This is a genomic window from Nocardioides daejeonensis (assembly GCF_003194585.1).
Taxonomy (GTDB): domain Bacteria; phylum Actinomycetota; class Actinomycetes; order Propionibacteriales; family Nocardioidaceae; genus Nocardioides; species Nocardioides daejeonensis.
This window is the reverse complement of record NZ_QHKZ01000001.1, coordinates 338,875-393,641: the sequence shown is the minus strand read 5'-3', so window position 1 is coordinate 393,641 and position 54,767 is coordinate 338,875. Positions and strand designations below refer to the sequence as shown.

The 54,767-nt window shown below is 69.9% G+C and carries 57 protein-coding genes, 3 tRNA genes, 1 other RNA gene and 1 riboswitch (2 of these 62 only partly in view); of the genes, 27 read left to right on the top strand and 34 right to left on the bottom strand.

Annotated features, from left to right (window positions below; translation table 11 throughout):
- Nucleotides 1-168 carry the end of a 3-methyl-2-oxobutanoate hydroxymethyltransferase gene (gene panB, locus DNK54_RS01920; RefSeq protein ID WP_110205251.1) on the top strand. Its footprint begins 693 nt before the window's first position, so only the last 168 of its 861 coding nucleotides appear in the window; its start codon lies off the left edge, out of view; its stop codon occupies nucleotides 166-168.
- Nucleotides 169-203: 35 nt separating this feature from the next.
- Nucleotides 204-1,376, top strand: coding sequence for a PQQ-dependent sugar dehydrogenase (locus DNK54_RS01915; RefSeq protein WP_110205250.1), 1,173 nt, complete (start codon nucleotides 204-206; stop codon nucleotides 1,374-1,376).
- On the opposite strand, the gene DNK54_RS01910 is transcribed toward DNK54_RS01915, so the two are convergent.
- From DNK54_RS01910 to DNK54_RS01900, 3 genes are read right to left on the bottom strand one after another with little or no spacing between them, the layout of a single operon-like run.
- Nucleotides 1,363-1,788, bottom strand: coding sequence for a hypothetical protein (locus DNK54_RS01910; RefSeq protein WP_110205249.1), 426 nt, complete (start codon nucleotides 1,786-1,788; stop codon nucleotides 1,363-1,365). The genes DNK54_RS01915 and DNK54_RS01910 overlap by 14 nt on opposite strands.
- Nucleotides 1,789-1,814: 26 nt before the next feature.
- Nucleotides 1,815-2,078 carry a hypothetical protein gene (locus DNK54_RS01905; RefSeq protein ID WP_110205248.1) on the bottom strand — a complete coding sequence of 88 codons (264 nt, stop codon included), beginning with the start codon at nucleotides 2,076-2,078 and terminating at the stop codon, nucleotides 1,815-1,817.
- 29 nt (nucleotides 2,079-2,107) lie between these two features.
- Nucleotides 2,108-2,305 (bottom strand): hypothetical protein, encoded by a 198-nt coding sequence (locus DNK54_RS01900; protein ID WP_110205247.1) that lies wholly within the window; start codon nucleotides 2,303-2,305, stop codon nucleotides 2,108-2,110.
- 23 nt (nucleotides 2,306-2,328) lie between these two features.
- Between DNK54_RS01900 and map the strand changes: the two genes are divergently transcribed.
- Nucleotides 2,329-3,189 (top strand): type I methionyl aminopeptidase, encoded by an 861-nt coding sequence (gene map / locus DNK54_RS01895; protein WP_110205246.1) that lies wholly within the window; start codon nucleotides 2,329-2,331, stop codon nucleotides 3,187-3,189.
- An 84-nt stretch (nucleotides 3,190-3,273) separates the two neighbouring features.
- On the opposite strand, the gene DNK54_RS01890 is transcribed toward map, so the two are convergent.
- On the bottom strand, nucleotides 3,274-3,702 hold the full coding sequence (locus DNK54_RS01890; RefSeq protein WP_162602273.1) for a tetratricopeptide repeat protein: 429 nt from the start codon (nucleotides 3,700-3,702) through the stop codon (nucleotides 3,274-3,276).
- Nucleotides 3,703-3,765: 63 nt separating this feature from the next.
- Between DNK54_RS01890 and rnpB the strand changes: the two genes are divergently transcribed.
- An RNA gene (rnpB, locus tag DNK54_RS01885) (RNase P RNA component class A) lies at nucleotides 3,766-4,179 on the top strand.
- Nucleotides 4,180-4,181: 2 nt separating this feature from the next.
- On the opposite strand, the gene DNK54_RS01880 is transcribed toward rnpB, so the two are convergent.
- Nucleotides 4,182-5,606, bottom strand: coding sequence for an RNB domain-containing ribonuclease (locus DNK54_RS01880; protein WP_110205244.1), 1,425 nt, complete (start codon nucleotides 5,604-5,606; stop codon nucleotides 4,182-4,184).
- 72 nt (nucleotides 5,607-5,678) lie between these two features.
- Here DNK54_RS01880 and yaaA point away from each other — a divergent pair, with 72 nt between their 5' ends.
- The gene (gene yaaA / locus DNK54_RS01875) at nucleotides 5,679-6,494 is read left to right on the top strand and encodes a peroxide stress protein YaaA (RefSeq protein WP_110205770.1); all 816 of its coding nucleotides are present in this window, start codon (nucleotides 5,679-5,681) and stop codon (nucleotides 6,492-6,494) included.
- 167 nt (nucleotides 6,495-6,661) lie between these two features.
- Complete coding sequence (locus tag DNK54_RS01870; RefSeq protein ID WP_110205243.1) at nucleotides 6,662-8,242, top strand: HNH endonuclease signature motif containing protein; 1,581 nt, start codon at nucleotides 6,662-6,664, stop codon at nucleotides 8,240-8,242.
- A gap of 180 nt (nucleotides 8,243-8,422) precedes the next feature.
- Here the strand turns inward: DNK54_RS01870 and DNK54_RS01865 are convergent, their stop codons facing one another.
- The 5 genes from DNK54_RS01865 to DNK54_RS01845 form a co-directional block, all read right to left on the bottom strand.
- Nucleotides 8,423-8,827, bottom strand: a complete 405-nt coding sequence (locus DNK54_RS01865; protein ID WP_239459863.1) for a PadR family transcriptional regulator — start codon at nucleotides 8,825-8,827, stop codon at nucleotides 8,423-8,425.
- Nucleotides 8,812-9,366, bottom strand: coding sequence for a hypothetical protein (locus DNK54_RS01860; RefSeq protein ID WP_110205242.1), 555 nt, complete (start codon nucleotides 9,364-9,366; stop codon nucleotides 8,812-8,814). The genes DNK54_RS01865 and DNK54_RS01860 overlap by 16 nt, the downstream gene beginning before the upstream one ends.
- A 69-nt stretch (nucleotides 9,367-9,435) precedes the next feature.
- The gene (locus DNK54_RS01855) at nucleotides 9,436-10,644 is read right to left on the bottom strand and encodes a bifunctional RNase H/acid phosphatase (RefSeq protein WP_239459862.1); all 1,209 of its coding nucleotides are present in this window, start codon (nucleotides 10,642-10,644) and stop codon (nucleotides 9,436-9,438) included.
- A gap of 4 nt (nucleotides 10,645-10,648) precedes the next feature.
- On the bottom strand, nucleotides 10,649-11,353 hold the full coding sequence (locus tag DNK54_RS01850) for a zinc ribbon domain-containing protein (protein ID WP_420846356.1): 705 nt from the start codon (nucleotides 11,351-11,353) through the stop codon (nucleotides 10,649-10,651).
- A gap of 58 nt (nucleotides 11,354-11,411) precedes the next feature.
- Entirely contained in the window at nucleotides 11,412-12,533 is a 1,122-nt protein-coding gene (locus DNK54_RS01845) for a Nif3-like dinuclear metal center hexameric protein (protein WP_110205239.1), read from the bottom strand.
- A gap of 94 nt (nucleotides 12,534-12,627) precedes the next feature.
- Here DNK54_RS01845 and DNK54_RS21000 point away from each other — a divergent pair, with 94 nt between their 5' ends.
- The 3 genes from DNK54_RS21000 to DNK54_RS01830 are packed head-to-tail and all read left to right on the top strand — an operon-like array spanning nucleotide 12,628 to nucleotide 15,070.
- The gene (locus DNK54_RS21000) at nucleotides 12,628-12,966 is read left to right on the top strand and encodes a hypothetical protein (RefSeq protein ID WP_162602272.1); all 339 of its coding nucleotides are present in this window, start codon (nucleotides 12,628-12,630) and stop codon (nucleotides 12,964-12,966) included.
- A gap of 2 nt (nucleotides 12,967-12,968) precedes the next feature.
- Nucleotides 12,969-14,417, top strand: coding sequence for a sensor histidine kinase (locus DNK54_RS01835; RefSeq protein WP_110205238.1), 1,449 nt, complete (start codon nucleotides 12,969-12,971; stop codon nucleotides 14,415-14,417).
- Entirely contained in the window at nucleotides 14,402-15,070 is a 669-nt protein-coding gene (locus tag DNK54_RS01830) for a response regulator transcription factor (RefSeq protein ID WP_110205237.1), read from the top strand. Before DNK54_RS01835 ends, DNK54_RS01830 begins: the two co-directional genes overlap by 16 nt.
- A gap of 16 nt (nucleotides 15,071-15,086) precedes the next feature.
- Here the strand turns inward: DNK54_RS01830 and DNK54_RS01825 are convergent, their stop codons facing one another.
- The 5 genes from DNK54_RS01825 to DNK54_RS01805 all read right to left on the bottom strand — a co-directional run bounded on the left by DNK54_RS01825 (nucleotide 15,087) and on the right by DNK54_RS01805 (nucleotide 18,931).
- Nucleotides 15,087-15,962, bottom strand: coding sequence for a serine/threonine-protein kinase (locus DNK54_RS01825; RefSeq protein WP_110205236.1), 876 nt, complete (start codon nucleotides 15,960-15,962; stop codon nucleotides 15,087-15,089).
- 24 nt (nucleotides 15,963-15,986) lie between these two features.
- Nucleotides 15,987-16,379 (bottom strand): hypothetical protein, encoded by a 393-nt coding sequence (locus tag DNK54_RS20995; protein WP_162602271.1) that lies wholly within the window; start codon nucleotides 16,377-16,379, stop codon nucleotides 15,987-15,989.
- Nucleotides 16,380-16,520: 141 nt separating this feature from the next.
- On the bottom strand, nucleotides 16,521-18,053 hold the full coding sequence (locus DNK54_RS01815) for an AMP-binding protein (protein WP_110205235.1): 1,533 nt from the start codon (nucleotides 18,051-18,053) through the stop codon (nucleotides 16,521-16,523).
- Between the two features lie 154 nt (nucleotides 18,054-18,207).
- Nucleotides 18,208-18,282: transfer RNA gene (locus DNK54_RS01810), tRNA-Val, on the bottom strand.
- 199 nt (nucleotides 18,283-18,481) lie between these two features.
- Nucleotides 18,482-18,931, bottom strand: a complete 450-nt coding sequence (locus DNK54_RS01805; protein WP_239459860.1) for a peroxiredoxin — start codon at nucleotides 18,929-18,931, stop codon at nucleotides 18,482-18,484.
- Nucleotides 18,932-19,058: 127 nt separating this feature from the next.
- On the opposite strand from DNK54_RS01805, the gene DNK54_RS01800 reads away from it, so the two are divergent.
- Nucleotides 19,059-19,799, top strand: coding sequence for a septum formation family protein (locus DNK54_RS01800; protein ID WP_162602269.1), 741 nt, complete (start codon nucleotides 19,059-19,061; stop codon nucleotides 19,797-19,799).
- A 7-nt stretch (nucleotides 19,800-19,806) separates the two neighbouring features.
- On the opposite strand, the gene DNK54_RS01795 is transcribed toward DNK54_RS01800, so the two are convergent.
- Together DNK54_RS01795 and DNK54_RS01790 are read right to left on the bottom strand one after the other, a co-directional pair.
- Nucleotides 19,807-21,405: an AMP-binding protein gene (locus tag DNK54_RS01795; RefSeq protein ID WP_110205232.1), complete on the bottom strand. Its 1,599-nt coding sequence runs from the start codon at nucleotides 21,403-21,405 to the stop codon at nucleotides 19,807-19,809.
- 13 nt (nucleotides 21,406-21,418) lie between these two features.
- Nucleotides 21,419-21,862, bottom strand: coding sequence for a DUF3052 domain-containing protein (locus tag DNK54_RS01790; RefSeq protein ID WP_275426241.1), 444 nt, complete (start codon nucleotides 21,860-21,862; stop codon nucleotides 21,419-21,421).
- A gap of 141 nt (nucleotides 21,863-22,003) precedes the next feature.
- On the opposite strand from DNK54_RS01790, the gene aceE reads away from it, so the two are divergent.
- Nucleotides 22,004-24,772 carry a pyruvate dehydrogenase (acetyl-transferring), homodimeric type gene (aceE, locus tag DNK54_RS01785; RefSeq protein WP_110205230.1) on the top strand — a complete coding sequence of 923 codons (2,769 nt, stop codon included), beginning with the start codon at nucleotides 22,004-22,006 and terminating at the stop codon, nucleotides 24,770-24,772.
- Between the two features lie 4 nt (nucleotides 24,773-24,776).
- Here aceE and DNK54_RS01780 read toward each other — a convergent pair whose 3' ends face one another.
- Complete coding sequence (locus tag DNK54_RS01780; RefSeq protein ID WP_110205229.1) at nucleotides 24,777-25,748, bottom strand: alpha/beta fold hydrolase; 972 nt, start codon at nucleotides 25,746-25,748, stop codon at nucleotides 24,777-24,779.
- Nucleotides 25,749-25,978: 230 nt separating this feature from the next.
- Between DNK54_RS01780 and DNK54_RS01775 the strand changes: the two genes are divergently transcribed.
- From DNK54_RS01775 to DNK54_RS01745, 7 genes are all read left to right on the top strand, one after another.
- Complete coding sequence (locus tag DNK54_RS01775; protein ID WP_239459859.1) at nucleotides 25,979-27,139, top strand: PucR family transcriptional regulator; 1,161 nt, start codon at nucleotides 25,979-25,981, stop codon at nucleotides 27,137-27,139.
- Nucleotides 27,140-27,231: 92 nt separating this feature from the next.
- Entirely contained in the window at nucleotides 27,232-28,413 is a 1,182-nt protein-coding gene (locus DNK54_RS01770; RefSeq protein WP_110205227.1) for an acyltransferase domain-containing protein, read from the top strand.
- A complete protein-coding gene (locus DNK54_RS01765; RefSeq protein WP_110205226.1) occupies nucleotides 28,410-29,387 on the top strand; it encodes a beta-ketoacyl-ACP synthase III in 978 nt (325 codons plus the stop codon). The genes DNK54_RS01770 and DNK54_RS01765 overlap by 4 nt, the downstream gene beginning before the upstream one ends.
- A 45-nt stretch (nucleotides 29,388-29,432) precedes the next feature.
- Entirely contained in the window at nucleotides 29,433-29,678 is a 246-nt protein-coding gene (locus DNK54_RS01760) for an acyl carrier protein (RefSeq protein WP_275426240.1), read from the top strand.
- A gap of 48 nt (nucleotides 29,679-29,726) precedes the next feature.
- Nucleotides 29,727-30,977, top strand: coding sequence for a beta-ketoacyl-[acyl-carrier-protein] synthase family protein (locus tag DNK54_RS01755; protein WP_110205225.1), 1,251 nt, complete (start codon nucleotides 29,727-29,729; stop codon nucleotides 30,975-30,977).
- The gene (locus DNK54_RS01750; protein WP_110205224.1) at nucleotides 30,977-32,419 is read left to right on the top strand and encodes an acyl-CoA carboxylase subunit beta; all 1,443 of its coding nucleotides are present in this window, start codon (nucleotides 30,977-30,979) and stop codon (nucleotides 32,417-32,419) included. The genes DNK54_RS01755 and DNK54_RS01750 overlap by 1 nt, the downstream gene beginning before the upstream one ends.
- Before the next feature lie 130 nt (nucleotides 32,420-32,549).
- Nucleotides 32,550-33,446, top strand: coding sequence for a crotonase/enoyl-CoA hydratase family protein (locus DNK54_RS01745; protein ID WP_110205223.1), 897 nt, complete (start codon nucleotides 32,550-32,552; stop codon nucleotides 33,444-33,446).
- An 18-nt stretch (nucleotides 33,447-33,464) separates the two neighbouring features.
- Here DNK54_RS01745 and DNK54_RS01740 read toward each other — a convergent pair whose 3' ends face one another.
- Nucleotides 33,465-33,992: a DUF3145 domain-containing protein gene (locus tag DNK54_RS01740; protein ID WP_110205222.1), complete on the bottom strand. Its 528-nt coding sequence runs from the start codon at nucleotides 33,990-33,992 to the stop codon at nucleotides 33,465-33,467.
- A gap of 153 nt (nucleotides 33,993-34,145) precedes the next feature.
- Complete coding sequence (locus DNK54_RS01735) at nucleotides 34,146-35,066, bottom strand: alpha/beta fold hydrolase (RefSeq protein WP_110205221.1); 921 nt, start codon at nucleotides 35,064-35,066, stop codon at nucleotides 34,146-34,148.
- 90 nt (nucleotides 35,067-35,156) lie between these two features.
- On the opposite strand from DNK54_RS01735, the gene DNK54_RS01730 reads away from it, so the two are divergent.
- Nucleotides 35,157-35,669, top strand: a complete 513-nt coding sequence (locus DNK54_RS01730; protein ID WP_110205220.1) for a hypothetical protein — start codon at nucleotides 35,157-35,159, stop codon at nucleotides 35,667-35,669.
- Nucleotides 35,670-35,722: 53 nt separating this feature from the next.
- Nucleotides 35,723-37,087, top strand: coding sequence for a serine/threonine-protein kinase (locus DNK54_RS01725; RefSeq protein WP_110205219.1), 1,365 nt, complete (start codon nucleotides 35,723-35,725; stop codon nucleotides 37,085-37,087).
- On the opposite strand, the gene DNK54_RS01720 is transcribed toward DNK54_RS01725, so the two are convergent.
- From DNK54_RS01720 to DNK54_RS01690, 7 genes are all read right to left on the bottom strand, one after another.
- A tRNA-Ile gene (locus tag DNK54_RS01720) sits at nucleotides 37,085-37,158 on the bottom strand. The two genes, DNK54_RS01725 and DNK54_RS01720, sit on opposite strands and share 3 nt — an antisense overlap.
- A gap of 41 nt (nucleotides 37,159-37,199) precedes the next feature.
- Nucleotides 37,200-37,943 (bottom strand): PIG-L deacetylase family protein, encoded by a 744-nt coding sequence (locus tag DNK54_RS01715; RefSeq protein ID WP_110205767.1) that lies wholly within the window; start codon nucleotides 37,941-37,943, stop codon nucleotides 37,200-37,202.
- A 203-nt stretch (nucleotides 37,944-38,146) separates the two neighbouring features.
- Nucleotides 38,147-38,902, bottom strand: a complete 756-nt coding sequence (locus tag DNK54_RS01710) for a ZIP family metal transporter (RefSeq protein ID WP_239459858.1) — start codon at nucleotides 38,900-38,902, stop codon at nucleotides 38,147-38,149.
- Nucleotides 38,903-38,985: 83 nt separating this feature from the next.
- Nucleotides 38,986-39,058: transfer RNA gene (locus DNK54_RS01705), tRNA-Asn, on the bottom strand.
- Nucleotides 39,059-39,121: 63 nt separating this feature from the next.
- The gene (locus tag DNK54_RS20990; protein ID WP_162602268.1) at nucleotides 39,122-39,595 is read right to left on the bottom strand and encodes a hypothetical protein; all 474 of its coding nucleotides are present in this window, start codon (nucleotides 39,593-39,595) and stop codon (nucleotides 39,122-39,124) included.
- Complete coding sequence (gene dnaG / locus DNK54_RS01695) at nucleotides 39,592-41,478, bottom strand: DNA primase (protein WP_110205218.1); 1,887 nt, start codon at nucleotides 41,476-41,478, stop codon at nucleotides 39,592-39,594. Before dnaG ends, DNK54_RS20990 begins: the two co-directional genes overlap by 4 nt.
- Nucleotides 41,479-41,534: 56 nt before the next feature.
- On the bottom strand, nucleotides 41,535-42,758 hold the full coding sequence (locus tag DNK54_RS01690; protein ID WP_110205217.1) for a deoxyguanosinetriphosphate triphosphohydrolase: 1,224 nt from the start codon (nucleotides 42,756-42,758) through the stop codon (nucleotides 41,535-41,537).
- Nucleotides 42,759-42,958: 200 nt separating this feature from the next.
- Between DNK54_RS01690 and DNK54_RS01685 the strand changes: the two genes are divergently transcribed.
- Genes DNK54_RS01685 through DNK54_RS01675 form a run of 3 tightly spaced genes read left to right on the top strand, consistent with a single transcriptional unit; the run spans nucleotide 42,959 to nucleotide 45,585 of the window.
- Nucleotides 42,959-43,858, top strand: coding sequence for a hypothetical protein (locus DNK54_RS01685; RefSeq protein WP_110205216.1), 900 nt, complete (start codon nucleotides 42,959-42,961; stop codon nucleotides 43,856-43,858).
- 48 nt (nucleotides 43,859-43,906) lie between these two features.
- A complete protein-coding gene (locus DNK54_RS01680; protein WP_110205215.1) occupies nucleotides 43,907-44,401 on the top strand; it encodes a SigE family RNA polymerase sigma factor in 495 nt (164 codons plus the stop codon).
- Nucleotides 44,398-45,585 carry a PASTA domain-containing protein gene (locus DNK54_RS01675; RefSeq protein WP_110205214.1) on the top strand — a complete coding sequence of 396 codons (1,188 nt, stop codon included), beginning with the start codon at nucleotides 44,398-44,400 and terminating at the stop codon, nucleotides 45,583-45,585. Before DNK54_RS01680 ends, DNK54_RS01675 begins: the two co-directional genes overlap by 4 nt.
- Before the next feature lie 5 nt (nucleotides 45,586-45,590).
- Here the strand turns inward: DNK54_RS01675 and DNK54_RS01670 are convergent, their stop codons facing one another.
- Entirely contained in the window at nucleotides 45,591-46,025 is a 435-nt protein-coding gene (locus DNK54_RS01670) for a hypothetical protein (protein ID WP_110205213.1), read from the bottom strand.
- 221 nt (nucleotides 46,026-46,246) lie between these two features.
- Between DNK54_RS01670 and DNK54_RS01665 the strand changes: the two genes are divergently transcribed.
- Both DNK54_RS01665 and DNK54_RS01660 read left to right on the top strand, forming a co-directional pair.
- Nucleotides 46,247-47,797, top strand: coding sequence for an HNH endonuclease (locus DNK54_RS01665; RefSeq protein WP_110205212.1), 1,551 nt, complete (start codon nucleotides 46,247-46,249; stop codon nucleotides 47,795-47,797).
- A gap of 59 nt (nucleotides 47,798-47,856) precedes the next feature.
- Nucleotides 47,857-48,264: a hypothetical protein gene (locus DNK54_RS01660; protein ID WP_110205211.1), complete on the top strand. Its 408-nt coding sequence runs from the start codon at nucleotides 47,857-47,859 to the stop codon at nucleotides 48,262-48,264.
- Here DNK54_RS01660 and DNK54_RS01655 read toward each other — a convergent pair whose 3' ends face one another.
- The 6 genes from DNK54_RS01655 to DNK54_RS01630 form a co-directional block, all read right to left on the bottom strand.
- Complete coding sequence (locus DNK54_RS01655; protein ID WP_110205210.1) at nucleotides 48,265-49,134, bottom strand: VldE C-terminal domain-containing protein; 870 nt, start codon at nucleotides 49,132-49,134, stop codon at nucleotides 48,265-48,267. It abuts the gene before it with no gap.
- Nucleotides 49,135-49,278: 144 nt separating this feature from the next.
- Complete coding sequence (gene dusB, locus DNK54_RS01650) at nucleotides 49,279-50,421, bottom strand: tRNA dihydrouridine synthase DusB (RefSeq protein ID WP_275426239.1); 1,143 nt, start codon at nucleotides 50,419-50,421, stop codon at nucleotides 49,279-49,281.
- Between the two features lie 60 nt (nucleotides 50,422-50,481).
- Nucleotides 50,482-51,150, bottom strand: coding sequence for a hypothetical protein (locus DNK54_RS01645; protein ID WP_110205209.1), 669 nt, complete (start codon nucleotides 51,148-51,150; stop codon nucleotides 50,482-50,484).
- Nucleotides 51,151-51,204: 54 nt separating this feature from the next.
- On the bottom strand, nucleotides 51,205-52,602 hold the full coding sequence (locus DNK54_RS01640) for a glycine--tRNA ligase (protein ID WP_110205208.1): 1,398 nt from the start codon (nucleotides 52,600-52,602) through the stop codon (nucleotides 51,205-51,207).
- A gap of 57 nt (nucleotides 52,603-52,659) precedes the next feature.
- Nucleotides 52,660-53,031 (bottom strand): antibiotic biosynthesis monooxygenase family protein, encoded by a 372-nt coding sequence (locus tag DNK54_RS01635; RefSeq protein WP_110205207.1) that lies wholly within the window; start codon nucleotides 53,029-53,031, stop codon nucleotides 52,660-52,662.
- Complete coding sequence (locus tag DNK54_RS01630) at nucleotides 53,031-53,345, bottom strand: DMT family transporter (RefSeq protein ID WP_110205206.1); 315 nt, start codon at nucleotides 53,343-53,345, stop codon at nucleotides 53,031-53,033. The genes DNK54_RS01635 and DNK54_RS01630 overlap by 1 nt, the downstream gene beginning before the upstream one ends.
- Before the next feature lie 41 nt (nucleotides 53,346-53,386).
- Nucleotides 53,387-53,454: riboswitch (guanidine-III (ykkC-III) riboswitch) on the bottom strand.
- 66 nt (nucleotides 53,455-53,520) lie between these two features.
- Here DNK54_RS01630 and DNK54_RS01625 point away from each other — a divergent pair.
- Complete coding sequence (locus tag DNK54_RS01625; protein WP_110205205.1) at nucleotides 53,521-54,489, top strand: metal ABC transporter substrate-binding protein; 969 nt, start codon at nucleotides 53,521-53,523, stop codon at nucleotides 54,487-54,489.
- A protein-coding gene (locus tag DNK54_RS01620; protein ID WP_239459857.1) for a metal ABC transporter ATP-binding protein crosses the window boundary here: on the top strand, nucleotides 54,483-54,767 show its 5' portion. It continues 534 nt past the right edge of the window; 285 of the gene's 819 nt are visible here — the first part of the coding sequence; it begins with the start codon at nucleotides 54,483-54,485; its stop codon lies beyond the right edge, outside the window. Before DNK54_RS01625 ends, DNK54_RS01620 begins: the two co-directional genes overlap by 7 nt.

The following is a 54,767-nucleotide window of genomic DNA, read 5'->3' as shown; positions in this document are numbered from 1 at the left end:
GACGGACAGGTGCTGGTGTGGCAGGACGCCTTCGGTCTGCGCACCGGCCGGATGGCGAAGTTCGTCAAGCAGTACGCCGACGTGCACGCGGCGCTGCTCGACGGCGCGCGCGCGTACGCCGACGAGGTCCGCTCCGGCGCCTTCCCCGGCCCCGAGCACTCGTTCTGACGCTGCAGGGTGGCGGCGGCGAGTACCGTCGTGTCATGCGAGCCGCCGTCGCCCTGCTCACCGTCACCCTCGTCGTCGGCGCCCCCGCCTGCGCCGACTCTGCGACCCCCTCCCCCGGCGGGAGCACCGCCGAGAGTCGTGCCGAGGCACCGGCACGCAAGGCGATGCCCCGGCTCGCGGTCCGCACGGAGATCAACGGCCTGGAGATCCCGTGGGACGTCCAGGTGCTCCCCGACGGCCACCAGCTCGTGACCGAGCGTGATCGGCGCCGGCTCAGCGTCTGGGACGGCGAGCGTCTTGCCGCCGTCGACTTCCCCACCAGCAGCGTGTGGGCATCGGGCGAGACCGGCCTGATGTCGATCGCCGTCGACGCCGACTTCGCCGACAACCGCCGCATCTACGTCTGCCACGGCTACCGGGCCGGCGGGGTCAAGGACGTCCGGGTGGTGTCGTGGAGGCTCGACGAGTCGCCGTGGCGCACCACGCAGCCGCGCACCTTGGTGGCCGGGCTCCCCGCCTCCAGCGGACGACACGGCGGTTGTCGGCTGCTTCTCGCCCGCGACGGGTCACTTCTCGTCGGCACCGGCGACGCCGCGCAGGGCACCAATCCCCAGCGCCTCACCTCGCTCGGCGGCAAGGTGCTCCGTCTCGACCCCAGCACCGGCAAGCCCTGGCCCAAGAACCCGTGGCGGCACGCCCGCAACAAGCAGAAGCGCTACGTCTTCACCTACGGCCACCGCAACGTGCAGGGCCTCGCCCAGCGGGCCGACGGATCCCTCTGGTCGATCGAGCACGGCTCCTATCGGGACGACGAGGTCAACCGGCTCCGCAAGGCAGGCAACTACGGCTGGAACCCGGTGCCGGGCTACAACGAGTCGGTGCCGATGACCGACCACACGTTGCCCGGCAAGCAACGCAACGCCCGTTGGCGCAGCGGTCCGACCACGATCGCTACTTCCGGCGCCGCGTGGGTCGAGGGCAGCCGCTGGGGCCGTCTCGACGGCACCCTGGCGGTTGCCGCCCTCGCGGGCAACCGGGTGGTGTTCCTGAAGTTCGACAAGCGCGGCAAGCTGCGCTGGAGCCGGGCGCCTAAGGCGCTGCGCACCCATGGGCGGCTCCGGTCGGTGACCCGGGACAGCAACGGCGACCTGCTGGTCACCACCTCCAACGGCAGCGACGACCGGGTGTTGCGGGTCAGTCCGCGCTGAGGCAGTCCAGTGCCGGCGCGACGTACGGTGCGTCCGGGTCGGGAAGCGTGTACCACCGGTAGACCACCGCTGCGACCACGCCCGAGGTCGGGGTGTCCTGCTTGCTGAGGGTGATCGCCACCCGGTTCTCGGCCGCCGCCTCCTGCGACTCGAAGACCCAGATGTCCATCCCCTGAGCGTCCTGCTGCTCGATGAGGTCGACCTTCACTCCGCGCACGGGATCGTCGACCCCGAAGGGGATCGCCTCCTTGTCGACGGCAGGCAGCCCGGCCTTCTCCAGGCAGTCCGAGATCGCCGCGACCGAGGCGTCGAGGGGCGAGGTCGCGTCCCCGTCGCCGTCGTCCGAGTCGCCCCCGCAGGCAGCGGTGAGCGCGACACAGGCGAGCGCGGTGGTGAGGACGAGGGATCGCATCCGGAGCCTTTCGTTGGAGGGAGTGCTCAGGCGACCCATCCGAGCCACGCGCCGCCCGCGTTGATGAAGCAGAACCAGAACAGCATGGCGAAGATCGCGAGGAACGGAAGCCGTTTCGGGTGCGGTGTCCACCATTTGCAGGCCATACCGAACAGCACCAGCCACAGCGTCAGCAGGAGGAGCACGCCCCACCACGGGGCAAGCAGCACGCTGGCGCCGTACAGGAAGAGGGCGCAGAACAGCCCGATCATGCCCACGAAGGGCCACGGGGACGCCGGCTCACGATGCACGCGGCGAAACCTACCGCTAAGTCATCGACTCAGGCGTCGGTGTCCGTCGATGCGTCGTCGTTCCAGTCCGGGTCGTTGTCCCACTCGTCGTTGCGCTCGGCGACCTTGTCGAGTGCCCGCGCGGCCTCAGCCTGCGACGGGTAGGGACCGAGCCGGTCGGCGTTGCGGCATCCCTCCCGCGGCTCGACGGTGTGGTGCTTCAGGCAGAACCAGTACTCGTCGTCCATGGTGGCGAAACTACACTCGGCCCATGCCCAGCACCACCTCCGCAGTCGTTCCCGGCCGTGTCTCGCCACGCCGTCCCGTGCCCTCGCACATCGTGCGTCCGGAGTACGTCGACCAGCCAGCGCCGCAGCCCTTCACCGGCGACGAGGTGAAGGACGCCGAGACGATCGAGAAGATGCGGATCACGGGGCGTCTCGCGGCTCAGGCCCGGGAAGAGGTCGGGCGGCACGTCGTCCCGGGAGTGACCACCGACGAGCTGGACAGGATCGGTCACGAGTTCCTCTGCGACCACGGCGCCTACCCGTCGACGCTCGGCTATCGCGGCTTCCCGAAGTCGTTGTGCTCGAGCATCAACGAGGTCGTCTGCCACGGCATCCCCGACGACACCGTCGTCCGGGAGGGCGACATCGTCAACATCGACATCACCGCCTACCTCCACGGTGTGCATGGGGACACCAATGCCACCTTCCTGGCCGGCGATGTCGACGACGAGACCCGGTTGCTGGTCGAGCGCACCAAGGAGGCGCTCGAGCGCGGCATCAAGGCGGTCAAGCCGGGCCGACGCATCGACGTGATCGGCCGCGTCATCGAGTCCTACGCGCGCCGCTTCGGCTACGGCGTGGTTCGCGAGTTCACCGGGCACGGCATCGGCACCCACTTCCACAGCGGACTGATCGTGCCGCACTACGACGAGTCCGGCTACGACGACGAGATCCGCCCCGGCATGACCTTCACCATCGAGCCGATGCTCAACCTCGGCACCCACGAGTGGGACATGTGGGAGGACGGCTGGACGGTCGTCACCAAGGACCGCCGCCGCAGTGCCCAGTTCGAGCACACGCTGCTGGTCACCGAGACCGGCGCCGAGGTGCTCACCCGGCTGTGACGCGGGGCGGTGGTCGCTTCGCCAGTCCTAGGACGCCGAAGCGCGACAGCACCACCGCACGAGCTGTTGCCGTACCCCGCGAGCTCAGTTGACCCGTTGCGCAAGCTGGTCCTGCAGGTGCAGCACCCGGGCGACCGCACGCTCGTGCGCCGCGTCCCCGCTCATCACCGCGGCGATCCGCAGATGCGGCAGCGCATCGGTGTACGCCGACTTCCGCTCGTAGGCGCGGCCGAGGGTGTGACGCGCCCACACGTCGGTGGGATCGGCCTCGACCAGGAACCGGAGGTCAGCGATCGCCTTGTCGAGCTGAGCCCGCCGGAAGAACGCCCACGCCCGAAGCGACCGCAGGCCCACGTTGTCGGGCTCGGCCTCGAGCGCCGGCTCCAGGATCTCCAGTGCCTCCGCCGGCGCGTCGTCGTGGAGCAGGCCCCAGGCGACGCGGTAGGCGCCCGCCAGGTCTCGCTGGCCGGGGAAGATCATCTTCGGGGCCTCGTACCGCTCCATCTCGTCCATGTCGACCCAACCCACGCAGGCGTCGGTTGATTCCCCTTGATGCCCTATCCTGAGTAGCGCGGAAGGGCTGGCCGGGCGGCCGCGGCGCTCCCCCACCGGGGTGTGTCGAGGAAGGTCCGGGCTCCACAGGGCAGGGTGGTGGGTAACACCCACCCGGGGTAACTCGCGGGACAGTGCCACAGAGAGCAGACCGCCGCTCACCACCTCCGGGTGGCGGGCGGTAAGGGTGAAACGGTGGTGTAAGAGACCACCAGCGTGCCGGGTGACCGGTGCGGCTAGGTAAACCCCACCCGGAGCAAGATCAAGAAGCCGTTCCCTCCGGGGTCCGGCGCGCACGTGCCTGAGGGCGGCTCGCCCGAGCGTGCGGGTAGATCGCACGAGGCCATCGGCAACGGTGGTCCCAGATGGATGGTCGCCAACCGGCGGGTCGCAAGGCCCACCGGCGAACAGAACCCGGCCTATGAGCCAGCCCTTCCGCCTCACACCGTAACGAAGGTGACCTTGCCCTGCTCCGGCTCGACGGCGGTGAGGGTGACCCGCACCTGCTCCCCCAGCGGCAGCGGCGTCTCGGAGGTCACCCGGGCCTCGATCGCCGGGTCGGCGATCGTGATGTCGCCGCGCCGGTCGTCCTTCTCGTCGATCTCGACGACGACGGCTTCGAAGGTCTCACCGACCCGGGGAGCGAGCACGGCGGCCTCCACGATGTCGAGAACGCCTCGCTCGTAGGCACCCGCGGTGCGGCTGGAGGAGGCCATCACCTCGGGCACGTCGTGCAGCCGGTCGAGCACCCATTGCGGCACCGGCTTCCCCTCGCAGAGCGACACGCAGATCTCGCTGGCGTAGCGATCCACCAGGCGCCGCAGCGGCGCCGTGACGTGCGCGTACTCGCCGGCGATCGCGGCGTGCTCCGGCTGCGCGGGAAGCTCGCCGTCGAACCCGACGTAACCGCTGCCTCGGAGCAGGCGCGTGCACGCGACCAGCATGGCCGCGTGTGCCCCGTCGAGAGGGTCCAGGGAACGGATGAACTCGGGATAGAGCACCTCGGCGGGCCAGGGGATCCCCAACGCGTGTGCGGTCCGGTGCAACCGCTTCACGTCGCGAGGGTCCGCCGGCGGAAGGGTCCGCAGGATGCCCACCCGCGCGTAGACCATGAGCGACGCCGCGGCGCTCCCGGTGAGCAGCGAGATCTGGGCGTTCCACTCCTCGACCGGCAGCATCGCACGGAAGCCCAGCCCCCAGTGCTCACCGTCGAGCACGACCTCCTGCTCGGGAAGCGGAAGCGAGACACCGCCGCGCTGCGCCTCGCGGGCCAGACGCAGCTCACCGACCTCGCGCAGCAGCTCGAAGACCTCCTCAGCCCTGCCTGCGTCGAGCGCCTCCTGCACCTCGGCATAGCTGTGCCGCGCACGGGAGCGCACCAACGCCCGCTCCACCACCGCCGAGGTGCCTTCACCTGTCTCGTCGACCTCGATGGTCCAGAGCAGGGCCGGCCGCGTCTCGTCGGGCAGCAACGACCCAGCTGCCTCCGAGAGCACCGTCGGATGCAGCGGCACCTTGCGGTCCGCGCCGTAGAGCGTTTGGCCCCGCCGACGCGCCTCGAGGTCGACTGGGTCGTCGGGCGTCACGAATGCGGCGACGTCCGCGATGGCATAGAAGACCGTGAAGCCTGGCCCGTTGCGCTCGATGTGGAGCGCTTGATCGAGGTCCATCGCGCCATCGGGGTCGATGGTGCGCAAGGGAATCCCGGTGCGGTCGAGCTCCGGAAGGCGCGGTGCCGTCGCCGCGCGGGCGGCAGCCTCCTCGACCTCGGGTGGGAACTCCGAGGTCACCCCCAGGCGCTGCTGTAGCGCGGTGACCTCGTCCCGCAGGTCGGCTCCCCTGACATGAACCACTCGACTCGGCATACCGCCACCCTAGGAGATCCCGGTGGCCGACCCGGCACCGTCGGTACGGCGTTGCTCGTCTAGCCTTTGCGGGTGCTGATCCTGCTTCCCCCGAGCGAGGGCAAGGCATCACCCGCGCGCGGGAAGCCCCTCGACCTGGACCGCTTGGCCTCCCCTGGCCTGACCGGTGCCCGCCATCAGGTGCTTGGCACGCTGGTCGACCTCTGCACCGGTGGCGCCGAGCACGACACCTCGGAGCAGAAGCAGGTGGCGACCGAACGAGCTGCCGGCGTTCTCGGACTCGGTGCCACGCAGTGGGAGCTCGTCGCCCGCAACGCATCCCTGGAGCAGGCGCCGACCGCCCGAGCAGACCGGGTCTACACAGGCGTGCTCTTCGACAACCTGGGCTTCGCCACCCTCTCCGCCGCTGCGAAGCGGCGGGCGAACAGCCGCGTCGCCATCACCTCGTCGCTCTTCGGCATCGTCCGCCCCGCCGACCCGATCCCGTCGTACCGACTCTCCGGCGACGTCACTCTTCCCGGCCTCGGGCCGGTAGCCGGTTTCTGGCGCGATCACCTCGGCCCCGCCATCACCGAGGCAATAGGCACCGGCCTGCTGGTCGATCTCCGCTCCAGCACGTACGCCGCCTTCTGGCGACCGCCGGCCGACCTCGCCCCGCGCGTCGCCACCGTCCGGGTGCTGCACGAGACCGGTGGCACGCGCAAGGTCGTGAGCCACTTCAACAAGGCCACCAAGGGTCGCATCGTCCGCCAGCTCCTGGAGGACGGCCGCAACCCTCGGACGCCCCAGGCGCTTGCCGCCGTGCTGGCCGATCTGGGCTGGACCGTCGAGGCTGGCGAGCCGACCCCCAAGGGCACGCGCCTCGACGTGATCGTCACCGAGCTCTAGCCCACCCCTCCGGTGGTCGAGCCTGTCGAGACCTCCCTCTCCGGCCCCGTTCATCGAGTGCCATTCCCACGCGGTTCGCTGGGTGCCGCCGACCGACGAGACGCCGGCACCCAGCCTCGGAAGTTCGGCCCAGGAGTGCTGTCGGGGGTGCGTGATGGACTTGTCTCATGCTTGAGATCGATGCCCGGCACCAGCCGTACGAGGTCACCGACCTCGACGGCGGGACCCTGCTCGGCCTCGTCTCCGAAGACCGATTCCGGGAGCTTGGAGCAGCCCGTCGCAAGCTCCGGCTCGCCTATCGATGGGCCGTCCTCAACCCGCCAACGCCCGACCACCCCCGGGCCACATTCGGCGACCAGATCCTCTACCCCAACGACACGGACGTGAAGATGTCCGGCGAAGGCACGCCCGACGTGGCGCTGTTCGCAGTCGAGGAGTTCTCCGCCGCTGCCGGCTGCTCCCGGGCCGCCGCGCTCAACCTGATCGCCGACACGTTGGATCTCCACCACCGGCTCCCCAGGCTCTGGGCAAAGGTCGAAGACCTGACCGTGCCGGGGTGGAAGGCTCGCCGGGTCGCCGAGATCACCCGCAACCTTTCGTTCGAGGCCGTCCGTTGGTTCGACACCGAACTCGCCGCCACCGGACTGGTCGGGTGGCCGACCATCGAGAAGACGCTGGCGTACGCGACGGTGAAGTTCCACCCGGAGTTGTTCAAGGACCCCAAGGCCCCGAAGACCAAAGACGACTGGGGAGTGTGGGTCAACCACCCCCAAGCCCGCGACGGCTCCATCGACGTCGCTGTCGGCGGGACCAGCGACCTCACCGCCCGCGGCGACTCGCTGGACCTCGCCAGGTTCCTCGACCTGTTGACCGACGAGGCCAACCAACTGGCAGCCCTCGGCGACACCGACACGTTGAACCAGCGCCGCGCGAAGGCGATCGGGCGGCTGGTCGACGACAGCCAAGACACCCTGGACCTCTTCGGGGCAGGCGAGGCTCACGACGGGAGAGGCTCTGATGGCGGCGCGGCCGGTGAGGACCCGGGCAGCGCGGCCGGCTCGCCCAGTGATGCCGCTGGCGGCCCGGTCGCTCGGACCCAGGTGAAGCCCGGCCGCGGACTCCGCGTCTTCGCGCACCTGTCCCTGACTGACCTCCTCGACCTCACCGGCGCCCACGACATCGAGATCGCCTCGACCGACCGACTCGGCCAGATCCTCATCGGACAACTCCGAGACTGGCTCCAACGCCACGGCTCCGTCGCCACCATCACCCCGGTCATCGACATGAACCGCGGCAACAGCGACGGCGGTCCTGGCCGAGACGGGCCAGACGGTCCCGGCGGCTCGGGCAGCCCCGGCCCATCACACGGGCCGGTCCAGGGGCACGGCTCCGGCCCTCGCGGCACTCGAGCACCCCGTGTGGGTGACTGGGTGGACCGGCACGACCCACCCGCCTGGATGGCCCAGTTGGTCCGACTCCGCGACCCCTGCTGCGTGTATCCCGGATGTACCAAGTCGAGCTGGGATGCCGACCTCGACCACATCGAGCCCTACGTCCCGCCCGATGACGGCGGTCCACCGGGTCAGACACGACCAGACAACCTGGCGCCGCTGTGTCGGCGACACCATCTGGTCAAGACCGTCGGCCGCTGGCGCTACGAGCGCCTCACCGGTGGGTCCTACTTGTGGACCAACCACCACAACCAACGCTGGCTCGTCACCCCAGACACCAGCAGACCACTCCAATAGAAGCAGCTCCAGCAGCGCGCAGGACGCCCGCACCGACACACCGGTGACGGGCGCCTACGCACGCCCACACACCAACAGGCTGGGGCTGGACCACCGGCTGTGGAACGTGGTCTCGACAAGCTCGACCACCGACGCACCCGGGCTCGACCGCCGGCGGAGCTCAGCTACTGGCGGGGGCGCTTAGGGGCGCAGAGCGTCGGTTGCGGCGATGAAAGACCGCCACTCCTCATCCAGGTCTGCGAGCCGTTGCCGGCCGACGTCGGTCAGCGCATAGACCTTCCGCGCGGGGCCGGTCTCGGCGGGCTCCCATTCGGCGGTGATCGCCTCGTCGGCCTCCAGCTTGATGAGCGCCGGGGGGCCGTACTCCTGGTAGGCCGCCTGACCAGCCTCGGTGAGCGCATCGCGAAGCTCACGTTCGCGCGCCCTGATCACTCCGACGGCCATCCCACGAAGGCGCAGCGCCCCGCGGAAACGACGCATCCACTCGTCCTCGGTCCACTCCGTGCGCAGACCTCGATCGGCGATCGTCATCGCCGCCACGATCATGCCGATCCCAGGGAGCAGGCCGATCAGACCGACCAACAACAGGGCGCTTCGTCGACCAGCACCCGCTCGCCGTCGATCGCCAAAGCGAGACTCACGCCCCCGATCATCAACGCCGCACCCGTCACGATCGCTGTCGCCAACCAGCCCGGCCGTCCGGCCTCGAACAACGGAAGCGCTGCCGACCAGGCGCCGAGCACCCCCACGCACGTGGCCGTGATGAGCGCCGCCCCCACCGGCACGTCGATCCGCCACCCGTGTGAAAGCAACAGGATGCCCGTGAGGACCAGGTCGGCCATCAGCAGGTTGAAGCCCACGAAGACCAACCCTGAGCGCCATCCGCTGCCCAGCGACTCCTCGAGGGCCACCTCCTCGCTGCCCCATTCGGCGACGTCGTCGGCAGCGACCTCCTCGGCCGGACCGAAGAGCGACTCCGCCGCCTCATCAACGGTCAGCAGCGCCGCAAGCATCTCGTGAGTACGCTCCTCGATCGCCTCGGACGCCATGTTCGGCTGACTCACCGCAGCCAGGTAGTCGTCGAGCCACTCGTGGTCGCGCTCCGGCCAGGTCCCTCGGTCCACGCCCATCCTCCACCTAGGTCAAATAGTTACCTAGATCGCATTCGGCGAGGAACCAACCTTCCGGCCGGTTCACAAGGCGAGCGGCATCGGCCCAGGTCGAGCATTGAAGAGCCGCAGCGAGGCGAGGTACGGCGGGACTCCACCAGCGCCCCCGCCCGCGGCCGGGCTGGTCTCCCGCACAGGGGCAGGGCGCGTGTCCGGGTAGTAGGAGACGGCCGTGACGGAGGCTGGGCTGAGCTCCATCCGGTAGACCGCTTCCAGCGGGGCGCCGAGCGCCTGCGCAACCAGAACCTTGATGGGGGTGACGTGGGAGACCAGCACCAGCGTCCGGCCGGCCCGCTCGGTGACGAGCTCGTCGAGACCGGCGATCACTCGTTGCTGGACCTGCCGGAAGGACTCACCCCCGTGCGGTGCTGCGTCGAGTGAGGAGAACCAGTGGTGCATGTCGTCGCCGTGCTGCTCCGCCACCTCGGCGAAAGTCAGCCCGTCCCAGCGCCCGAACTCCATCTCCGCGAACGCAGGCGCCTGCTCCGCACGCATGCCCAGCACCGAGCTGATCTCCTCGGCGGTCTGCATCGTGCGCAGCACCGGCGAGGTCAATACCTCGTCGACGTGCTCGGAGAGCGAACGGAGCCACGCGCCGGTCTGTCGCGCCTGGTCACGCCCCTCTTCGCTCAGCGGCGGATTCGCGCCGCCCAGCCCGCCGGAGAAGCGCTTGTCGACGGTCATCGCCGTCACTCCGTGCCGCACCAGCACCAGCGTCGTCGGCCGCTCACCGCCGCCGGACCAGCCACGACGTGGTGTCGAGGCCGGGGTGGACGTCTCGATGTTCTGCTCCGGCGCCGACGGGGCCGCATCCGACGGTCCCTCCGGCCGCTTGCCGTCCAGCACCTCGTTGCCGAGCCGATCGGCATCCCGGTTCCGCTCGCGAGGTACCCACACGTATCTCACCGGGCCGGGATGCGCTGCTCGGGCGCGATCGGCGAGAACCGCGAGGTCCGCGTTCTTGATCTTCCAGTTGCCCGACATCTGCTCGATGACAAGCTTGGAGTCCATCCGCACCTCGACCGCCGCCCCTGGGGCGCGAGCGGCCGCCAGCTCCAGACCGGCGACCAGGCCGGAGTACTCCGCGACGTTGTTGGTGGCGACGCCCAGCGTCCGGGCATCCTCGGCGATCACCTCTCCGGTCTCGGCATCACGCAGAACGGCGCCGTACGACGCCGGGCCTGGGTTTCCCCGCGAGGCGCCGTCGGCCTCGACCACCACCTGACGAGCCACAGACTCAGCCCTGGCCGGACAGGCCGGACTCGCCGGTGCGCACCAGGATCCGGCCGCACTCCTCGCAGCGCACGACATCGTCCGCTGGGGTCTTGGTGATCACCGCGAGCGTGCCCGCATCGAGGGTGATCTGGCAGCCCTCGCAGCGCCGGGCTCGCAACAGCGCAGCTCCGGTGCCCTGGCGCTCCCGGATCTTCTCGTAGAGCGCCACCAGGTCGGCCGGGAGTCCGGCCACCGCGGCGGCGCGCTCCGACTCAGTGGCAGCAAGCTCGCCCTGGAGCTCGCTGCCCCGGCGATCCCGCTCCGCCGTGGCCGCGGCGATCTGCTCGTCGAGGTCGGTGAGATCCGACTCGGCCGCACTCAGGTCGCCCTGCGCGTCCTCGAGTCGCGCCATGATCTCCAGCTCGATGTCTTCGAGGTCGGAGATGCGACGCTCCAGCGAGGTCATCTCGTGTGTCATGCGCTCCAGGTCCTTGGGGTTGGTGATCAACCCCTGGTCCATCCGGGTGCGGTCACGGTCACGACGCGCCCGCACCTGCTCCACCTCCTGGTCGGACTTCTTCTGGTCGCGCGTCAGGTCGCCGACCACGATCCGCAGGTCGCGGGCACGGTCGAAGACGATGCCGCGACTCTCGCCCAGGGACTTGATCGCGGCGATCTCGGGCATGCTGCGCAACCGGTGACGCAGTTGAGCCACGCGCTCGTCCAGTTCGACGACCGCGAGCAGGCTCAGTTGGGTGGCGGGATCGGCTTTCAGCGTCGGCTCCTCAGATGCGGAAGGTCCACGGATCGGTGGGCACGGTGCTCACCCGGGAGACAACCGTATCGCCCATCGCCTCGGCCAGGCGCCGCTGCACCACCGGCAGCCAGGTTGACTCCGCCGCCCAGTGCGCCACGTCGATCAACGCGGGCCCGCTGTGCTCCAGAAACTCGGCCGCCGGGTGATGGCGCAGGTCGGAGGTCAGGTAGACGTCTACCTCGGCACCCTGGAGCTGCGGAAGCAGGAAGTCGCCGGCACCACCGCACACCGCCACGCGGCGTACCTCCCGGTCGGGGTCGCCACCGACACGCACGCCCTGGGCGGTCTCCGGCAGCGCAGCTGCAACGCGTGTCGCGAAGGCGCGCAGCGTCTCGGGCTCCGTCAACTCGCCGATCCGACCCGTGCCCTCCTCTGCCAGGCCGGCGTCGGCAAGCTCGATGACGTCGTACGCCGGCTCCTCGTAAGGGTGCGCCGCGAGCATCGCCCGCAGCACCTGGCTCCGCCGCGCGCGTGGCGCGATCACCTCGACCCGGTCCTCCTCCACCACCGCGATGTCGCCGACCGTCCCGATCGTCGGATCGGCGCCCTCCAGCGGCCGGAACCGTCCCTGACCGCTGCTGGAGAAGGAGCAGTGGTCGTAGTCGCCGATGGCGCCGGCACCCGCCTCGGCCATCGCCGCCCGCACCGGCGCCGCCGCATCGCCTGGCACGAAGACGACGATCTTGTCGCGCTTCTCCTCCGGCATGGCCACGATCGGCCGCAGTGCCTCCAGACCTACCGCCTGGGCGAGCGCCTCGGAGACACCGCCCCGCGCCTGGTCGGCGTTGGTGTGCGCGGTCAGCAAGGCGCAACCTGCTCCGGCAAGGGTGGCCAGGGTGCGCCCCTTCGGGGTCGTGGCCGCCACGCCATGCACCGGCTTCAGGAAGAGCGGATGGTGCACCACCAGCAGATCGGCCTTCCACTCCGCCGCCTCCCGGGCCACGGCCGGCGAGGGGTCCACGGCGAAGAGCACCTTGCGCACCGGCTGCGCGGGGTCGCCGAGCACGAGCCCGACGGCGTCCCACGAGTCGGCGGTGTGCGGCGGGTACCACCCGTGCAGCAGGTCAACCACGTCACCCAAGGTCGTCATGTCCGTGACTCTATAGACCGGGTGACAGCGCAGATGAGGGTCCTCTCATGGACCTCTCATCCCGTTCCCACCCTGAGGCAGGATGGTGGCTGCCATGAGAGTGCCCTGGACCCCGATCGGCATCGCCGCCGTGCTGCTGCCTGTCTCCGCCTATGTCGCGGGGACGCTCGCCGGCGGCGCCGAGGAGCCCCGGGAGCGTCAGGTCATCGTGGTGGAGAACTCCTCCGAACCGACCGACACACCGACCGACGAGAAGCCGCGCAAGCCGCGACCGCCGCGCGGGACCGCCACGGCGGACCCCGACGACGATGACGACGATGACGACGACGGTCCTGAGGTGGTCCGCCCGCAGGTCGACGACGATGACGACGACCGCGACGACGATGACGATGACGACAGGGATGAGCGTGACGACTACCGCGACGACGATTGACCGTGGCCGCTGACGACGACGGCCGGGCCCGTCGCCCCGGCTTCAGCGTGCGGGTCCGCATGACCCTGGCGGTCGCGCTGCTCAGCGCCCTGGCGCTGGCTCTGGTCGGCGGCCTCGTCTTCGCCCTCGAGTCCTCCCGTCTGCACGACCAGGCGATCGAGCACGCCGATCAGGAGATCGCGGAGTTCGACCACCTGCAGAGCAGCGGCATCGACCCGAAGACCCGGCGTCCCTTCGCCGGGCTCGAGGCGCTCTTCCGGGACTTCATCTCCCGCAACGTACCCAGCGACGACGAGCTGCTGGTCGGGTGGATCGTCGGACGCCGCTGGCCGTTGCACTCCCTCTCCGAGCACGGGCCCCTGACCGGAGAACGCAGTGTGGTCACGGCGATCGAGGCGCGGCTACGGACCGGAGGGGACGTCACCGTCGCGACGTCGCTGGGAGACGTCCTGGTGTCGGTCCAGCCGGTGACGCACGCACCCAGCGGCGAGACCGGCGCCCTGGTGGTGCTGACCGTCTTCGACGAGAGCCGCCGGGAGCTCTACGCGCTGATGCGCACCTACCTGATCACCGCGCTGCTCGCCCTCCTCGTGATCACCGGCCTCGCCACCTGGCAGGCCGGCCGGCTGCTCGCGCCCCTGCGCCGGCTCGACGCGACCGCACACGAGATCAGTGGCAGCGATCTCTCGCTGCGGATCCCCGAGAGCGGCAACGACGACATCACCCGCCTGACCCGCACCGTCAACCAGATGCTGGACCGGCTCGAGCAGGCGTTCGCCGATCAACGCCTCTTCCTCGACGCGGCGGGCCACGAGCTCAAGACACCTCTCACCGTGCTGCGCGGCCACCTCGAGCTGTTGGACACCGGCGACCCAGCAGAGGTTGCCGAGACCCGCGCCCTGCTCCTCGACGAGGTGGACCGGATGTCGCGCCTCGTCGGCGACCTGATCCAGCTGGCCAAGAGCGCCCGGCCCGACTTCGTGACGCCCGAGCCCGTCGACCTGCACTCCTTGGTCACGACGGTGCATGCGAAGGCCTCCGGCCTCGCCGAGCGCTGCTGGCTGCTCGACGACGCTCCCGAGCTCGTGGTACTCGTCGACCAGCAGCGACTCACCCAGGCACTGCTCCAACTGGCCGACAACGCCGTGAAGCACACCGACCCGGACGACGAGATCGCCATCGGCGCTCGAGCGGTCACCACCGGTGTCGAGCTCTGGGTGCGTGACTCCGGAGACGGCGTGCCGGAGGCCGACCGGCATCGGATCTTCGACCGTTTCGCCCGGAGCGCGGTCCGGAGCGGCGACGAGGGCTTCGGCCTCGGGCTCTCGCTGGTCCGCGCCATCGCTGAGGCGCACGGCGGCTCCGTCTCCGTCCATCCGGAGCCTTCCGGAGGAGCACGCTTCGTCCTCACCCTGCCCTACCCCCAGGAGACGCCATGGCCCACATCCTGATCGTCGAGGACGAGGAGCGGATCGCCTCCTTCGTCGCCAAGGGGCTGCGTGCCGAGGGCCACCGCACGACCGTCGTCGGAGACGGTCCCTCCGGTCTCGACGAGGCGCTCTCCGGCCAGCACGACCTGATGGTGCTCGACATCGGCCTGCCCGGTCTCGACGGCTTCGAGGTGTTGGAGCAGCTGCGCGCCCAGGGCTCCCGCATGCCGGTGATCGTGTTGACCGCGCGCGACTCGGTGACCGACACCGTCTCCGCGTTGGAGGGTGGCGCGGACGACTACATGCCCAAGCCGTTCCGCTTCGCGGAGCTGCTCGCCCGGGTCCGGCTTCGGCTCCGGCAGTCCGGGGACCAGCCCGGGGGCGCCGTGGAGAAGCTCAGTGCCGGCGGCGTCGAGCTTGACCTGCGGACCCGGCGCGCGACGATCGCGGGCCGGGCGGTCGACCTCTCCGCCCGCGAGTTCGCCCTCCTCGAGATCTTCCTGCTCAACCCCGGTCAGGTGCTCTCGCGGGAGCAGCTCCTCGATCATGTCTGGGGGCTCGACTTCGACCCCGGTTCCAACGTGGTCGACGTCTACGTCGGGTACCTACGCCGCAAAGTGGGCGCACGGGCGATCACCACCGTGCGTGGCATGGGCTACCGGTTGGAGCCCTGACCGCACCGCTCGGGCCCTAGCGTCCCAGGCGGAATCCAGCGAGATGGCCCCGCGGCAGCGCAGCCAGGACCGGCTCCAGCGCCTCGGTGATCTCCCGGGGCAGTGGGCGGTCCTCGGGACGGTGCTCAAGGCAGGCGCTCACCACCTTGCGCACCGGCGCCGGTACGTCGTCCGGCAGCTCCCGCGGCTCCTTGGCAACCTGGGGGAACCGGTCGTCGAGTGCGTCTGCGTCGGGATCACCGGAGCGGAAGGGTCGCCGTCCGGTCACCGCGTGGAAGAGGGTCGCTCCGAGTCCCCAGACGTCGCTGGCCGGACCCGGGGCGTTGTCGGCGACGGGCTGGCACTGCTCCGGGGCCATGTAGGCGTCGGTGCCGATCAGGTGCCGCAGCTCTGCCGCCGCCTCCACGGTGCGGGCGACCGACAGGTCGATCAGGCGGGCGGGAGCCCCCATGATCACGTTGCTCGGCTTGATGTCGAGGTGCACGTAGTCGATATGGCGGAAGTAGTGCAGCGCCGAGGCGATGTCGATCGCCAGCGGCAGGTACTGCGCGGCCTGCAGCGGTCCGTAGCGGCGGATCAGCGAAGAGAGACGCGGCCCGTCGACCTGCTCCAGCACCAGGTGGGGCCGCTCCCCCTCCGCCTCGTGGCGCAGCCCCCGGACCACCACCGGGTGGTTGATCCGGGCGAGGGCCTGCGCCTCCCGGCGCAGGCCCCGCAGGGACGAGGAGTCGGCGACCTGATCGGGACGGAGCACCTTCACCACCACGGGCGACCAGGTGATCTCGTCGAACGCCAGATAGGCCTCGTACGCCGCCCCACCGCCGAGCAGCCGCAGCGCAGTCAGCTCAGCGGTGATCGGGTCGCCCTCGGCGAATCCCCACTTCTCGTCCATGCGCACTCCTCGCTCCGGTGCCGGTCAGCGGCGGGTGTCGTTGCGGGACCGGTCGTTGGTGTGCCCCGCCGTCCGGTCACGAGTCCGGTCACCGGCCCCGTCCCGGGTCCAGTCGCGGGTCTTGTCGGCCCGGCTGAGGTCACGGTCGCGGCTCACCGCGGTGCGGTTGCTGCGGGTGTGGTCGCGGCTCACCGCGCTGTTGCGGCTGTGCTGGGTGACCCGGCTGATCTGGCCGTAGGTGTCGTCGTCGTCATCGTCGTCGTAGTTGTCGTCGACGAGCACCAGCGACGGCTGGTCGTCGTCGCGCTTGGCGTAGTCGTCGTCGGTCTGGCCTACCGCCGCGGTCTGCATGCCGACCACGCCGAGGGCGACCAGCCCGACCAGTCCGAGTCCGGTGATGGGGATCAGGCGCTTCATGTTGCTTCCTCTCGTCCGGCCGTCTCCGGCCTCCTTGCTGGGCGAGAACAAGCCAAGCGACACGCGGTGAGCAGACGATGAGCCGTGGATGAGAACGCTCTCACCCACGGCTCGTCACCGGCGTCGCGTGCCCGGCGCTGGTCAGTTGACCTGTCGGTCGCGTCCGTCCCAGTAGGGCTGGCGCAGCTTGAACTTCTGCAGCTTCCCGGTGGCCGTGCGCGCCAGCTCGTCGCGGAACTCGACCGAAGTAGGCGCCTTGTAGCCCGCCAACCGCTCCTTGCACCAGCCGATGAGATCGGCCTCCGTCGCCTGGGCTCCCGGTGCGAGCACCACGAGCGCCTTGATCGTCTCTCCCCACTTCTCGCTGGGGACGCCGATCACCGCCACCTCGGCTACCGCGGGATGGGAGAAGAGCGCGTCCTCCACCTCGATCGAGGAGACGTTCTCGCCGCCGGTGATGATCACGTCCTTCTTGCGGTCGCTGATCGTCAGGTAGCCGTCCTCGCCGATCACACCGCCGTCGCCGGTGTGGAACCAGCCGCCGTCGAGCGCCCGCGCCGTCTCTTCGGGCTGCTGCCAGTAGCCCTCGAGGATCACGTTGGAACGCGCCAGCACCTCGCCCTCGGGGTCGGTGGCGAGCGTGACGCCGATCGCGGGCTGCCCGGCGCGGATCAGCTTGCCGGCCCGCTCCTCGACCGGCAGGTCGTCCCACTCCGCGCGGCTGCGGTTGATGGTCAGCAGGGGCGAGGTCTCGGTCAGACCGTAGATCTGGATGAACTCCCAGCCGAGCTCGGTCTCCACCCGAGCAACCGTCTTGGTCGGCGGTGGCGCGCCCGCCACGATGATGCGGACCCTGTCGCGTCCCGGGATCTCTCCCTCCCAGCTCTGCGCCGCCTCCAGCACGCTCGCGACCACCGCCGGCGCAGCACACATGAAGGTGACGCCTTCGTCGCGGACCCGACGCAGGATCTCGGTGCCGTCGATCTTGCGGAGCACGACGTGCTTGATGCCGAGGCCGGTCGCGGCGAAGGGCATGCCCCATCCGTTGGCGTGGAACATCGGCAGCGTGTGCAAGATGACGTCACGGTCGGTCAGGCCGACGTGCAGCGCGAAGGTCACCGCGTTGACCCAGATGTTGCGGTGGGTGATCTGCACGCCCTTGGGGCGGGCGGTCGTGCCCGAGGTGTAGTTGATGCAGGCCGTGGCGTTCTCGTCGGGCTCCCATGCCTTGGGCTCTGCCCCCTCGGGCGCGAAGAGCTCCTCGTCGTGGCCGAGTACGAAGCGGTGCTCGGCGGTGACCTCGGCCAGCGCCTCGTCGAGCTCCGGGTCGACGTAGAGCACTCGGGCGCCGGAGTGCTCGATGATGTAGGCGACCTCGTCGGGACGGAGCCGGAAGTTCACCGGCACCAGGACCCGGCCGTAGCCGGCGACCCCGAAGAAGGCGGTGAGCAGACGCGCACTGTTGTGGGAGACGACGGCCACCCGGTCACCCACCCCGATACCGAGCTCATCGAGTCGCGCCGCCATCCGAGCGGCCCGCTCATGCATCTCGCGGTAGGTGAGGGAACCCAGCGACGGCGCCGGCTGGTCGGGCTCGTCGATCACGCCGATGCGGTCGCCGTAGACCGTCGCGGCGCGGTTGACGAAGTCGGACACGGAGAAGGGAACGAGCATGGGTGATCAACCTCTCATCGGCTACCTGCTCACCGTAGCCAACGGTGCCGACGACCGGACAGCCCCGGCGGCGCGCCGATCCGCCAGCGGCAGCAGGTATGCGACAAACGGTCGTTCGCCTGCCCGGCGACCTTGCAGAACGAGAAGGGGGGGGTGGTGCGTCGGGACGGTTTCGAACCGCCGACCGCCCGGGTGTAAACCGGGTGCTCTACCACTGAGCTACCGACGCGGGGCCGGATTCCCGGCACGACGCGACACCCTACGCAGGCAGCGAACGAGATGGGAAATCAGTGCCGAAATGACGTCGCGACCGCTGGAGTCTCGGGTCACCAGCGGTCGCGACAGAAGAATCTTGACCTATCTCGTGGCGGGTCGCCACCATTTGGTCAAACTTTGCATGAAATTGCAGTCGGCGACCCGCGACGTGCTCAGCTCACGGATTGCAGTTGCCGGAGATGCTCGTCGAGATCCCGCCCGTCCGGCATCGCGTTGTGCACAGCCCAGGCGATCCGTCCCTCCTTGTCCACCAGGTAGGTGGAACGACGAGCGCAACCGCGCTGGTCGTCGAAGACGTCGTAGGCGGAGGCCACCTCGCCATGCGGCCAGAAGTCGGCCAGCAGCGGCACCGTGAGTCCCTCGGCGTCGGCGAAGCCACGCAGCGCATAGGTCGGGTCGCAGGAGATGGCGAGCACCTCGGAGTCGAAGGTGAGGAACTCCGCAAGCCGATCCTGGATCTGGCTCAGCTCGCCGCGGCAGACCCCAGAGAAGGCGAACGGGTAGAAGAAGATCAGTACCGCCTTCGACCCGCGGAACGACGACAGGGTCACGTCCTGGCCGTACTGGTCACGCAGCGTGAAGTCCGGGGCGAGATCTCCCACCTGCAATGTGTGCACGTCAGTCCTGTCTGAGGGGTACGGCGCCGCTAGGCTCTGCGTTGTCTCGAACCCTGGGGAGTCCATGGCTCAACGTCATCTTCGCACCCTGCTCCCAGCCATGGTCGCGGGGATGACCCTGCTCCTGACCGGCTGCCAGGAGCAGGCGCCCGCGCCTGCCTCCGAGCGCGCGCAGGTCGGCCCTGCGGTGGTGTGGGCGGAGCCGGTCGCCGACGCCCGGGCCGGCATGCCGAACCGGGGCGCCTGCCATCGGCTCCCGGCGGGACTCACCGGCGGCTCCACCGACGCCGCCGCAACCGTGCCGTGCTCGGACCCACACACGTCGGTGACCTATCTCTCCGGCGTGCTGCCGGCCGAGATCGAGGAGGCACCCCAGGCCTGGGTCGCCCAGCGGTGCTCCGCTGCGCTGCCGGAGGCCGCCGGCCTCGACGTGGCCACCATGCCTGCCGCCTTCCTCGAATGGGTCTGGCTCCAGCCCGACCAGGCGCAGCGCGACCGCGGCGCACGGTGGTTCCGCTGCGACGTCCGCTCCCTGGCCCCCGCCCCGGCCGAGCTGCCGGGTGCTGGGCTCCCGGTCTTCCGGGGCGATCTGCCGGAGAGGTGGACCCGCTGCGTGAGCACCGAGCAGGGCGACGAGGCGGCGTACGTCACCTGCGACCAGCCCCACCAGTTCCACTGGACGGCGAGCGTGCCGGTGTCCGGCGAGCAGCATCCCGGCAACCGAGCCTGGGAGGAGCTGGCGGCTGCCGAGTGCCGTCCGCTCGTGGGGCAGGCCGCCTTCTGGTTCACCTACCCGAACCAGGCCCAGTGGGATGCCGGGGACCGGCGGCTGAGCTGCTACCGAGCGGTGTGAGCGCTGCTCAGAGCTGGTGCAGCTCGCGCTTCAGCACCTTGCCGGTTGCATTGCGCGGCAGCTCGTCGAGGAAGGCGATCTCGCGCGGTACCTTGTAGCGCGCCAGGTTGGCCCGTACCCAGTCCTTGAGATCTTCCTCGGTCGCCTCGCCGGCCACCACCACGAACGCTCGCAGACGCTTGCCGAACTCGTCGTCCTCGACGCCGATCGCTGCCGCCTCCACGACCGCGTCGTGCCGGCAGAGACAGTCCTCGACCTCCTTGGGGAAGACGTTCTCTCCCCCGGAGACGATCATCTCGTCATCGCGGCCCTCCACGTAGAGACGACCCTCGCTGTCGAAGCGGCCGACGTCACCCGTGGACATCAGGCCGCTGACGATCTCCTTGTTGCCGCCCCCCGTGTAGCCCTCGAAGAGCATCCCGTTGCCGACGAAGATCCGGCCGGCCTCACCGGTCGGCACCTCGCGGCCGTGGTCGTCGAGGATCTTCACGACGGTGGCGTACGGCGGCTTCCCGGCGCTCGTCGGAGCCGCGCGCAGATCCTCGGGCGTCGCGATGGACGCGTAGGCGACCTCGGTGGAGCCGTAGATGTTGTGCAGGTTGTCGCCGAAGCGGTCCATCCACTCCAAGGCCAGGTCACCGGGGAGTGCGGAGCCCGAGGCGGCCGTCACCTTCAGGGTGTCGAGCGAGTAGCGGTCGAGCGTCTCCGCCGGCAGTCGCAGCATCCGCTGCAACATCACCGGGATCACCACCAGCGAGTCGCAGCGGTTCTCCTCGGTGACCCGCAGGGCCTCCTCCGGGTCGAAGCGCCGGCTGACCACCACGGTCGAGCCGAGCAGCATCGCCAGCGCGAGATGCGCGTAGCCCCAGGTGTGGAACATCGGCGCAGCCACGTGCGTACGCCAGCCGTACTTGAGTGGCAGCCGCGAGAGCAGCGCCACCGCGGCGTCGATACCGGCCTCGCTGCGCGGGGCCCCCTTCGGTGTGCCGGTCGTGCCCGAGGTGAGGATCACGACCCGACCGTGCCGTTTGGGCGGGGCGAGCTCCGAACGGTCACCGACGGTGATCAGGGCCTCGAGCGAGTCGGCGGTCGTCGGACCGTCGACCCAGGCCAGCAGTCTCTGGTCGATCTCCGCAGCCGAGAGCAGGCCGGTGAACTCCTCGTCGTGGACCACCAGACGCGGCCGCTCGCGGGCGATGACCTCGGCCAGCTGCGGCCCGGCGAACGCGGTGTTGAGGTAGAGCGCGTCGGCACCGAGCTTGGCGACCGCGAGGCTCGCGTCGAGGAAGCCCCGGTGGTTGCGGCACATGATCGCCACGCCGTCGCCCTCGACCACGCCACGCTTGCGGAGCTCGTGCGCGAGAGCGTTGCTGCGGGCGTGCAGCTCATGGAACGTGAGCGAGCCCAGCTCGTCGACCAGTGCCACCCCGTCCGGGTTGCGCAGCGCCATCGAGGCGAAGCCACCCGCGGGGCCTGTGCCCCAGGCGAGCACGGTCCGGCCCACCTTCGCGAGGGTGAGCGGGGAGTACGGGCGCACGATGCCCGCTGAGGTCAACACCTTGGCCGAGGTCGCCCCCGTGCCCAGCAGTGCTCCGATCTTGCCCATGAGTTCCTTCTCTTCAGTGCGTGGTCTTGGGCGCGACCAGGCGGGTAGCCGCCCAGTCGCTGCTCGCCACCGCGGTGGTGGTCTGGCTGAGCCCAGCCACCGGTGCACCTTCGGCGATGTCGGCCGGATCGATGGCGCCGGGGCGGCCCACCTTCGGAGTCAGCAGCCAGATGATCCCGCCGCCGGTCAGATCGGTCAGCGCGTCGACCAGGGCGTCGACCAGGTCGCCGTCCTCGTCGCGCCACCACAGCAGGACCGCATCCACCACGTTGCCGTAGTCGCCGTCGACCATGTCGGCGTCGATGGCATCCTCGATCGCCATCCGCAAGCCGTCATCGGTGTCGTTGTCCCAGCCGAGCTCCTGGACGATCATTCCGGGCGCGAACCCCATACGCGCTGCCGGATCTGTCGGCGGGGTGGACTTCTGGGTGACGTCGCCACCCGGGGTGGAACTCAAGGTTGTGCCTCTCCTTAGAAGGGACTGCGGATGTCTGGGCCGTAGTCCACCGGAGGATCCGGCCATGCGCAACCCCTCGCGCGAGACTGCGCTACTGGACGGTAGATACCGAACCGCGACTCTGCGTGCCACGATGAAGGAGTGAGCGACCCCACAACCCCTCTCAGTACACCGAAGGCTCCCGTCATCCATGAGGGCCTCCCCACCCAGCTGCCGGACATCGACCCCGACGAAACCTCGGACTGGATCGACTCGTTCGACGCGATGATCGACGACCGCGGCCGCGACCGCGCGCGCTACGTGATGCTGCGTCTCCTCGAGCGCGCCCGCGAGCGGCAGGTCGGCGTTCCCGCGCTGCGCAGCACCGACTACATCAACACGATCCCCCCGGAGCGGGAGCCCTGGTTCCCCGGCGACGAGGACGTCGAGCGCCGGATCCGCGCCTTCATCCGCTGGAACGCCGCGGTGATGGTCTCCGACGCCAACCGTCCCGGTCTCGAGGTCGGCGGCCACATCGCCACCTACCAGTCCAGCGCCTCCCTCTACGAGGTCGGCTTCAACCACTTCTTCCGCGGCAAGGAGCACCCCGGAGGCGGCGACCAGGTCTTCATCCAGGGCCACGCCTCCCCCGGCATCTACGCCCGCGCCTTCCTCGAGGGCCGGCTGACCGAGGAGCAGCTCCTCAACTTCCGCCAGGAGGTGCAGCACGGCCCGCACGCCGGGCTGTCGTCGTACCCGCACCCGCGGCTGATGCCCGACTTCTGGGAGTTCCCCACCGTCTCGATGGGTCTCACCGGCATCAACTCCATCTACCAGGCCCGCTTCAACCGCTATCTCGCCAACCGGGGCATCAAGGACACCGCCGACCAGCGGGTCTGGGCCTTCCTGGGCGACGGCGAGATGGCCGAGCCCGAGTCCCTGGGCGCGATCCGGATCGCCGCCCGCGAGGAGCTCGACAACCTCACCTGGGTGATCAACTGCAACCTGCAGCAGCTCGACGGGCCGGTCACCGGCAACGGCAAGATCATCCAGGAGCTGGAGGCCAACTTCCGCGGCGCCGGCTGGAACGTGATCAAGGTCATCTGGGGCCGCGAGTGGGATGCCCTGCTCGCCCGCGACGTCGACGGCGTTCTGGTCAACCAGATGAACACCACCCCCGACGGTGCGTTCCAGACCTTCTCGGTGGAGGACGGCGCCTACAACCGCGAGCACTTCTTCGGGCCTGACCCGCGGCTGCGGAAGATGGTCGAGCACATGACCGACCGGCAGATCGAGAAGCTGCCGCGCGGCGGCCATGACTACCGCAAGGTCTACGCGGCCTTCGACGCCGCCACCAAGCACGTCGGCCAGCCGACAGTGATCCTCGCCCACACCGTGAAGGGCTGGACGATCGAGGCTCTGGAGGGTCGCAACGCCACCCACCAGATGAAGAAGCTCAAGCTGCCCGATCTGCTCAAGTTCCGCGACCGGCTCTACCTGCCGATGAGCGACAAGGAGATCACCGAGGCCTACGAGACGACCGGCAAGGCACCGTTCTTCCACCCGGGTCCGGAGGCCGCCGAGATCGAGTACATGATGGAGCGGCGGCGTCAGCTCGGCGGCTCGATCCCCCAGCGGATCGACCGGGCAGCGCCCCTGACCCTGCCCGCCGGCGAGATCTACGACGAGCTCAAGCAGGGCTCGGGCAAGAACAAGATCGCCACCACCATGGCCGTCGTCCGCCTGCTCAAGGACTGGATGAAGGACCCGGGCATCGGACAGCGGATCGTGCCGATCGCCCCCGACGAGTACCGCACCTTCGGCATGGACGCGATGTTCCCGACCGCCAAGGTCTACAACCCCGCGGGCCAGACCTACGACTCCGTGGACCGCAAGCTGCTCCTTGCCTACAAGGAGTCCACGCAGGGGCAGATGCTGCACGAGGGCATCTCCGAAGCGGGGGCGCTCGCCTCCGCGACTGCGGCCGGTTCGGCGTACTCCACCCACGGCGAGCACATGATCCCGTTCTACATCTTCTACTCGATGTTCGGGTTCCAGCGCACCGGCGACTCGATCTGGGCGATGGCCGACCAGCTGGCCCGAGGATTCCTGATCGGAGCCACCGCCGGCCGCACCACGCTGACCGGCGAGGGCCTGCAGCACGCCGACGGCCACTCACCGCTGCTGGCCGCGACCAACCCGGCGGTCGTGCACTACGACCCGGCGTTCGCCTACGAGATCAGCCACATCATGAAGTCGGGTCTCGAGCGCATGTACGGCGCCGAGGCGGAGAACGTCATCTTCTACCTCACCGTCTACAACGAGCCGGTCGACCAGCCGGCCGAGCCGGAGGGCGTGGACGTCGAGGGAATCCTGCGGGGCATGCACCAGGTCTCGGCAGCCGCCGACACCTCGAAGCCGCGGGTGAGCCTGATGGCCTCCGGCGTGGGGTTCCCGTGGGTGGCGAAGGCCCAGCAGCTGCTGGCCGAGGACTGGGGCGTCGCAGCCGACACCTGGTCGGTCACCTCGTGGAACGAGCTCGCCCGCGACGCACTGGCGGCCGAGAGCTGGAACCTGCTGCACCCCGACGAGCAGCCGCGCGAGGCATGGGTGTCGCGCCGGCTCGCCGACGTACCCGGACCGGTCGTCGCGGTCTCCGACTTCATGTGCGCGGTGCCGATGCAGATCGCCAAGTGGGTCCCGGCCGACTACCGGGTCCTCGGGACCGACGGCTTCGGGTTCGCCGACACCCGGCCCGCGGCTCGGCGCTTCTTCAACGTCGACGCGGAGTCGGTCGTGGTGCAGGCGCTCCAGGCGCTCGCCGATGCCGGTGAGATCCCGGCCGCCACGGTCAAGGAGGCGTTCGACAAGTACCGGATCGACGACCCCACGGCGGTCTCCGGGATCAAGCAGGAGGGCGGCGACGCCTGACGGCTCAGGCGCCGGTGCCCGCGCGCAGCGGGATCACCGGCGCCCGGCCGGCCCGGGCCGCCTCGGCGTCGACGACGCCGCCGATGCGCAGCAGCTCACGCCGACGCTCGGGGTCGTGCCGCGCGGGCGGGGTGGACGCCACGAACTCCTGGACGACCTTCGCGAAGCGTTCCGGGTGGTCACGGTGCGGGAAGTGCCCCGAGTTGGGCATGATCTCGATCCGCGCCGACGGCACGAGCGCGGCAGCGATGTTGGCATGCCGGACCGGCAGCACCAGGTCGTCGCGTCCCCAGACCACGCAGATCGGGAGTCCCTCGACCAGGTACGCGCGGTCGGCCATCGTGACGTACTGCCCACCCCAGTCGACCACCGAGCGCGTCACGTTGCGCACCGCGGTGCGCGTCCGCGGGTCGGCGAAGGAGTCGACGATGTCGGCGATCTCGTCGAGGTCGCGCAGGGCCGCCACCGACTTGTTGGCCAGACCGCGCAGCGCAGCCGTGCCCAGGTGCCGGATGCCGGGCAGCGCGGCGAGCGCGAGCAGGGGCTGGATGCCGGGCGTGGTGATCGCGCGGATCAGCGGGGTCACCTCGGGGCCGAGGCCTCCGGCAGCAACGAGGACGAGTCGCTCGGTGCGCTCGGGGAACTGGTAGGCGAACTGCATCGCCACACCACCACCGAGGCTGTGGCCCACGATCGTGGCGGCGTCGATGTCGAGCACGCTGAGCAGGTCGCGCATGCCGTTGGCGTAGGCGGCGATCGAGTAGTCCGCACGCGGCTTGTCGGACTCCCCGTGACCGAGCAGGTCGGGCACGATCACCGTGTGCCGCCGGGCCAGCGTCTCGATCACCGGAGCCCAGGTCGAGTGGTTGCACCCGAGCCCGTGGATCAGCAGCAGCGCCGGGCCGCTGCCCACCTTGACGTAGGCACGACGATAGCCATGCAGGTCGACGTACTGAACCTCGAACTCGCTGCTCATGGCACCCTCCTGGCTCACTGGCGTCCAGCGGTCGAGTCCCCTCGATATCTGACCGCCCGGTCATCTTTCCCCATGGGACCAGACTTTTCGGGGTTTCCTGGCATCTGGTCCCACTCGGGGCCGGGCAGACGGCGTGTCCGGCGTAGGCTCTGGCCGTGCCAGCCAGCTCCCCACGCGACGAGGCCGCGCAGGTCCTTCTACGCTCGATGGGAACCCTCAGCAGCGCCGCTATGACCCAGATGGAGGCGGAGAAGCCGTGGTTCGCCGCACTCTCCGCCGAGGATCGCTCCTGGGTGGGCATGGTGGTCCAGGCCGGCATCAAGGCATTCATCGAGTGGTTCCGCGAGCAGCCCGAGGATGTCGTCGGCGCGGCCGCCGACCCCGGCATCGCCGACGCCGTCTTCGGCGTGGCGCCGAGGGCGTTGGCCGGCGTCGTCACGCTCGAGCAGACCGTCGAGCTGGTCCGGCTCACGATCGACGTCGTCGAGACCCACCTCGACCTGGTGCTCGACCCGGCCGGCGCCGAGCTGGTGCACCTCGGCGTACTCCGCTACGGCCGAGAGCTTGCCTTCGCCACGGCCGAGGTCTACGCACGGGCAGCCGAGCTGCGGGGTGCCTGGGACGCCCGGCTGGAGGCGCTCGTCGTGGACTCGGTGCTCCGCTCCGACCGGGATCCCACCATGCTCGGCCGCGCCGGCGCCCTCGGCTGGGCCGGCACCGGCGACGTCGTGGTGGTGCTGGGCCCTGCCCCTGCGGGCGAGCCCGTCGAGACCTTCCACCGGGTACGCCGCAGCGCACGCGCACACGGTCACGACACCCTGTGTGCCATGCAGGGCGAGCGGATGGTGGTGGTACTGGGCGGGGTCACCGATCCGCTGCGCGACGCCCAGTGCCTGGTGCCGCACTTCGCCGACGGGCCTATCGTCGTAGGCCCACGAGCGGCGGGCCTGGACTCCGCGCACCGCTCCGCACTGGCCGCCGTCGCTGCCGAGCAGGTAGCGGCGACATGGCCGGCCGCGCCCCGCCCGGTCTTCGCCGACGACCTGCTGCCCGAGCGAGTGCTGGCCGGGGAGCCGCTCGCCCGCGAGCAGCTGGTCTCCGGTGTCTACGACGTCCTGCACCAGGCGCGGGGCACACTCCTGGAGACCCTCGACGCCTGGTTCGCCTCGAACCGGTCGGTCGAGGCGACCAGCCGGGCCCTCTTCGTCCACCCCAACACGGTCCGCTACCGCCTGCGCCAGGTGACCGAGCTGACCGGCCTCTCCCCCAGCGATCCCCGCGATGCCCACACCATGGCGATCGCACTCACCCTGGGGCGGCTCCGTCACCACGCGCACGCAACGACATGGGGAACGTCGGTGAACTCCTGGGGACAGGCAACTGACCGGTAACCCGTTTTTGGTGGAACCCGACAAAGTTTCGGGGCTTCTTTTCGTGCGTGGCGGCTGCACGTCGGAGAGTCTGCACAAGGCACAGTGGACACGTGCTCGTCATCGTCGCTCCCGGTCAAGGCGCTCAGTCGCCCGGTTTCCTCACGCCGTGGCTGGAGGACCCCGTCTTCCGTCAGCGCTTCGCGTGGCTCTCCACCGTGGCGGGGATCGACCTGATCACCCACGGCACCGAGTCCGATGCCGAGACGATCCGCGCCACGGAGATCGCCCAGCCCCTGCTGGTAGCCACCGGTCTGGTCGCCGCGCTCGAGCTCTTCCCCCACCCCGCAGATGCGTTCGGCCGCGTCGGCGCGGTCGCCGGTCACAGTGTCGGGGAGCTGACCGCCGCGGCCGGTGCCCGCGCGATCACCGCCGAGCAGGCGATGGTGCTGGTCCGCGAGCGCGGCCTGGCGATGGCGCGTGCAGCAGCCGCCACCCCGACCGGCATGACCGCCGTCCTCGGGGGTGATCGTGAAGAGGTGCTGGCGTCGATCGCCCAGCACGGCCTCACCGCCGCCAACGACAACGGCCCCGGCCAGATCGTCGCGGCAGGCACGATGGAGCAGCTGGCCGGCCTTGCCGCCGAGCCGCCTACCAAGGCCCGACTGAGCCCACTCACCGTGGCCGGCGCCTTCCACACCGAGCACATGGCGCCGGCAGTGGAGCATGTCGCCGAGCTCGCCCGGTCGGTCTCCACCCACGACCCGCGCACCCTGGTGATCTCCAACCGGGACGGTGCCGTCGTCCACGACGGCGTCGACGTGCTGCGCCGCATCGTCGGCCAGATCGCTCAGCCGGTGCGCTGGGACCTCTGCATGGACACGATGCGCGACCTGGGCGTGACCGGCATCTTGGAGATGCCGCCAGCCGGCGTCCTCACCGGCATTGCTCGCCGCGCCCTGAAGGGCGTGGAGACCTTCGCCCTCAAGACTCCCGACCAGCTCGACAACGCCCGCGCGTTCGTGGAGCGCCACGGTGACCCGAGCCCGGTCAACAGCACGCCGACCTGGCGCCTGATCGTCTCACCCATCAAGGGCACCTGGCACCTCGACGCCGCCGTCGCGGGCGCCTCGGTCCTGGAGGCCAACGCCACCCTCGGCGCCGTGGCCAGCCTCCGCGACCGTACGCCGGTGCTCGCCCCGCACGGCGGCACGGTGGTCGAGTGGCTCGTCGAGGACGGCGACCTGGTCTCGCCCGGTCAGCCGCTGGTGCGCCTGCACCCGAGCGCGGCATGAGCACCCGCCAGGCCCGGATCCTCGGCGTCGGCGACTACCGGCCCCGTCGCGTGGTGCCGAACTCCGAGATCGTCGAGGCGATCGACTCGAGCGACGAGTGGATCCAGCAGCGCTCCGGAATCCGCACTCGCGGCTTCGCCGGTGACGACGAGACCGTCGTCTCGATGTCGGTCGCTGCTGCCCAGGACGCGCTCAAAGTGGCCGGTGTCGATGGCACCGAGGTCGACTGCGTCATCGTCGCCACGGTGAGCCATCTGCTGCAGACTCCGGCAGCCGCAACGCTGATCGCAGCCGAGCTCGGCACGAAGGGCGCCGCCTTCGACATCTCGGCCGCCTGCGCGGGCTTCTGCCACGGCGTCGCGCTTGCCTCCGACCTGATCCGCGGCGGCTCCGCGAACCATGTGCTGGTGATCGGCGTGGAGAAGCTGAGCGACATCACCAGCCCGACCGACCGCGGCACGGCCTTCATCTTCGCCGACGGCGCCGGTGCGGCCCTGGTCGGGCCGTCCGACGTCTCCGGCATCTCGCCGGTCGTGTGGGGCTCCGACGGCGAGCAGTCCGACCTGATCCGCCAGGACGTCGACTGGGCGACCGCCGTGAGCTCCGGCGAGACCGCCATGCCTCACCTGGTCATGGAGGGCAGCGCCGTCTTCCGCTGGGCCTCGTTCGCCATGGCCAAGACCGCTCAGGAGGCGCTCGACCGGGCCGGCATCACGGCCGACGAACTCGACGTCTTCGTGCCCCACCAGGCCAACAACAGGATCACCGACACCATGATCCGCGCGATGAAGCTCCCCGAGCGGGTGCGCGTCGCCCGCGACATCGTCGACCAAGGCAACACCTCCGCGGCCTCGGTGCCCCTGGCCCTGGCCCGGATGATCCGGGAAGGCGAGGCACGCAGCGGTGACAAGGCTCTGCTCATCGCCTTCGGCGCCGGCCTGGCCTACGCGGCCCAGGTCGTCACCGTCCCCTGAATCCCCTCAAGTAGCACCACCACCGAAGAAATGAAGGAGGGCCTGATGGCCACCACCGAAGAGATCCGCGCCGACCTCGCCGAGATCGTCAACGAGGTCGCCGGGATCCCCGTCGACGACGTGCAGCTCGAGAAGTCCTTCGTGGACGACCTCGACGTCGACTCGCTGAGCATGGTCGAGGTCGTCGTCGCTGCCGAGGAGAAGTTCGGCGTCTCCATCCCCGACGACCAGGTCAAGAACCTGAAGACCGTCGGCGACGCCGTCTCCTTCATCGAGAACGCCCAGGGCTGACCCCGTCTCCCTGACCTGCGTCCGCCCCATTCCCACTCAAGGAGCACCATGTCTCTCAAGCGCGTAGTCGTGACCGGTCTCGGCACCACGAACCCCCTCGGCGGGGACGTCGCCTCCACCTGGACCGCGATGCTTGCCGGTCAGTCCGGCATCCGCAGGCTCGAGGACGACGTGGTGGCCGACCTTCCGGTGAAGATCGGCGGCCGCGTCGCCGTCGAGCCCACCGAGGTCCTCGACCGGGTGAAGGCCCGCCGGCTCGACCGCTCGGCGCAGTTCGCCATGGTCGCTGCTGAGGAGGCATGGGCGGACGCAGGGCTCGAGGGCGTGGAGCTCGACACCGAGCGACTCGGCGTCGCTGTCGCCTCCGGCATCGGCGGCGTCACCACGCTGCTGGCCAACTACGACGCGCTCAAGGAGAAGGGCCCCCGCCGGGTCAGCCCGCTCTCCGTGCCGATGCTGATGCCCAACGCTCCGGCAGCCAACATCAGCCTGCGCTTCGGCGCCCGTGCCGCCGTACACGCGCCCACCTCCGCCTGCGCCTCGGGCAACGAGGCCATCGCGATGGCCATCGACATGATCCGCCTCGGACGTGCCGACGTCGTCATCGCCGGCGGCACCGAGGCAGCGATCCACCCGCTCCCGATGGCGGCCTTCGCCCAGATGATGGCCCTGTCGAAGACCGGCAGCGAGGAGGGCGGCGACCCGACCGCCACCTCGCGTCCCTGGGACACCGCCCGTGACGGCTTCGTGCTCGGGGAGGGCTCCGGCATCCTGGTGCTGGAGTCCGAGGAGCACGCCCGGGCCCGCGGTGCCCGCATCCACGCCGTCGTGCTCGGCGCCGGCATCAGCAACGACGCCCACGACATCGCGCAGCCCGATCCCGAGGGTCGCGGCGGCACCCGCGCGATCGCCGCGGCGATCCGCAACGGCGAGTTCAGCCCCAACGACGTCGTGCACGTCAACGCGCACGCCACCTCTACCCCGCAGGGCGACGTCGCCGAAGGCCTGATGCTGCATGCCACGCTCGGTGCGCAGGCCGGCAATGTCGTCGTCACCAGCACCAAGTCGATGACCGGACACCTGCTCGGTGGGGCCGGCGCCCTCGAAGCGGTAGCGACCGTGCTGGCCATCCGTGACCGCGTCAGCCCGCCCACCATCAACCTGGACAACCAGGACCCCGCCGTGGAGCTCGACATCCCGACCAAGGCCCGCGACCTGCCGGCCGGCGACATCGCGGCGCTCAACAACTCCTTCGGCTTCGGTGGCGCCAACGTGGCCGTCGCCTTCGGGAGCAACTGATGACCGCGGCCGCACCGGCAGCCACGAAGCCGCCGCGCGAGGAGGACCCGCGCCACCCGCTGCACCGCCTCGGCGCGCTGCTCGACGAGCGCTCACTCCAACCGATCACCGCGCTGGACGACTCCGGCATGCTGGCCGTGACCGGCACCGTCTCCGGCTCCCCCGTCGTCGCCTTCTGCAGCGACCCCACCATCATGGGCGGCGCGATGGGCGAGGTCGGCTGCAAGGCCGTCGTCGCGGCGTACGACGAGGCGATGCGGCAGCAGGTGCCCGTCATCGGCCTGTGGCACTCGGGCGGCGCCCGCCTCGCTGAGGGCGTGCTGTCACTGCACGCGGTCGGCGAGATCTTCCACGCGATGACGCAGGCCTCCGGCAGGATCCCGCAGATCTCCGTGGTGCTCGGCCCTGCGGCCGGCGGCGCGGCGTACGGCCCGGCGCTCACCGACGTGGTGATCCTCGGCCCCGAGGGACGCATCTTCGTGACCGGTCCCGACGTGGTCCGCTCGGTGACCGGTGAGGACGTCGACATGCTGCGCCTCGGCGGCCCCGAGCCGCACGGCCGCCGCAGCGGCGTCGTGCACCTGCTCACCGACTCCGAGGAGGAAGCGCTGGGCCGGGCCCGGGAGGTCGCGACCCTGCTCGGCGCGCAGGGCACCATGGACGTCGCCGCGGTCACGGACACGGACCTCGAGGCGCTGCTGCCGGAGTCCAAGAAGCGCGCCTACGACGTGCACCCCCTGGTCGAGACGATGCTCGACGAGGGCACCACCGTCGAGCTGCACGGTCGCTGGGCGCCCAACATCGTGACCGCACTGGGCCGGATGGGCGGACGCACCGTCGGGGTGATCGCCAACAACCCGCTCCGGCTCGGCGGCTGCCTCGACTCGCTGTCGGCGGAGAAGGCTTCGCGCTTCGTGCGCATGTGCGACGCGTTCGGCGTGCCCCTGATCGTCATCGTGGACGTCCCGGGCTACTTGCCGGGCGTCGGCCAGGAGTGGGACGGCGTCGTACGCCGCGGTGCCAAGCTCCTGCACGCCTTCGGCGAGTCGGTGGTCCCGCGGGTCACCCTGGTCACCCGCAAGACGTACGGCGGCGCCTACATCGCGATGAACTCCCGCTCTCTGGGCGCCACGAAGGTCTACGCCTGGCCGGGTGCCGAGGTAGCCGTCATGGGCGCGGTGGCGGCGGTGCGCATCCTGCACCGGCGCAAGCTCGCCGAGGTCGCTCCCGACATCCGCCCGGCCGTCGAGGCGGAGCTCGCGGCAGAGCACGAGCGGATCGCCGGCGGCGTCGACAAGGCCGTGGAGATCGGTGTCGTCGACGAGGTGCTCGCCCCGAGCGCCACCCGGTCGACGATCGCGCGCGCCTTGGAGGAGGCGTCCGCGGCGGCCGCTGCAGGCGGCTCGGCGGTGCGCGGCGCGCACGGCAACATCCCCCTGTGACCCGCGCAGCGTCCTACCTTGTGGCTGCTCGGGCAGCCAGTGAGCAGGACGTTGCCGCAGACGTCCTGCGTGGTGGTCGCCCCAGCGACCATGTCGCAGGACGTCCGGCGCCGGTCGATAGCCTGCGACCATGACTGCTGAGCGCGCCTATACGACCATCCGCTACGAGGTCGTCGACCGTGTCCTGACCATCACCTTGGACCGGCCCGAGGAGCTGAACTCGTTCACGCTGGCGATGGCCGACGATCTCGAGCACGCCTTCCGTCGCGCGAGCACCGACGACGAGGTTGGTGCCATCGTGGTGACGGGGTCCGGCCGGGCCTTCTGCGCCGGCATGGACCTGACCCGTGAGGGCAACGTCTTCGGCCTCGACGAGGATGCGGCACCCACGCTGGAGGACATGCAGCAGCGGATGACCGAGCCCGGCATCCAGGTCGGCGTGCGCGACACGGGTGGCCGCGTATCGCTGGCGATCTTCGACTGCCTCAAGCCGGTGATCGGCGCGATCAACGGGCCAGCCGTCGGCATCGGCGCCACCATGACGCTGCCGATGGACGTGCGACTCGCCTCCACCAAGGCTCGGATCGGCTTCGTCTTCGGGAAGATCGGCATCACCCCCGAGGCGACCTCCACCTGGTTCCTGCCCCGTCTCGTGGGCATGTCCCGGGCACTGGAGTGGGTCTACTCGGCCGAGATCCTCAGCGCGGAGGCTGCGCACGAGGGCGGCCTGGTGCGCTCGGTGCACGCGCCGGAGGAGCTGCTCGAGGCGGCGTACGCCCTGGCGCACTCGTTCATCGACCACCGTTCCCCGGTTGCGACCGCCCTGGCCCGTCAGATGATGTACCGCAACAGCGCCGCCGACCACCCGCTGGTGGCCCACCAGGTCGACTCGCTGGCGATCTACTACGCCTCGCTGGCCGACGGCAAGGAAGGCGTGCGCTCGTTCCTGGAGAAGCGGGACCCGGAGTTCACCGGACGCACGTCGCAGATGCCGCCGTTCTTCCCCTGGTACCAGCCCACGGAGTGAGGCTCGGACGACCGGTGCTCAGACGACCTGGTGCAACCAGCGCACCGGAGCACCGTCACCGGCGTACCGGAACGTCTCCAGCTCGTCGTCCCACTGCTTGCCGAGCAGCTTGTCGATCTCGATCGGCAGCGTGGTGTCGCCCAACGCTGCCTTGACGACGGCGGCCTTGAGCCGGTCCTCGGGGATCATGATGTCGCCGTGGAGCCCGGTCACGGCGTGGAAGATCCCCAGCTCGGGGGTGTAGGAGTAGCGCGCACCCTCGGCGCCGGCGGTCGGCTCCTCGGTGATCTCGAACCTGAGGTGGTTCCACCCGCGCAGGGCAGACGCGACAGCGGCAGCGGTGCCGACGGAGCCGGTCCAGGAGAACTCGGCGCGATAGGTGCCCGCCTGCGCAGGCTGCGGCGTCCACTCGAGGTTCACGGCAACGCCAAGGACACCACCGAGTGCCCACTCCACGTGGGGGCACAGCGCAGACGGCGCCGAGTGGACGTAGAACATCCCTCGGGTCGCCGAGACTCCGGTGGTGCGGTTGTTGGTCGTGCTCATGGTGGGCTCCTCCATCTCCGGCGTCGAGACACGCCTTCCCCAGCGACCTCGAAGGTGGAGCGGTGGAACCGCTTGATGCACGCGTGTGCAGTTGTGGGTCCATTGTGAACCATCGGTGCGAATCACACCAGTGAAACACTCCAGCGTGTCGAGCTACACAGCCGGCGCGCCCTCGTCGTGCGGCCCGAGCGCGAGCAGAGCGTCGAGCACCTCCTCGGCAACCCCCAGGCCACCCAGGTGCGACTCCCCGTCGATGGTGCGCAGCTCCGCGTCCGCAAGCAGGTCCACCACGTGCCGGCCATGGGCGAACGGCACGATGTGGTCGGCGTCGCCGTGCCACCAGCGCACCGGCACCTCGATGTCGGCGACCCGGAACCCCCAGTCCCGGGTGAAGAGCACCAGGTCGTTGAGCGGGGCCGAGGTCTGGAAGCGCGACCCGTTGAGCAGGTCGTCGAGGAACATCGCCTTGAACTCGGGGCGGGCGAGCAGGGTCTTGTCGCCTACCGGCTGCACCGCGGCGTACAGGTCGAGACCGGCGCCGGCGAGCGGGCGCACCATCCGGATCGCCTGCGTGAGTCCGATTCCCAGCGGCACCCTGACCGCCGAGATCAGCGGCGCGAGCGCGACGGCGAGCTGGATGATCCCGCCTTCGGCGGCCTCCGGTCCGACGGTGGGCGCGACGCCGCCGAGGACGCCGACGCCGTGCACGCGGTGCGGCAGCGCGTGCGCGGCGGCGAGGACGTAGGGACCGCCGCCGGAGAGCCCGATCAGGTGCATGCCGTCGATGCCCAGCGTGTCGGCGAAGATCTCCAGGTCGGCCGTCCAGTCGTGGATGTCGCGGTAGAGGTGAGCCGTGGACGAGCCGATCCCCGGTCGGTCGATGCCGATCAGCCGGATGCCGCGTCGCGAGGCATAGGCGCGGGCCTCGACGGGGATCTGCCGCCTGGCCCCGGGAGTGCCGTGCATCCAGATGACGGCGGGACCATGGGTGGTGCCGTGCTCGGCGAAACTGAGCCGACGGCCGTCGCGGACGGCGACGGTTCCCTCGACCACGGGACGATCCAGACTGATCATGGCGGCATCATGCCTGAGTCGAGCGACACCGGAGGGTCGTCCCACAGATTCACCCCCGGGCGATCGCCTCTTTCTCATAGGGTGTCGCCCATGACCACACCTCCCGTCGTCACCGGCGACCTCGACGTCGGCCGACGGCGTTGGCTGCGCTGGCTCTGGATCCCGGTGCTCGCCGTGGTCGTGGCCTCCGCCTGGTGGTGGGCGTTCCACCCCTCCGACCTGTCCAGCTCCGGCCGGACCATCGAAGCACGCGTGAAGGCCGGGCAGACGGTCTACCTCGGCGTGCCTGCCGGAGACGACAAGGCCCGCACCGTGACGATCCACTCGATCAAGATCTCCGCGCCCGGCGCGGAGGTCAGCACCTGGGTCTGCCACGACGGGGCCATCGCCCAGACGACCAGGCCGGAGCCCTTCTGCAAGAAGTGGACCGGTGCCAAGAACGCGAGGCTGGCGATCGGCGGCGGCGACCAGCTGGTGATCGGCGTGACCTCGGACACGCCCGGAGTGGTCGAGGTCGGTCGTGCGCATCTGGACTTCAGCGACGGACTGCAGCGTGGTTCGAGCGACTTTGGGCCGACGTTCCGGGTCGAGTTCCTCGGCTGATCTCCCTCGCCGCCCGGGGTTCACGTAATCTCGTCGCGGTGCTTGGAGGTGGCATGCAACAACAGGTCGCGGGGCGATACACGCTGCTCCGGGAGGTCGGTCGCGGCGGCATGGGCGCGGTCTGGCTGGCCCGGGACGAGGTGCTCGGCCGGGAGGTCGCCCTCAAGCGGCTCGCCCACCGTGAGGGCCTGGGTGCGACCGAGGAGCGAGTCCAGCGGGAGGCGCGCGTCTCCGCGATGCTCAACCACGCGGGCGTGGTTGCGGTCTTCGACCTCGCTGACGACGGCGACGACCTGTGGCTGGTGATGGAGTACGTCGACTCGGTCGACCTCTCGACGTTGGTGCGGCGGGAGGGGCCCCTCTCCCCCGACCAGACAGCCCCGCTGATGGCTCAAGCGGCTGCCGCCCTCGCGGCCGCGCACGCTGCGGGGATCGTGCATCGCGACGTGAAGCCCGGCAACATGCTGGTCACGCGTGAGCGGCAGGTGAAGCTCGGCGACTTCGGCATCGCGCGCACCGGCGCCGACGCCAGCCTGACCGCGACGGGTCTGGTCACCGGCTCCCCCGGCTATCTCGCTCCCGAGGTGGCCGCCGGGGGCGGCGCCACCGCCGCCAGCGACGTCTGGTCGCTCGGCGCCTCGATCTTCCACACCCTGACCGGGCACCCGCCGTACGACACGAGTGGGAACCTGATGGGCGCGCTCTACCGCCTGGTGCACGAGGAGCCGCCCCGGACCGACCGTGCTGGCTGGCTCGACCCGGTGCTGCGCGGCACGATGGAGCGGGACCCGCAACAGCGCTGGTCGGCCCGCGACGTGCAGGTGTTCCTCGCCGGAGGTCCGGGCGCGGCAGCGGCGGTCCCGACCCGCCCGGCACCGCCGCCCCGCCCGCAGATCGCGGCGGCACAAGAAGCGCCGGCAGCTGAGCAGACGCAGGTGTTCGCCCCACGCCGGCGTACGCCGCTGCTGGCAGCCGTTGCGGTGCTACTGCTCGCGGTGCTGGGGGTCGGCGGTTGGCTGGTGCTCCGGGACGAGTCGTCGGATCCTCCAGCAACGACCGCAGAGCCGACCGACCAGGCATCTTCGACCGAGACCACCGAACCTGCTCCGACCCCGACCAGGGCGGAGATGGAGGCGTTCATCACGGACTACCTCGCGCTGGTCGTCGACGACCCGGATGCGGCTTTCGAGCACCTGACCCCCGCTTTCCAGCAGACCAGCGGCGGGCTCGAGAGCTACCACGGCTGGTGGGACACGGTGCGAGCAGCGCAACTGCAGCAGGTCAACGCGGATCCGGACCGGCTCACGGTGACCTATCGCGTGCACTACAAGATGAAGAAGGGCCCCGATCGTGTCGACGACGTCACCGTCGACCTGGCCTACGAGGACGGCACCTATCTCATCAACGGAGAGCAGTAGGCCGGGCGGGGCTCGAACCCGCGCGTGGGAGATTATGAGTCTCCTGCTCTAACCAGCTGAGCTACCGGCCCTGGAACAGGTCAGCACCCTAGCCGGGATCCTCCGGACGACGTCACTCGCCCCATCCCATCGGGAACACCTCGAAGGCCGTGGCGTAGCGCACTCCCAGCCGGGAGCCGGCCTGGCGAGCACCGCCGGCGAGGAACTCCTCGGCGTCCCAGTCCTCCCAGCCCAGGCCGTCGATGTAGGCACGATGGGCCTCCAAGGAGGCGACCCCGGCGTCGAAGGTGTCGGTGGTGTCCACTGCGTAGGTCGCCTGTGGCGACCCCGCCGCCCACACCTCCCGTACGCCGCCCCACGGCTCGAGGCCGTCGACCAGCTGGTCGGAGAAGATCCAGCGGTTGCCCGCGTCGCGCACCGCGTCGACGGAGGCCGCGCCGACGGCGATGTGGTCGGCCTGGTTGAGGTTGCGGCCGCCCCAGGTCTCCCGGAAGTTGTTGGTGATCACGATGTCGGGCCGGACCTCGCGCACCACGCGAGCGATCCGGCTGCGCAGCGCGACGGTGGCCTCCACGATGCCGTCCGGCTCGCCGAGGAAGATCACCTCGTCGACCCCGACGATGCGGCCCGACTCGATCTGCTCGGCCTCCCGGACCGTGCGGCACTGGTCGGGGTGCATGCCGTCGATGCCGGCCTCCCCGCTCGTCACCATGCAGTAGACGACGCGTTTGCCCTGCGCGGTCCAGCGCGCCACCGCGGCCGCTGCGCCGAACTCGAGATCGTCCGGGTGGGCGACCACACACAGCGCGGTCTGCCAGGACTCGTCGACGGGGGTCAGGGGCATGAGCTCGTCCATGGAGCCGAGCATGCCAGAGAAGAGGTGAGGGTGTCCGCAACGTTCGGCACGCCCCATGCAGTGCCGAACGCGGGAGTACGGACACCCGACGCCGGAAAGGGAGGGAGGGAGGTTTTTCCGGCGCTTCTCCCTGCCCACCACAACGAGTACCCGCGGTCCGGGTTACGTGGCATCGCGAAGGTTTTTCGGACTGTGCCCGACCGCTACAGATGCCCGATGGCGAAGGCGGTCGCGAAGCCCAGGGTGGCAATGAGTCCGGAGTAGAACTGCGCCACCTCGAAGGCCTCCGGGATCATCGTGTCGGCGATCATGGCCAGGATCGCCCCAGCAGCGACGGCGGTGATGCCCGCGACGAGTCCGGGCGGCGCTCCTTCGAGGAGCAGACAGCCGAGCAGCCCGGCGATGCCACTCGCCACAGCGATGCCCGTCCAGACACCGAACACATAACGGGCGCTCCGGCCGTTGCGCTTCATGCCGGCGGCGCTGGAGAGTCCCTCCGGGAGGTTCGAGATGAAGATGGCGGCGAGCACCGGGAGCCCGACTCCGCTGCCCCCGAGCAGCGAGATGCCGAGCACCACCGACTCCGGCACACCGTCGAGCAGCGCACCGACGGCGATGGCCGCTCCGCTGTTGGCGTCCTCGTCCTCGCTGGGCTGCTGATCCTGCGAGCGCTTGCGGTGCCGGGCACCGTAGCGGGCCAGGACGACGTTGGCGGCGACGTACGTGACGGCACCGGCGAGGAAGCCACCGAGTGTGGGGCCGAGGCCACCCATGCGCTCGGCGTCGTCGAGCAGGTCGAAGGAGAGGGCCGAGATCAGCACGCCCGCACCGAAGGCCATCACCGCGGCGACGACTTTCTGGGAGACCGGGACCAGCCAGGCGACCGCCGCGCCGATCACGAGTGCTCCGCCCGCAAGCAGGCCCCAGAGGCCCGCCTCCAACCAGATCGGCAGCGTCATGGGCCTGAGGCTAGCCCGATCGGGGCGCGGAACGTGACGAAGGCCCCTGCTCCGCGTCTCCGCGGATCAGAGGCCTTCTCTTGCTCCCCCGGTTGGACTCGAACCAACAACCCTCCGGTTAACAGCCGAATGCTCTGCCAGTTGAGCTACAGGGGATCGCTTGGCAGCGAGGGAAACACTAGCAAGGGTGGGGCCGGAGGTGAAATCCGGATACCTCGCTCACATCCCGACATCGTCACGGACGGCGGCAAGCGCCTCGCGGGCGGCGCGACGTACCTCAGGGTCGGCCGGGTCCACCCCTGGCTGGAAGTCGAGGTACCAGGTGACCCCGCTACCGTCGCTGGCTCGCCGGGCGATCACGAAGACCCCCTTGTCGCCGACGATCGGCACGTGCCGCTGCACCAGCATCGTCGCGGTCACTCGCTCCCGCACCAGCTCCAGCAAGCGGCCGGGCTGGGTCAGGACCAGGACATGCACGGGCCGCTCGCGGCCGAACTCCCCCACCTCGCTGACGGCGAGCCGCTCCTCCTCGGGATCCCAGTCAGCCCGGTGCACCTGCTCCCACGGGACCCGATGCTCGCCCAGGTAGAGAGCGCGGCGACTGCCGACCACCGGCGTCCCGTTCTCGTCGAGGGCAGTGGCGAGCGCGCGCTCACCCCGCGGCAGGCTGGAAGAGGGCCGACGACGGATCACTGCAACCCCAGCGCAAGCTCACGCAACGACCGGCGACGCCGCTCGGCCTCCATTAGGGACGCCTGCAACGTCCGGTAGTCGTCGCCCGTCGGATCGCTGCGCTGCAGCTTGGAGGTCAGGTCGGCGATGCGTCGTGCGACCGACATCTCCTGGAGTCGGGAGACGAAGCTACGCACGTACGCCGCATCGGGCTCACGCGTCGATCGGATCGGCTCCACTCCGAGGGCGACCACCAAGGTCGCGACCGTCGGGTCCGGCGCGGCATCGCGCAGCTGCGCAACCCAGCCGGTGTGCGCTCCGGAGGCACCTCCGGAGGCGGCGATCAGCGTCCACAACGCCCGGTAGGCCGGGTGTTGGAAGTCGTCGGTGGTGAGCGGGTCGGCGATCCGAGCCACCACCTCCGGGTGGTGCAGCACCAGCTTGAGCGTCTCGCGCTCGAGACTGATCCTCGGGTCACGCGGGTCCGGCATCGGTAGCGCCCGCGGCGCAGCGACGGGCGCCGGGGTCTCGGGCTCGGGCGCCCGTCGCACGGGCGTCTCCCGCTGCCCCCGCGGGCGGGCCGCTGCCTTGCGCACCTCACGCCGGGCCTCGTCGATGTCGACGCCGATGCTGCTGGCCAGCTCGCGGGTGAAGGCCTCGATCTTCGACGTGTCGCGGACGCTGTGCACCAGACCCGCCGCCTCCCGGAGCGCATCGACACGCGAGTCGGCGCGGTCCAGGTCGAAGCGACCCAGCACATTGGCCAGGACGAAGCGGTAGAGCGGGATGCGGCCGTCGATCAGTTCGCGGACCGCCTCGTCCCCCTTGGCCAGCCGCAGGTCGCAGGGGTCCATGCCGGACGCCTCCACGGCGACATAGGTCTGGGCGAGGAAGTTGTGGTCGCCCTCGAAGGCCTTCATCGCCGCCTTCTGCCCGGCCGCGTCGCCGTCGAAGGTGAAGATGACCTCTCCTTGGCCACCCTTCTGGTGATCGAGGAACCGCCGCAGGAGCCGCGCATGGTCGTCACCGAACGCCGTACCGCAGGAGGCAACGGCCGTCGTCACGCCGGCGAGATGGCAGGCCATGACGTCGGTGTAGCCCTCGACCACGACGGCCCGGGTGGTGCGGTCGATGTCGCCGCGGGCGAGGTCGATGCCGTAGAGCACCTGCGACTTCTTGTAGAGGGGGGTCTCGGGCGTGTTGAGGTACTTCGCCTCGATGCGGTCGTCGTCGAAGATCCGCCGAGCGCCGAAGCCGATCGTGTCACCGGCCGAATCGCGGATCGGCCAGAGCAGCCGGCCGCGGAAGGTGTCGTAGTGGCCGCGGTTGCCTCGCTTCGCCAGGCCTGCGACCACAAGCTCCTCCTCGGAGAGGCCCTGCTGGCGGAGATGGCGGAAGAGCGCCTCGCCGTCACGGGGCGCGAAGCCGATGCCGAACCGGTCGGCGGACTCCTTGTCGAAGCCGCGACCGGCCAGGAACTGGCGGGCTGCCAACGCATCGGGGCTGGCCAGCTGGGCGGCGTAGTACTCCTGCGCCATCCGGTTGGCGGTGATCAAGCGACTCCGCTGCGGGCCGCGGCGCTGCGGCGCCTCTCCCCCGTCGACGCGCCGTAGCTCGACCGAGAACTGCTCGGCCAGCCGCTCGACCGCCTCGGTGAAGCTCAAGCCGTCGATCTTCATCAGGAAGGAGAAGACGTCGCCGCCCTCGCCACATCCGAAGCAGTGGAAGAACTGGCGGGACGGGTTGACGTTGAAGGAGGGCGACTTCTCGTCATGGAACGGACACAGGCCCTTCATCGAGCCACCGCCGGCATTCCGCAGCGTGACATAGGCCGAGATCACGTCGTCGATCCGCGCCTTGTCGCGGACCGCGGCGATGTCTTCGTCCCTGATCCGCCCGGCCACAACCGGAGTCTACGGTGCCGCCCGACAGCGCAGCTCGAACCTGCTCAGCCGACCGCTCAGCTGCACAGGCGAGTGTGCCAGGCCGTGGCGGAGGCGTCGGTCAGGGAGGCCACCTGGTCGATGACCACCCGCCGCCGGGCCGCGTCGTCGCGTGCCTCCGCGTGGTCGTCGACGAACTCGCGGCCCATGAGGTCGGGACGCTCGTCGAGCACCCCGACGAGCTCGGCCACCAGGTCGCGCTGCTGCGCCATGATCGCGCGCCGCTCGCCGCTCTGCATCACGAAGTGCGCGGCCACCCCCTTGAGCACGGCGATCTCGAGAAGGGTCGCGTCGGGCACCGTCAGGTCGGCGGCGAAGCGGACCACGGGTGCCGGGCCGTTGGCGGCCTGAGCGGCACCGCAGAAGCGGCCGATCAGGTCACTCGTGAGGTTCTTCAGCGCCGCCATCGACCGGCGGCTGCCGTCCCAGCTCAGGCTCGGCCAGCTCCGCTGATCGCGCAGTTGCCTCCAGGCAGCGTCGAGCACGTCGTCGCCGGCGTCGGGCAGATACCACCCTCGGACCGTCTGCCACACCTCACGCCTGCGGCCCGCGTCGTCCAACCAGAGCAGGTCGATGCTCCCGGCGACCACGCCGTCCTCGACGTCGTGCACCGAGTACGCGACATCATCGGCGAGATCCATGACCTGAGCCTCGACGCACTGGCGGCGTACCGGAGCCCCCTGCCGCATCCACGAGAAGACTGGGAGATCGTCGGCGTAGACCCCGAACTTGCCGCCTTCGGCAGGGCGGCGCCAGGGGTACTTGGTGCAGGCGTCGAGCGTCGCCCGGGTGAGGTTGAGACCGACGGAGAGGCCATCGGCATCGAACGTCTTCGCCTCCAGCCGGGTGAGGATCCGCAGCGTCTGCGCATTCCCCTCGAAGCCGCCGCAGTCTGCGGCGAGCTCGTCGAGCACCGCCTCGCCGTTGTGGCCGAATGGTGGATGCCCGAGGTCGTGGGCGAGCGCCGCGGTCTCGGCGATGTCGGGATGGCAGCCCAGCGCACGGGCCAGGTCGCGGGCGATCTGCGCGACCTCGAGACTGTGCGTGAGCCGGTTGCGCACGAAGTCGTCGCTCTGCGGGCCGACCACCTGCGTCTTCGCTGCCAACCGACGGGAAGCTGCGGCATGCACGACACGCGCCCGGTCGCGCTCGAAGGGAGCGCGGGTCGGCGCGACCACCCGCTTGGGAGGCTCCGGGACCAGCCGCTCCCGGTCGGCGTCGTCGTACAGCTCGTCGTTCATGGCACGCCGACCCTAGCCCGCAACGACGGCGCGCGTGACAACCCAGACGCGGGGGTGGACGTGCAACAGGCATGCCACAGGCTCACCGAGCGGCTGCGGGGCTTGCAGTCGCCGCACTCGTGCTGACGTCATGCGTCTCCCAGGCCGAGCACCGCTTGCCGGCCTCGCGACCTACGGCAACCGGTGCTTCTGATGATGTCGTGCGTGCGTCGCCCACGTGGACCGGGGTCCCTGCTGGTCCGCGGCCGCGCATCGCCTACGGACGCAGAGACGTCGCCTTCACCCCCACGGGCGAGGTCATCGGGGCTCCTCGCGGTCTCCAGGGCGTGCTGCCGTACGCCGACGGCCACCTTGTCGCCGATACCCGCTTCTTCGAGGGCACCAACGGTCTCGACCTGGTGGTGGGCGGGCGCACTGTGGAGTCCTGGCCGTCCGCACAGCACTGCTCCAGCGGTCTCCCGGCCAGCTCTCGCACGGGTGACCTGGTGGCATGGGTGACGGTGCGATGCCCCGAAGGCGATGACCGGTCGGCCGGGGCCGTGCACCGAGCCGCGAGCGACGGTACCGGCGAGGTCACCGTGTCTCTCGGCGGGCGAACGGCGTCGGTGGTCGGCTTCCTCGGTGACGCGGTCGTCTACAACTCCGGCTTCGACCGGGGTGCCTGGATCACCCACTTCGACGCTCCACCCCGTCGACTCCCACGGGTCCGCAGCGTCGTTGCCGTCTCGTCGCGTCTGCTGCTCGTCCGGCTGGCTGTGGGGGACGCGGTGACGAACGATGCCGGCGAGGTCCGCTGGCGCGCGGAGCACGACGTCTTGCGCTCCTTCAGCCCGGACGGCGCGGCCGTGCTGGCGTCGCGGAAGCGACGACTGACGATCCATACGGCCACGACAGGTGAGGTGCGGGCGGGCTTCGACCTACCGGACGGCGTACGTGGCGACAGCATCGTGTGGGAATCGGACCGCACCCTGCTCGCGCTCGCGAAGCGGCAAGGTCGCGTTGCCATCGTTCGCCTCTCCCTCGACGGATCGGTCGAGCGCGCGACACCGACCGTGCGCGTTCGGCGAGGCACGACGTCGTACGTCCTGTGGAGACGGTGACAACCATCGACGACTCCCACCTCGTCCTGTCGGTCGAGGAGGTCGTGGATGAGCGAGGCTGTGTCGGTGCAGGCACCGTCGTTCGAGGAGTACGTCGCCGCGCGCGGTCGCGCGCTCTGGCGCAGCGCCTGGCTGCTCACCGGTGACCGGCAACGCGCCGAGGACCTGGTGCAGACCGCGCTGGTGAAGTGCTGGCGCCGTTGGGACCGGATCGCGAGCGACACGGTCGATGCCTACGTGCGTCGGGCGCTGGTCACCACCTACATCGACTGGCGGCGGCGGAAGTGGGTGGGCGAGGTGCCCACCTCTACCCTCCCCGAGCCGGTGGCCGGCGATGCCGACCCGTCCGTACGGCGCGATGTGCTTGCCGCACTCGCACGCCTGCCACGCGGGCAGCGAGCCGTGATCGTCCTCCGCTTCTACGACGACCTCACCGAAGCTCAGACCGCCTCGGCACTCGGGATCAGCGTCGGCACGGTCAAGAGCCAGACCGCTCGCGCCCTCGCCACGCTGCGGTCCTCGACACTGTTGGAGGAAGCATGAACGAGCACGAGCTCCGCGACCTGCTGCACCAGGCTGTGCCCGAGGCACCGCACCTCGACGCCGCTGCGATCGCAGCGCGCGGCCGTACCCGGCAACGGCGGCAGCTGGTGGCATCGGGTACCGCGGTTGCCGGCGTACTCGCCGTCGTCATCGGAGGTACGACGCTCTTCGGCTCCCGCCCGCAGGCGCCCGGCCCGGATCGCCCGGGTCGGATGGCGACTCAGGCCGCCGAGCCGGCTCCGCCTGGGACCCGGCTGGTGGGGATCGGCCACGCGGCGATCGCCGTGCCGGAGGACTGGGCGACGAACGCCCTGCGCTGCGGCACGCCGACAAGGCCGACGGTGGTGGTGGACGTGTCGGCGATCGAGAGTTGCGCATGGACCGCGCCGAAAGTGCACGACAGGGTATGGGTCACCCGAAGCAACAGGCTGGCGCTCGCTCCGAAGGTGGAGTTCGAGATCGATGGAGTGCCCGCGCAAAAGAGCGTGACGAGTTGCCTGCCCGGGCGACGACCCGTCTGCAGCAACGGCGTGTACATCCCGTCTGAGCACGCCTCGTTCACGATCGCCTCGGCGACATCGGCACAGGTCGAGGAGATCATCTCCTGGATCCGCATCGTCCCCGACCAGGTCGCGGTACCCGGCTTCAGCCGCATCAACGACACGAAGCAGGACGACGACGCTGGGGCCCACTACCGGGAGGCCCTGGAGGCCGCGGGCCTGGAGGTGGAGGTACGCACGAAGCCTGTGCCGGGCTCCAAGGCCGGCTACGTCTTGGAGACCGATCCGGCCCCCGGCACGATGCTCGCGCCGGGCGAGGTGGTGACCATGACCGAGATCGCCGAGCCCTCGGGGCCAGCGGAGGAGGTCAGCGTCGAGGTCAACTCGGTCGGCCCCGGCGACAGCATGGACTACAAGGGGCGTAGCGACGCTCAGCTCCGCGCCGGTACGACGATCCGCCTGGAGCTCGGCTCGACGATCTGGGTCTACGGTCACGGCAAGCGGATCAGCACGCTCGCGGGCGAGGTCGCCGGAGATGCGTTGACCCTCGACGACTGGAAAGAAGGCCCGAACTACGGCCGCTCGTGGAAGGCGATCCGACGCGGAACGAGCACCTTGACGGTCTCCATCACCGCCGGCGGAGAGCGGGTCGTGATCGGCCGAGTCGCCGTCATCGTGCGCTGAGCGACTCAAGGCCTTCGCCCCATCGTCAACGCGTCGAGCGGCAACGGAAGCACTCTCCGACCGACGGCGAGATGCACCACTTCGCAACCGACTCCCGCTCTTCGAGCGGCGACGTACAAGGAAGCGGCCCAGGCGATGTCACGTTCATCGACCGTGGGCAAGCCGGGCCGCGTCATCAGCATGGCAATGCTCCAGCCAGCCGTATCCTCATCGAGGAGGTCGCGGATCCATCGAGCAAGCAAGTGCTGCTCGGCGTCACCCAGTGGACCGTCGATGTCGACGAAGGTCAGCGCTTTGCGGGTCATCCGCCCGTCCGCGAAGACGAGGGCGCAGGTCGTGCCGGCAACTTCGTCGGAGCGCGCTCGCGTCCAGCGCTGCCAGAACCGGTCCAGTTCACTCTGGTTGCGGACGCAAGGGCGGCGGTCGGTACGTCGGATCATTCCCCGACCTTCGCCCAGACCGTCGTACTCCGCCACCGCTCCTCCACAGGCAGCGGCAAGTCTTCCGGCTCGGTCTCCACCAGCGCGGATGCGACATCGGTCCTGGTCACACGACGCTGAGGGGCCGCCCGAACTTCTCCTGCGGTCTTTCTCATTGGCCTGTGTTCGAACACATGTTCGATTAGACTGGAGTGAAATCTCGGACCCGAAACGGAGGCCCCATGGCGGCCACCTTCCACCGTGCACCACCACTGCCCGACCCAACTCCCTTCGATCTGGGCGCGCTGCGCTTCGACACCGAACCCTGGCCACCGGACGGCTGGCCATCCGAGGACCGGTCGCTCCAGGTATCCGCCCCTGACCGGGTGCCGGACGACTGGACCCTCGCTACCCACGACACGGCCGACGACTCGGGTTTGACCGCAGCCAGGCGCGCCGCCGCCACCTGCCTGCACCAACTGCAGGCGCTCACCGCTCCCCGCGACGGCGCGGCCCAGCCGAACATGGCCGCCGGCGAACGGGAGCGCCTCAGCGAACTCGCCACGCTGATCCGCACCCTAGAAGAACTCACCTGCACTACCCGAGCAGCCCAAGCAGCTCTCGCGGTCCGACTCGACGCTGGCACCCGCACCCGCGAAGCCGCCCGGAAGGTTCCCGCCGCCCGGCAGGGCAAGTCCGTGGCCCACGAACTCGCCCTGGCCCGCCGCACCTCCCCTTGGTGGGGGCGCACCTACCTCGGCCTCGCCAAACTGCTACCGGCAGAGCTCCCCCACACCTGGGAGGCTTTCCGCACCGGCCACATCACCGAGAAGACCGCACTGGCGATCGCCCAAGAGACCGCCGCCATCACCGTTGACGCCCGCCACGAGATCGACCGACTCCTCGCCGCCGACCCCACCGCCCTCGAACAGATGAGTGAGAAGCAGGTCCGTCGTGCTGCGGCCGCCCACGCCGCCCGCCTCGACAACACCGGCATCGCCGCTCGCCGCCGCCGCGCGGTCGGCGCCCGCCACGTCACCATCACCCCCGCCCCCGACGCCATGAGCCGACTCACCCTCACCGTCCCCGTCGAGCAAGGCGTCGCCGCCTACGCCACCCTCAAGAAGCACGCCGCCACCCTGATCGGCACCCCCGACGCTGAGGGCCGTGGTCGCGGAGCGTTGATGGCCGACGCCGCTATCACCCGCATCACCGGCCACACCGAAGCCGACCGCGTACCAGTCAGGATCAACCTCGTCATCACCCACGCCGACCTCTTCGGCCACGACACCACAGCAGCAGCCGCCACCGACGACTCGGCGGCGGACCCGCGCAGCGGTGCCGGCCCCCGGATCACCGAACCCGGCATCGGCACCTTCGGCCTCGACCCCACCACCGCCCGCGACCTCATCGCCCGCGCCCTCGACACCGACACCGGCGCATGGCTGCGGCGCCTGTATGCCCACCCGACGTCGGGGCAACTGATCGCCATGGACTCCCGCAGCCGGCAGGTGCCCACCGCGCTCGCAGCGTTCATCACCCTGCGCGACCAAACCTGCTCCACCCGCTGGTGCGACGCCCCCGTCCGACACATCGACCACATCACCCCCGTCATCGACGACGGCAAGACCGTCGCCATCAACCTCCAGGGCCTCTGCGAAGACTGCAACCACGCCAAACAGGCACCCGGCTGGCACCAGCACGCCACCACCGGCCTCGACGGCATCCCGTGCGTCGCCACCACCACCCCCGCCGGCCAACACCACACGACCAGCCCACCCCCAGCAGCCTGAAGCCACGAGGGGACCGATACCGGCTGGTCCTCGCGCGAACCCACTGTCAGGATCTCCGCATGGCACCCGTGCACATCGAAGGCGTCGACGAGCGGGACAGCGCCTGGGAGCACGCACATCCCCGCTTCCGGGTCTACCTACACGGCGGCGCTGAGGAATCGGCGGGCGGCTGGACCGATACCTACGACATCACCGGAGCCGACGTGCTCCAGGTGATCGACTGGGCACAGCGACAGGCCCAGGGTTCGATGACCTTCGCTGTCGCGCTTGTTTGCGACGACGTCGAACGGGAGCGGCTCGCCCTCGGCCACGGCCGCGGCCTCGTGTGGCTCGTCGGCATGGACGGCAATGACGTGGCTCAGGATCCGTCGGAGGTCGAGACCCAGCGGCGGATGCTGACCAGGCGCGAACACCCCGTCGGCATCCCGGAGGCCGATCGCATGCGACCCACGACGAGTGCGCGATGATCAGTATGTCGTGACGTGCACGTGGTCGTAGTGGTTCGCCGTGGTCGAACCCCGGTTCGACATCGCCCGCCAGCCCTCGCCGGAGCGTTCGACGGACCAGATCTTCTGCGAGTAGATCACGTAGGAGACTCCGAGGGCGGCGTAGTTGGCCCGCACGTACTCGGCGACCTCCCAGCCGCGAGCGCCGCTGACCATGATGTCCACGGCAATACCCTGGGCGTGCTCGCCGTCGCCGCGGAAGGTTCCGTAGGTGCCGATGTCGGGGAAACGCGCACAGACAGCCTCATGGACCTTCTTGATGTTGCCGCTCACCCCAGCAGGCACGGTGGTGCCGTTGCTGCAGACGCCGCCGATGCCGGCAAGCGGCTTCTCGTCGGAGAGGTACTTGGCCGTCACCCAACGCGGCTCGCCGTCGACGACCACCTCGGCGCGTTCACCCGACACTCGGCCCGTGACCAGGACCGTCTTGCCGGCGGCGATCTCCCCGAGCTTCGCGGCGTCGGGAAGCGCGGACTCCCACAGGTTCAGGGCCTCCGTCGTCCAACGTTTCTCATCGGCCCGGCGCACTGCCTGCTTGGTGTCGGCCTGGCCGGCCTTGCGCGAGTACGTCGCCGAGCCGACGAGATCCTGGTCGCGGGTCGCGCTACGCGACACCTGCTGCGGACGCTCCGTGCTGTCGACGGTGGCGGTCGCGGCGATCGCCTCGAAGATGGACGCGCCGCTCGGGGCCGGGGCTACTCCCGGATTGGCGAGAAGGACGCCCGCTCCTACGGTGGCAAGGGTGGCCAACGAGGCGATCGGGGCAGCGACCTTAGCGGCCGAGATCTTTCGGCGCGGAGCGGTCGGTAGGCGGTGACGGGGACTGGCCACAGGGCCGGATCCTTTGCTTCAGCTGACAGGTCTGTGCCCGCCGCAGCGGTGGCCGGACGGGCACGAGCATCGAGTGAAACACATTTCAACGAGTTTTTCCCAGATACCGAGAGACGGCTCACATCCCGGTCGCCAGGGGGACTCTCACCCGCCCGAACCCGAGTCCAGGTCCTCCACGAGCGCGCATCCCCGCCCGTCGGCATCGTCGAGCCAGCCCTCGGGAAGGACCACACGCTTGCGCGGCGCGCCCTGACGCCCCCGCGGCGTACCCAGCTCACCGACCGGGAACGGCTCGGTCGGGTCGAGCTCCGCGAGCAGCAGATCGAGCTCGGCGAGGGTGTTGACCAGGGCCAGTGCATGCCGCAGCGGGCCGCCCGCCCGGAATCCCTTCAAGTACCACGAGACGTGCTTGCGGAACTCCTTGCACCCCCGCTCCTCCCCCATGTGCAGAGACAGCAGCTCGGCATGCCTGCGCATCATCACCGTCACCTCGCCGAGCGTCGGCAAGGTGGTGGTCTCGTCGGAGCCCGCAACGAACGCGGCCGAAAGGTCCCGGAAGAGCCACGGGCGGCCGAGACAGCCGCGACCGACCACGACGCCGGCGACCCCGGTCTGCTCCGCCATCCGCAGGGCATCGCGCGCCTCCCAGATGTCGCCGTTGCCGAGCACCGGGATGTCGACCGAAGCCACCAACTCGCCGATTGCCTCCCAGTCGGCCTGGCCGGAGTACGCCTGCACGACCGTGCGGCCGTGCAAGGCGATCGCCGCCACGCCCGACTCCTGGGCGATCCGCCCCGCATCGAGGTACGTCAGGTGGTCGTCGTCGATGCCCATCCGGGTCTTCATGGTCACCGGTACGGCGTACGGCGTCGCTGCCTTCACGGTCTGCTCCAGGATGTCAGCCAGGAGACCCCGCTTCCACGGGAGCGCACCGCCGCCGCCCTTGCGGGTCACCTTCGGCACCGGGCATCCGAAGTTCAGGTCGATGTGGGCGACCCCGTAGTCGGCGCAGAGGATCTCCGCCGCCTTGGCGAGGTAGGCCGGGTCAGTGCCGTACAACTGCACGCTTCGGGTGGTCTCCACCTCGTCGAAGGTCAGCATCGCCTTCGTCGTGGCGTCCCCTTCCACGAGGCCGCGCGACGTGATCATCTCGCAGACGAAGAGTCCCGTCCCGTGCTCGGCCATCTGCTCCAGACAGAGTCGCCGGAAGGCAGCGTTGGTGATGCCGGCCATCGGCGCCAGCACCACGGGGCTGTCGACGGCCAGGGGGCCGAGTTGGAGAGACACGGCGCCATTCTCCTCTTCGCGGCGGACCGCTCCCAAATTGCTAGGGAGTCCAGCGGCTCCCTAGCTCTTGCCCGCCTTCTGCTTCTTGCCCTTCTTGGCCCCCGGCTTGGTCGGTTGACTCAGCGAGCCGGTCCAGTCGATCTGGTCGATCCCCTCCGCAGGCTGGAGCGCGATCGACCGCAACTGCTGCCCGGGCCCGGAGAGGAAGACCATGCAGACCTTGGCCTTGTCGCCCGGAGCGAACTTCTCCGGCAGCACCCGATCGGAGCATGGCTTGAAGGCCGACGGGATGTTGACGGGCGGATAGATCACATCGGAGCCGTCGTCGAGCCACAACGGCAAGGCGAAGCCACCCAGATCGGCGTTGCCTACGTTGACCGCCGTCGCCCGCACGTAGTAGCCGCTCCCCTTCTTCTGGTCGTCGGTGAGCTTGAAGACCTCGAAGGCCTTCATCGGCACCTGCTCGACCCGCGTCACGGTGATCTCGACAGCGCCCTTGAGCTTCTGCTTCGGCGCCCACGGCACCCGCGCAGTCTCCCCGAACTCGAGGTCGGCGCCCCACGCGGTCATGCCGTTGTCGCCTACGTCCGGGGTCCCCTGCGCGGTCGGCTCGCCGCTCGTCTCCTTGTCCTTCTTCTTGTCGTCCTTGTCCGACCCGAGGCTGCAGGCGGAGAGGACGAGCGTGGAGGCGAGTACGAGCGCGCCGATGCGAGTGGGACGGGCAGTCATGCGGCTCATTGTCCCTGCCCGGGTCGATTTCGCCGGGCAGGGACACGGTGCGTTTCAGCTACCGAGCAGACGCTCCGCGAAGTAGGCCGTGACGCGGTCGAGGCCGATCCGCTCCTGGCTCATCGTGTCGCGCTCGCGCACGGTGACCGCGTTGTCCTCGAGGGTGTCGAAGTCGACGGTGACGCAGAACGGCGTGCCGATCTCGTCCTGCCGGCGGTAGCGGCGGCCGATCGCACCGGAGTCGTCGAAGTCGACGTTCCAGTTGCGTCGCAACTCGGCCGCCAGGTCACGCGCCTTCGGCGAGAGGTCGGCGTTGCGCGAGAGCGGCAGCACCGCGACCTTCACCGGAGCCAGCCGCGGGTCGAGCTTGAGCACGGTGCGCTTGTCGACGCCGCCCTTGGTGTTGGGCGCCTCATCTTCGGTGTAGGCGTCGACCAGGAAGGTCATCAGGGTGCGCCCGAGGCCCGCCGCCGGCTCGATGACGTACGGCGTGTAGCGCTCGCCGGAGGCCTGGTCGAAGTACGACAGGTCGGCGCCGGAGTGCTTGCTGTGCGTGGTCAGGTCGTAGTCGGTGCGGTTCGCGATGCCCTCGAGCTCTCCCCACTCCGAGCCGGAGAAGCCGAAGCGGTACTCGATGTCGATGGTGCCCTTGGAGTAGTGGCTGAGCTTCTCCAGCGGGTGCTCGAAGTGCCGCAGGTTGTCGGAGTTGATGCCCAGATCGGTGTACCAGCGGGTGCGCTCGTCGATCCAGTACTTGTGCCACTCCTCGTCCTCGCCCGGCTTGACGAAGAACTCCATCTCCATCTGCTCGAACTCGCGGGTGCGGAAGATGAAGTTGCCGGGCGTGATCTCGTTGCGGAAGCTCTTGCCGATCTGGGCGATGCCGAACGGCGGCTTGCGACGGCTGGAGGTCAGCACGTTGGCGAAGTTGAGGAAGATGCCCTGGGCGGTCTCCGGGCGCAGGTAGTGCAGGCCGGACTCGTCCTCGGTGACGCCCAGGTGGGTCTTGAGCATGCCGGAGAACTGGCGCGGCTCGGTCCATGCGCCCCGGGTGCCGCAGTTGGTGCACGCGACGTCCTTCAGGTCGACGTCGTCCGGGTTGTCGATGCCCTTCTTCTCCGCATACGCCTCCTGGAGGTGGTCGTAGCGGAACCGCTTGTGGCACGACTGGCACTCGGTGAGCGGGTCGTTGAAGGTGTCGACGTGCCCCGAGGCCACCCACGTCTCGCGCGGCAGGATGATGCTGGAGTCGAGGCCGACGACGTCGTCGCGCCCCTGCACCATCGCCTTCCACCACTGACGCTTGATGTTCTCCTTGAGCTCCACGCCCAGCGGGCCGTAGTCCCAGGCGGAGCGGGTGCCTCCGTAGATCTCGCCGCACGGAAAGACGAAACCTCGCCGCTTGGCGAGGGAGACGACGTTGTCGACGATGGAGGCGGGGGGCTTGGCCACGGTGTTTCTGCTCCTGGATTCCGGTGCGCCGACCGGCTGCCGACGCGTCCGGCCAGCCTAGTTGCTCGCCCGGCGACCACCGGCTCCTGGGTCGCCGCCTCCGGGGCCGTCAGCGTCGACGACCCGGTCCAGCTCCGCCAGCGGTACGCCGACCAGCACCTCCTCGTAGGCGCTCGGCTCATCGACAGCCCGGCTCAGCAGCGGCACCACGACCAGCTTCGCGTCGTACGAGCTGAGCGCGCGCCGGTACGCGCCGACGTTCGCCCACCGGGTGTGCAGTGCCCACAGCTCGGGATCGTCCATGTTGCGCCCGACCCGACCCTCGAGGTAGCCGGAGGCTGCGGCGAGCACCGCGTGCGCTGCGTCCAGATCGTCGCGGAAGCGCTCGGCCCCGTCGGCCGGCACCCGGAAGCGATTGACGACGTACATCAGTGCGCGAACTTCAGGCCGACGACGCCACTGACGATCAGCAGCAGACAGAGCATCCGGAGCGCGGTGGCCGGCTCGCCGAGCACCGCCATGCCGTAGAGCGCCGTGCCGACGGCACCGATCCCGACCCACACGGCGTAGCCGGTGCCGACCGGGATGGAGCGCAGCGCCAGTGCCAGGCCTCCCATGCTGACCACGACAGCGACGCCGAAGACCACGGTCGGCAGGAGCCGCGTGAAGCCCTTCGTCTCCGCCAGGGCCACTGCCCACACCGTCTCGAACAACCCCGACACGATCAACACCAACCAGGCCATGACTGCCTCCGATTCAGCCCGCCCGGGCCTCCCGAACGGTGCTCACGCCGTCGTGCCTTGGACCTGGTACGGCGCACCTCGTCAGGTTCGCTCCCACCCTAGCGGCCGCGTCTCCACCTGCCCCACCCCCGAGCCAAGTTGACAACGATTCTCATTTCATCTGAGAATCGTTCTCATGCACTGGCTTCCTCGTACCGCAGCTCTGCTCATCCCTGCGCTCATGGCGACGGGGTGCTCCGCCCTCTCCGGCGACGATGGCGCGTCCCAACAGGACCAGGTGGCGGTGGCCTTCTACCCGCTCGAGTACGCCGTCAGCCGGGTTGCCGGGGACCACTTCGACCTGGTCGCCCTCACCGCACCCGGCAAGGAGCCGCACGACGTCGAGCTCGGGATCGACAAGACCGCCGCGGTGGCCGACTCCGGCCTGGTGGTGTTCGAGTCCGGCTTCCAGCCCGCCGTCGACCGGGCCGTCGAGCAGAACGCCACCGGCCGGGTGCTCGACGTCGCCGACGTGGTCGATCTCGTCGCCGCCCATCGGGAGTCCTCCGAGGAGTCCCACGACCACGAGCACGAGTCAGAGCACGACCATGAGGCAGAGGAGGAGTCCCATGACGGCCACGACCACGGCAATCTCGATCCGCACTTCTGGCTCGATCCGCTGTTGATGGCCGATCTCACCGACGCGATCGCCGCCGAGCTGGCCGAGATCGACCCGGACCACGCCGACGAGTTCAGCGACAACGCGGCTGCGTTCCGTGAGGAGCTGGAGACCCTCGACCGCGACTACGCCGACGGCCTGGCCACCTGCAAGCGCGACACCGTCGTCGTCAACCACGACGCCTTCGGCTATCTCACCCGCTACGGCCTGCACTTCGAAGACATCGTCGGACTCTCCCCTGGCGCCGAGGCCACCATCGCCGACCAGCGCCGGCTGGAGGACCTCGTCGAGCACGAGGGCATCACCACCGTGTTCTCCGAGCGCCTGGCCAGTGACAAGGCGGCGCGTACGCTCGCCGACGACGCGGGCGTACGGCTCGACGTACTCGACCCGATCGAGGGGCTGAGTGACCAGACCTCCGGAGAGGACTACCTTTCCCTGATGCGCAGCAACCTGACCAAGTTGAAGGAAGCCAACGGGTGCTGAACGACGACCCCGTCCTCCAGATCGTCGACGGCACGGTGCCGATCGCCGGCCGCCCGGTGCTGCGCCATGTCGACATGACGGTCCAGCGCGGGGAGTTCGTCGCCCTCATGGGAGCCAACGGCTCCGGCAAGTCCACCCTGATGCGCGCGATGACCGGCCTGCGTCCACTCTCGCGCGGCAGCGTGGCGCTCTTCGGCACGCCGCTCTCCCGGTTCCGCGACTGGCACCGGATCGGCTACGTGCCGCAGCGCCCCTCCGCAGGCGGTGGCGTGCCGACC

Bases quoted from the DNA above. Each gene is read 5' to 3' on its own strand.
- DNK54_RS01915 (WP_110205250.1), top strand. From the start codon at position 204: ATGCGAGCCGCCGTCGCCCTGCTCACCGTCACCCTCGTCGTCGGCGCC.
- DNK54_RS01910 (WP_110205249.1), bottom strand. From the start codon at position 1,788: ATGCGATCCCTCGTCCTCACCACCGCGCTCGCCTGTGTCGCGCTCACC.
- DNK54_RS01900 (WP_110205247.1), bottom strand. From the start codon at position 2,305: ATGGACGACGAGTACTGGTTCTGCCTGAAGCACCACACCGTCGAGCCG.
- map (WP_110205246.1), top strand. From the start codon at position 2,329: ATGCCCAGCACCACCTCCGCAGTCGTTCCCGGCCGTGTCTCGCCACGC.
- DNK54_RS01890 (WP_162602273.1), bottom strand. From the start codon at position 3,702: ATGGACGAGATGGAGCGGTACGAGGCCCCGAAGATGATCTTCCCCGGC.
- DNK54_RS01880 (WP_110205244.1), bottom strand. From the start codon at position 5,606: ATGCCGAGTCGAGTGGTTCATGTCAGGGGAGCCGACCTGCGGGACGAG.
- DNK54_RS01870 (WP_110205243.1), top strand. From the start codon at position 6,662: ATGCTTGAGATCGATGCCCGGCACCAGCCGTACGAGGTCACCGACCTC.
- DNK54_RS01845 (WP_110205239.1), bottom strand. From the start codon at position 12,533: ATGACGACCTTGGGTGACGTGGTTGACCTGCTGCACGGGTGGTACCCG.
- DNK54_RS21000 (WP_162602272.1), top strand. From the start codon at position 12,628: ATGAGAGTGCCCTGGACCCCGATCGGCATCGCCGCCGTGCTGCTGCCT.
- DNK54_RS01830 (WP_110205237.1), top strand. From the start codon at position 14,402: ATGGCCCACATCCTGATCGTCGAGGACGAGGAGCGGATCGCCTCCTTC.
- DNK54_RS01825 (WP_110205236.1), bottom strand. From the start codon at position 15,962: ATGGACGAGAAGTGGGGATTCGCCGAGGGCGACCCGATCACCGCTGAG.
- DNK54_RS20995 (WP_162602271.1), bottom strand. From the start codon at position 16,379: ATGAAGCGCCTGATCCCCATCACCGGACTCGGACTGGTCGGGCTGGTC.
- DNK54_RS01815 (WP_110205235.1), bottom strand. From the start codon at position 18,053: ATGCTCGTTCCCTTCTCCGTGTCCGACTTCGTCAACCGCGCCGCGACG.
- DNK54_RS01800 (WP_162602269.1), top strand. From the start codon at position 19,059: ATGACCCTGCTCCTGACCGGCTGCCAGGAGCAGGCGCCCGCGCCTGCC.
- DNK54_RS01795 (WP_110205232.1), bottom strand. From the start codon at position 21,405: ATGGGCAAGATCGGAGCACTGCTGGGCACGGGGGCGACCTCGGCCAAG.
- DNK54_RS01780 (WP_110205229.1), bottom strand. From the start codon at position 25,748: ATGAGCAGCGAGTTCGAGGTTCAGTACGTCGACCTGCATGGCTATCGT.
- DNK54_RS01775 (WP_239459859.1), top strand. From the start codon at position 25,979: ATGACCCAGATGGAGGCGGAGAAGCCGTGGTTCGCCGCACTCTCCGCC.
- DNK54_RS01765 (WP_110205226.1), top strand. From the start codon at position 28,410: ATGAGCACCCGCCAGGCCCGGATCCTCGGCGTCGGCGACTACCGGCCC.
- DNK54_RS01760 (WP_275426240.1), top strand. From the start codon at position 29,433: ATGGCCACCACCGAAGAGATCCGCGCCGACCTCGCCGAGATCGTCAAC.
- DNK54_RS01755 (WP_110205225.1), top strand. From the start codon at position 29,727: ATGTCTCTCAAGCGCGTAGTCGTGACCGGTCTCGGCACCACGAACCCC.
- DNK54_RS01750 (WP_110205224.1), top strand. From the start codon at position 30,977: ATGACCGCGGCCGCACCGGCAGCCACGAAGCCGCCGCGCGAGGAGGAC.
- DNK54_RS01745 (WP_110205223.1), top strand. From the start codon at position 32,550: ATGACTGCTGAGCGCGCCTATACGACCATCCGCTACGAGGTCGTCGAC.
- DNK54_RS01740 (WP_110205222.1), bottom strand. From the start codon at position 33,992: ATGAGCACGACCAACAACCGCACCACCGGAGTCTCGGCGACCCGAGGG.
- DNK54_RS01735 (WP_110205221.1), bottom strand. From the start codon at position 35,066: ATGATCAGTCTGGATCGTCCCGTGGTCGAGGGAACCGTCGCCGTCCGC.
- DNK54_RS01730 (WP_110205220.1), top strand. From the start codon at position 35,157: ATGACCACACCTCCCGTCGTCACCGGCGACCTCGACGTCGGCCGACGG.
- DNK54_RS01725 (WP_110205219.1), top strand. From the start codon at position 35,723: ATGCAACAACAGGTCGCGGGGCGATACACGCTGCTCCGGGAGGTCGGT.
- DNK54_RS01715 (WP_110205767.1), bottom strand. From the start codon at position 37,943: ATGGACGAGCTCATGCCCCTGACCCCCGTCGACGAGTCCTGGCAGACC.
- DNK54_RS01710 (WP_239459858.1), bottom strand. From the start codon at position 38,902: ATGACGCTGCCGATCTGGTTGGAGGCGGGCCTCTGGGGCCTGCTTGCG.
- DNK54_RS01690 (WP_110205217.1), bottom strand. From the start codon at position 42,758: ATGAACGACGAGCTGTACGACGACGCCGACCGGGAGCGGCTGGTCCCG.
- DNK54_RS01680 (WP_110205215.1), top strand. From the start codon at position 43,907: ATGAGCGAGGCTGTGTCGGTGCAGGCACCGTCGTTCGAGGAGTACGTC.
- DNK54_RS01675 (WP_110205214.1), top strand. From the start codon at position 44,398: ATGAACGAGCACGAGCTCCGCGACCTGCTGCACCAGGCTGTGCCCGAG.
- DNK54_RS01670 (WP_110205213.1), bottom strand. From the start codon at position 46,025: ATGATCCGACGTACCGACCGCCGCCCTTGCGTCCGCAACCAGAGTGAA.
- DNK54_RS01665 (WP_110205212.1), top strand. From the start codon at position 46,247: ATGGCGGCCACCTTCCACCGTGCACCACCACTGCCCGACCCAACTCCC.
- DNK54_RS01660 (WP_110205211.1), top strand. From the start codon at position 47,857: ATGGCACCCGTGCACATCGAAGGCGTCGACGAGCGGGACAGCGCCTGG.
- DNK54_RS01645 (WP_110205209.1), bottom strand. From the start codon at position 51,150: ATGACTGCCCGTCCCACTCGCATCGGCGCGCTCGTACTCGCCTCCACG.
- DNK54_RS01635 (WP_110205207.1), bottom strand. From the start codon at position 53,031: ATGTACGTCGTCAATCGCTTCCGGGTGCCGGCCGACGGGGCCGAGCGC.
- DNK54_RS01630 (WP_110205206.1), bottom strand. From the start codon at position 53,345: ATGGCCTGGTTGGTGTTGATCGTGTCGGGGTTGTTCGAGACGGTGTGG.
- DNK54_RS01625 (WP_110205205.1), top strand. From the start codon at position 53,521: ATGCACTGGCTTCCTCGTACCGCAGCTCTGCTCATCCCTGCGCTCATG.